General features: G+C 68.3%; 55 protein-coding genes (1 of these 55 only partly in view). 30 read left to right on the top strand and 25 right to left on the bottom strand.

Annotated features, from left to right (window positions below; translation table 11 throughout):
- Positions 1 to 53 precede the first annotated feature (53 nt).
- A complete protein-coding gene (locus CGU34_RS07770) occupies positions 54 to 1,322 on the bottom strand; it encodes an IS256 family transposase (protein WP_100809674.1) in 1,269 nt (422 codons plus the stop codon).
- Between the two features lie 274 nt (positions 1,323 to 1,596).
- Between CGU34_RS07770 and CGU34_RS07775 the strand changes: the two genes are divergently transcribed.
- Entirely contained in the window at positions 1,597 to 2,379 is a 783-nt protein-coding gene (locus tag CGU34_RS07775; protein ID WP_100813788.1) for a hypothetical protein, read from the top strand.
- A gap of 238 nt (positions 2,380 to 2,617) precedes the next feature.
- Here CGU34_RS07775 and CGU34_RS07780 read toward each other — a convergent pair whose 3' ends face one another.
- The 6 genes from CGU34_RS07780 to CGU34_RS07805 form a co-directional block, all read right to left on the bottom strand.
- Positions 2,618 to 4,756: a S9 family peptidase gene (locus CGU34_RS07780; RefSeq protein WP_100813789.1), complete on the bottom strand. Its 2,139-nt coding sequence runs from the start codon at positions 4,754 to 4,756 to the stop codon at positions 2,618 to 2,620.
- Between the two features lie 149 nt (positions 4,757 to 4,905).
- Entirely contained in the window at positions 4,906 to 6,516 is a 1,611-nt protein-coding gene (locus CGU34_RS07785) for a GMC family oxidoreductase (RefSeq protein ID WP_100813790.1), read from the bottom strand.
- Complete coding sequence (locus CGU34_RS07790) at positions 6,516 to 7,130, bottom strand: thiamine pyrophosphate-dependent enzyme (RefSeq protein ID WP_198517718.1); 615 nt, start codon at positions 7,128 to 7,130, stop codon at positions 6,516 to 6,518. Before CGU34_RS07790 ends, CGU34_RS07785 begins: the two co-directional genes overlap by 1 nt.
- A complete protein-coding gene (locus tag CGU34_RS07795) occupies positions 7,127 to 7,627 on the bottom strand; it encodes a thiamine pyrophosphate-binding protein (protein ID WP_036299093.1) in 501 nt (166 codons plus the stop codon). Before CGU34_RS07795 ends, CGU34_RS07790 begins: the two co-directional genes overlap by 4 nt.
- A gap of 43 nt (positions 7,628 to 7,670) precedes the next feature.
- Positions 7,671 to 9,047: an NtaA/DmoA family FMN-dependent monooxygenase gene (locus CGU34_RS07800; protein ID WP_100813792.1), complete on the bottom strand. Its 1,377-nt coding sequence runs from the start codon at positions 9,045 to 9,047 to the stop codon at positions 7,671 to 7,673.
- Between the two features lie 38 nt (positions 9,048 to 9,085).
- Positions 9,086 to 10,603: an aldehyde dehydrogenase family protein gene (locus CGU34_RS07805; RefSeq protein WP_100813793.1), complete on the bottom strand. Its 1,518-nt coding sequence runs from the start codon at positions 10,601 to 10,603 to the stop codon at positions 9,086 to 9,088.
- Positions 10,604 to 10,826: 223 nt separating this feature from the next.
- On the opposite strand from CGU34_RS07805, the gene CGU34_RS07810 reads away from it, so the two are divergent.
- A complete protein-coding gene (locus CGU34_RS07810) occupies positions 10,827 to 12,206 on the top strand; it encodes an amidohydrolase (protein WP_198517719.1) in 1,380 nt (459 codons plus the stop codon).
- 105 nt (positions 12,207 to 12,311) lie between these two features.
- Here the strand turns inward: CGU34_RS07810 and CGU34_RS07815 are convergent, their stop codons facing one another.
- Positions 12,312 to 13,907, bottom strand: coding sequence for a molybdopterin-dependent oxidoreductase (locus CGU34_RS07815; RefSeq protein WP_100813794.1), 1,596 nt, complete (start codon positions 13,905 to 13,907; stop codon positions 12,312 to 12,314).
- A gap of 283 nt (positions 13,908 to 14,190) precedes the next feature.
- On the opposite strand from CGU34_RS07815, the gene CGU34_RS07820 reads away from it, so the two are divergent.
- The 7 genes from CGU34_RS07820 to CGU34_RS07850 all read left to right on the top strand — a co-directional run bounded on the left by CGU34_RS07820 (position 14,191) and on the right by CGU34_RS07850 (position 20,341).
- The gene (locus CGU34_RS07820) at positions 14,191 to 15,447 is read left to right on the top strand and encodes an inorganic phosphate transporter (RefSeq protein WP_100813795.1); all 1,257 of its coding nucleotides are present in this window, start codon (positions 14,191 to 14,193) and stop codon (positions 15,445 to 15,447) included.
- Positions 15,444 to 15,779 carry a hypothetical protein gene (locus tag CGU34_RS07825; RefSeq protein ID WP_036299087.1) on the top strand — a complete coding sequence of 112 codons (336 nt, stop codon included), beginning with the start codon at positions 15,444 to 15,446 and terminating at the stop codon, positions 15,777 to 15,779. The genes CGU34_RS07820 and CGU34_RS07825 overlap by 4 nt, the downstream gene beginning before the upstream one ends.
- Before the next feature lie 78 nt (positions 15,780 to 15,857).
- On the top strand, positions 15,858 to 16,796 hold the full coding sequence (locus CGU34_RS07830) for a phosphodiesterase (protein ID WP_100813796.1): 939 nt from the start codon (positions 15,858 to 15,860) through the stop codon (positions 16,794 to 16,796).
- Positions 16,797 to 16,829: 33 nt separating this feature from the next.
- Positions 16,830 to 17,243: a MerR family transcriptional regulator gene (locus tag CGU34_RS07835; RefSeq protein WP_100813797.1), complete on the top strand. Its 414-nt coding sequence runs from the start codon at positions 16,830 to 16,832 to the stop codon at positions 17,241 to 17,243.
- Positions 17,240 to 18,217: an aldo/keto reductase gene (locus CGU34_RS07840; RefSeq protein WP_100813798.1), complete on the top strand. Its 978-nt coding sequence runs from the start codon at positions 17,240 to 17,242 to the stop codon at positions 18,215 to 18,217. The genes CGU34_RS07835 and CGU34_RS07840 overlap by 4 nt, the downstream gene beginning before the upstream one ends.
- 170 nt (positions 18,218 to 18,387) lie before the next feature.
- Entirely contained in the window at positions 18,388 to 19,854 is a 1,467-nt protein-coding gene (locus CGU34_RS07845; protein WP_198517720.1) for an aspartate ammonia-lyase, read from the top strand.
- A gap of 76 nt (positions 19,855 to 19,930) precedes the next feature.
- Positions 19,931 to 20,341 (top strand): hypothetical protein, encoded by a 411-nt coding sequence (locus CGU34_RS07850; protein WP_100813799.1) that lies wholly within the window; start codon positions 19,931 to 19,933, stop codon positions 20,339 to 20,341.
- Between the two features lie 109 nt (positions 20,342 to 20,450).
- Here the strand turns inward: CGU34_RS07850 and CGU34_RS07855 are convergent, their stop codons facing one another.
- Positions 20,451 to 21,326, bottom strand: a complete 876-nt coding sequence (locus tag CGU34_RS07855; RefSeq protein WP_100813800.1) for a fumarylacetoacetate hydrolase family protein — start codon at positions 21,324 to 21,326, stop codon at positions 20,451 to 20,453.
- A gap of 79 nt (positions 21,327 to 21,405) precedes the next feature.
- Here CGU34_RS07855 and CGU34_RS07860 point away from each other — a divergent pair, with 79 nt between their 5' ends.
- From CGU34_RS07860 to CGU34_RS07870, 3 genes are all read left to right on the top strand, one after another.
- Complete coding sequence (locus tag CGU34_RS07860; RefSeq protein WP_232711596.1) at positions 21,406 to 22,659, top strand: PrsW family intramembrane metalloprotease; 1,254 nt, start codon at positions 21,406 to 21,408, stop codon at positions 22,657 to 22,659.
- 170 nt (positions 22,660 to 22,829) lie between these two features.
- Positions 22,830 to 23,198, top strand: a complete 369-nt coding sequence (locus tag CGU34_RS07865; protein WP_100813801.1) for an FKBP-type peptidyl-prolyl cis-trans isomerase — start codon at positions 22,830 to 22,832, stop codon at positions 23,196 to 23,198.
- A 182-nt stretch (positions 23,199 to 23,380) separates the two neighbouring features.
- Positions 23,381 to 23,947: a YceI family protein gene (locus CGU34_RS07870; RefSeq protein WP_100813802.1), complete on the top strand. Its 567-nt coding sequence runs from the start codon at positions 23,381 to 23,383 to the stop codon at positions 23,945 to 23,947.
- Between the two features lie 83 nt (positions 23,948 to 24,030).
- Here CGU34_RS07870 and CGU34_RS07875 read toward each other — a convergent pair whose 3' ends face one another.
- A complete protein-coding gene (locus tag CGU34_RS07875; RefSeq protein ID WP_440344734.1) occupies positions 24,031 to 25,011 on the bottom strand; it encodes a DMT family transporter in 981 nt (326 codons plus the stop codon).
- Positions 25,012 to 25,132: 121 nt separating this feature from the next.
- Entirely contained in the window at positions 25,133 to 26,440 is a 1,308-nt protein-coding gene (locus tag CGU34_RS07880) for an MFS transporter (protein WP_100813803.1), read from the bottom strand.
- Positions 26,441 to 26,614: 174 nt separating this feature from the next.
- Here CGU34_RS07880 and rpsO point away from each other — a divergent pair, with 174 nt between their 5' ends.
- From rpsO to efeB, 5 genes are all read left to right on the top strand, one after another.
- A complete protein-coding gene (rpsO, locus tag CGU34_RS07885) occupies positions 26,615 to 26,884 on the top strand; it encodes a 30S ribosomal protein S15 (RefSeq protein WP_036299063.1) in 270 nt (89 codons plus the stop codon).
- 171 nt (positions 26,885 to 27,055) lie between these two features.
- Entirely contained in the window at positions 27,056 to 28,810 is a 1,755-nt protein-coding gene (locus CGU34_RS07890; RefSeq protein WP_100813804.1) for a hypothetical protein, read from the top strand.
- A 152-nt stretch (positions 28,811 to 28,962) separates the two neighbouring features.
- The gene (efeU, locus tag CGU34_RS07895) at positions 28,963 to 29,949 is read left to right on the top strand and encodes an iron uptake transporter permease EfeU (protein WP_100813805.1); all 987 of its coding nucleotides are present in this window, start codon (positions 28,963 to 28,965) and stop codon (positions 29,947 to 29,949) included.
- Positions 29,946 to 31,187, top strand: coding sequence for an iron uptake system protein EfeO (gene efeO / locus CGU34_RS07900; protein WP_100813806.1), 1,242 nt, complete (start codon positions 29,946 to 29,948; stop codon positions 31,185 to 31,187). Before efeU ends, efeO begins: the two co-directional genes overlap by 4 nt.
- 22 nt (positions 31,188 to 31,209) lie before the next feature.
- Positions 31,210 to 32,544 (top strand): iron uptake transporter deferrochelatase/peroxidase subunit, encoded by a 1,335-nt coding sequence (gene efeB, locus CGU34_RS07905; protein ID WP_100813933.1) that lies wholly within the window; start codon positions 31,210 to 31,212, stop codon positions 32,542 to 32,544.
- A gap of 7 nt (positions 32,545 to 32,551) precedes the next feature.
- Here efeB and CGU34_RS07910 read toward each other — a convergent pair whose 3' ends face one another.
- On the bottom strand, positions 32,552 to 33,724 hold the full coding sequence (locus CGU34_RS07910; RefSeq protein WP_100813934.1) for an acyltransferase family protein: 1,173 nt from the start codon (positions 33,722 to 33,724) through the stop codon (positions 32,552 to 32,554).
- A gap of 81 nt (positions 33,725 to 33,805) precedes the next feature.
- Here CGU34_RS07910 and CGU34_RS07915 point away from each other — a divergent pair, with 81 nt between their 5' ends.
- From CGU34_RS07915 to CGU34_RS07925, 3 genes are all read left to right on the top strand, one after another.
- Positions 33,806 to 34,693 (top strand): alpha/beta fold hydrolase, encoded by an 888-nt coding sequence (locus CGU34_RS07915; RefSeq protein WP_100813935.1) that lies wholly within the window; start codon positions 33,806 to 33,808, stop codon positions 34,691 to 34,693.
- Between the two features lie 330 nt (positions 34,694 to 35,023).
- Positions 35,024 to 36,199, top strand: coding sequence for an LLM class flavin-dependent oxidoreductase (locus tag CGU34_RS07920; RefSeq protein WP_081766337.1), 1,176 nt, complete (start codon positions 35,024 to 35,026; stop codon positions 36,197 to 36,199).
- Position 36,200: 1 nt separating this feature from the next.
- A complete protein-coding gene (locus tag CGU34_RS07925; protein ID WP_100813807.1) occupies positions 36,201 to 36,845 on the top strand; it encodes an FMN reductase in 645 nt (214 codons plus the stop codon).
- Between the two features lie 154 nt (positions 36,846 to 36,999).
- Here CGU34_RS07925 and CGU34_RS07930 read toward each other — a convergent pair whose 3' ends face one another.
- On the bottom strand, positions 37,000 to 37,425 hold the full coding sequence (locus CGU34_RS07930) for a DedA family protein (RefSeq protein ID WP_232711597.1): 426 nt from the start codon (positions 37,423 to 37,425) through the stop codon (positions 37,000 to 37,002).
- Positions 37,377 to 37,598: a hypothetical protein gene (locus tag CGU34_RS17370; protein ID WP_232711598.1), complete on the bottom strand. Its 222-nt coding sequence runs from the start codon at positions 37,596 to 37,598 to the stop codon at positions 37,377 to 37,379. Before CGU34_RS17370 ends, CGU34_RS07930 begins: the two co-directional genes overlap by 49 nt.
- Before the next feature lie 189 nt (positions 37,599 to 37,787).
- On the opposite strand from CGU34_RS17370, the gene CGU34_RS07935 reads away from it, so the two are divergent.
- Positions 37,788 to 39,923, top strand: a complete 2,136-nt coding sequence (locus CGU34_RS07935; RefSeq protein ID WP_198517721.1) for a GDSL-type esterase/lipase family protein — start codon at positions 37,788 to 37,790, stop codon at positions 39,921 to 39,923.
- Here CGU34_RS07935 and CGU34_RS07940 read toward each other — a convergent pair.
- Together CGU34_RS07940 and CGU34_RS07945 are read right to left on the bottom strand one after the other, a co-directional pair.
- Positions 39,807 to 40,547: a response regulator gene (locus CGU34_RS07940; RefSeq protein ID WP_232711599.1), complete on the bottom strand. Its 741-nt coding sequence runs from the start codon at positions 40,545 to 40,547 to the stop codon at positions 39,807 to 39,809. The genes CGU34_RS07935 and CGU34_RS07940 overlap by 117 nt on opposite strands.
- Entirely contained in the window at positions 40,544 to 41,824 is a 1,281-nt protein-coding gene (locus CGU34_RS07945; RefSeq protein WP_232711600.1) for a sensor histidine kinase, read from the bottom strand. The genes CGU34_RS07940 and CGU34_RS07945 overlap by 4 nt, the downstream gene beginning before the upstream one ends.
- A gap of 215 nt (positions 41,825 to 42,039) precedes the next feature.
- On the opposite strand from CGU34_RS07945, the gene CGU34_RS07950 reads away from it, so the two are divergent.
- Complete coding sequence (locus CGU34_RS07950) at positions 42,040 to 43,488, top strand: cation:dicarboxylate symporter family transporter (RefSeq protein WP_036296978.1); 1,449 nt, start codon at positions 42,040 to 42,042, stop codon at positions 43,486 to 43,488.
- A 68-nt stretch (positions 43,489 to 43,556) separates the two neighbouring features.
- On the opposite strand, the gene CGU34_RS07955 is transcribed toward CGU34_RS07950, so the two are convergent.
- Positions 43,557 to 44,519, bottom strand: a complete 963-nt coding sequence (locus CGU34_RS07955) for a helix-turn-helix domain-containing protein (RefSeq protein ID WP_157811257.1) — start codon at positions 44,517 to 44,519, stop codon at positions 43,557 to 43,559.
- A 198-nt stretch (positions 44,520 to 44,717) separates the two neighbouring features.
- Between CGU34_RS07955 and CGU34_RS07960 the strand changes: the two genes are divergently transcribed.
- Positions 44,718 to 45,413, top strand: a complete 696-nt coding sequence (locus CGU34_RS07960) for an alpha/beta hydrolase (RefSeq protein WP_036297084.1) — start codon at positions 44,718 to 44,720, stop codon at positions 45,411 to 45,413.
- An 18-nt stretch (positions 45,414 to 45,431) separates the two neighbouring features.
- Here CGU34_RS07960 and CGU34_RS16950 read toward each other — a convergent pair whose 3' ends face one another.
- Genes CGU34_RS16950 through CGU34_RS07970 form a run of 3 tightly spaced genes read right to left on the bottom strand, consistent with a single transcriptional unit; the run spans position 45,432 to position 46,043 of the window.
- On the bottom strand, positions 45,432 to 45,596 hold the full coding sequence (locus CGU34_RS16950; protein ID WP_157811258.1) for a hypothetical protein: 165 nt from the start codon (positions 45,594 to 45,596) through the stop codon (positions 45,432 to 45,434).
- A gap of 2 nt (positions 45,597 to 45,598) precedes the next feature.
- Positions 45,599 to 45,844 (bottom strand): hypothetical protein, encoded by a 246-nt coding sequence (locus CGU34_RS07965; RefSeq protein ID WP_036296992.1) that lies wholly within the window; start codon positions 45,842 to 45,844, stop codon positions 45,599 to 45,601.
- A 13-nt stretch (positions 45,845 to 45,857) separates the two neighbouring features.
- Positions 45,858 to 46,043 (bottom strand): DUF5302 domain-containing protein, encoded by a 186-nt coding sequence (locus CGU34_RS07970; protein WP_036296995.1) that lies wholly within the window; start codon positions 46,041 to 46,043, stop codon positions 45,858 to 45,860.
- A 311-nt stretch (positions 46,044 to 46,354) separates the two neighbouring features.
- On the opposite strand from CGU34_RS07970, the gene CGU34_RS07975 reads away from it, so the two are divergent.
- The 3 genes from CGU34_RS07975 (at position 46,355) to CGU34_RS07985 (ending at position 50,589) form a co-directional block, all read left to right on the top strand.
- The gene (locus CGU34_RS07975; protein ID WP_100813808.1) at positions 46,355 to 48,631 is read left to right on the top strand and encodes a polyribonucleotide nucleotidyltransferase; all 2,277 of its coding nucleotides are present in this window, start codon (positions 46,355 to 46,357) and stop codon (positions 48,629 to 48,631) included.
- 216 nt (positions 48,632 to 48,847) lie between these two features.
- On the top strand, positions 48,848 to 49,870 hold the full coding sequence (locus tag CGU34_RS07980; RefSeq protein ID WP_100813809.1) for an aldo/keto reductase: 1,023 nt from the start codon (positions 48,848 to 48,850) through the stop codon (positions 49,868 to 49,870).
- Positions 49,871 to 49,986: 116 nt separating this feature from the next.
- On the top strand, positions 49,987 to 50,589 hold the full coding sequence (locus CGU34_RS07985; protein WP_036297001.1) for a histidine phosphatase family protein: 603 nt from the start codon (positions 49,987 to 49,989) through the stop codon (positions 50,587 to 50,589).
- A 169-nt stretch (positions 50,590 to 50,758) separates the two neighbouring features.
- On the opposite strand, the gene CGU34_RS07990 is transcribed toward CGU34_RS07985, so the two are convergent.
- Positions 50,759 to 51,244 carry a GNAT family N-acetyltransferase gene (locus CGU34_RS07990; protein WP_440344735.1) on the bottom strand — a complete coding sequence of 162 codons (486 nt, stop codon included), beginning with the start codon at positions 51,242 to 51,244 and terminating at the stop codon, positions 50,759 to 50,761.
- Between the two features lie 68 nt (positions 51,245 to 51,312).
- Between CGU34_RS07990 and dapB the strand changes: the two genes are divergently transcribed.
- Positions 51,313 to 52,125 (top strand): 4-hydroxy-tetrahydrodipicolinate reductase, encoded by an 813-nt coding sequence (gene dapB, locus CGU34_RS07995; protein WP_100813810.1) that lies wholly within the window; start codon positions 51,313 to 51,315, stop codon positions 52,123 to 52,125.
- Positions 52,122 to 52,595 (top strand): hypothetical protein, encoded by a 474-nt coding sequence (locus CGU34_RS08000; protein ID WP_100813811.1) that lies wholly within the window; start codon positions 52,122 to 52,124, stop codon positions 52,593 to 52,595. Before dapB ends, CGU34_RS08000 begins: the two co-directional genes overlap by 4 nt.
- A 15-nt stretch (positions 52,596 to 52,610) precedes the next feature.
- Here the strand turns inward: CGU34_RS08000 and CGU34_RS08005 are convergent, their stop codons facing one another.
- The 4 genes from CGU34_RS08005 to CGU34_RS08020 form a co-directional block, all read right to left on the bottom strand.
- Entirely contained in the window at positions 52,611 to 53,507 is an 897-nt protein-coding gene (locus tag CGU34_RS08005; protein WP_100813812.1) for a TIGR01777 family oxidoreductase, read from the bottom strand.
- A 14-nt stretch (positions 53,508 to 53,521) separates the two neighbouring features.
- Complete coding sequence (locus CGU34_RS08010) at positions 53,522 to 53,947, bottom strand: OsmC family peroxiredoxin (protein WP_036297007.1); 426 nt, start codon at positions 53,945 to 53,947, stop codon at positions 53,522 to 53,524.
- Positions 53,948 to 54,066: 119 nt separating this feature from the next.
- Positions 54,067 to 54,645 (bottom strand): DUF4395 domain-containing protein, encoded by a 579-nt coding sequence (locus tag CGU34_RS08015; RefSeq protein ID WP_100813813.1) that lies wholly within the window; start codon positions 54,643 to 54,645, stop codon positions 54,067 to 54,069.
- Positions 54,638 to 55,096 carry a TlpA family protein disulfide reductase gene (locus CGU34_RS08020; RefSeq protein WP_036297012.1) on the bottom strand — a complete coding sequence of 153 codons (459 nt, stop codon included), beginning with the start codon at positions 55,094 to 55,096 and terminating at the stop codon, positions 54,638 to 54,640. Before CGU34_RS08020 ends, CGU34_RS08015 begins: the two co-directional genes overlap by 8 nt.
- Before the next feature lie 103 nt (positions 55,097 to 55,199).
- On the opposite strand from CGU34_RS08020, the gene thyX reads away from it, so the two are divergent.
- Complete coding sequence (gene thyX / locus CGU34_RS08025) at positions 55,200 to 55,958, top strand: FAD-dependent thymidylate synthase (RefSeq protein WP_232711601.1); 759 nt, start codon at positions 55,200 to 55,202, stop codon at positions 55,956 to 55,958.
- A gap of 19 nt (positions 55,959 to 55,977) precedes the next feature.
- Positions 55,978 to 56,478 carry the 5' portion of an SDR family NAD(P)-dependent oxidoreductase gene (locus tag CGU34_RS08030; RefSeq protein WP_036297015.1) on the top strand. 264 nt of this gene lie beyond the right edge of the window, so the window shows 501 of its 765 coding nt (coding positions 1-501); its start codon is at positions 55,978 to 55,980; the stop codon falls past the right edge of the window.

The raw sequence follows: 56,478 nt of genomic DNA on the forward strand, positions 1-56,478 counted from the left end.
GGTCAAGTCCCGTGTTGTGGTGTCAATCCGGCTGCTTCCTTGATGGGTGAGGGTCAGGCGGTGAGGAACAGGTCGGGGCGCTCAGGCTCGGCGTGGTCTTGGAGTGTGTGGACGAGTTTGCGCATGGAGATGTCGGAGAGGTAGCGGCGTTCACCGTATTGCCATTCCTCGTGCTGCTCCTGCAGGACGGCGCCGATGAGGCGGGTGACGGAGTCGCGGTCGGGGAAGATCTGCACGACGTCGGCGCGGCGTTTGATCTCACGGTTGAGGCGCTCGATCGGGTTGTTGGACCAGACCTTCTGCCAATGCTCACGCGGGAGCGGCGCGAATCCGGTGAGGTCTGCTTCGGCAGCATTGAGCATGTCTGCGATCTCCGGGAACGACCCGCGGAGGGACGTGGAGACCTGGTGATACTGGGCGATCACGGCCTCGGGGGTGGTCTGCGCGAAGATCGTCGAGATCAGCGCGTTGACGGGCTTGGAGCGTGCCGATCCGAGCTTCTGGGTGACGTTACGAGCGAAGTGGACGCGGCATCTCTGCCAGCCCGATCCGGGGAGGATCGCTTTGACGGCGGCTTTGATGCCGGCGTGAGCGTCGGACGTGACGAGGGTCACGCCGAGCGGGTCTGTGTCGGTGGAGACTTTCAGACCGCGGTCGCGGAGGGAGCGGAGGAACTCGGTCCAGAAGTCCGTCGTCTCCGCGTCGCCGAGAGCCATCCCGAGGATCTCCCGACGGCCGTCGCCGCTGACCCCGGTCGCGACGATGAGGGCTTGGGAGAGAACCCGGCCACGGTGGCGCACGTCGAGGTAGGTGGCGTCCAGGAACAGGTACGGGAACCAGGTGTGATCGAGCCGGCGGTGCAGAAACTCGTGCACCACCTCATCGATCTCGGAGCAGATGCGGGAGACGGTGGACCGGCTGATGCCGGTGTCGTTGCCCAGCGCGCGGACGAGCTGGTCGACCTTGCGGGTGGAGACTCCGTCGATCCAGGCCTGGCAGATCACCGCGTAGAGCGCCTTGTCGACACGGCGGCGTGGGCTGAGCAGGCTCGGGAAGAACGACCCCTCCCGCAGCTTCGGAATCTGAATGTCGACCTCCCCCGCGGGCGTGGCGAGCGTCTTCGCGCGAGCACCGTTGCGACGCGTGGTGCGCTCCGCCGTGCGTTCGTAACGGGCCGCGCCGATCTTCGCGGTCGCTTCCGCGTCAACAAGGTCCTGCAGCCCCGCCTGCAGCATCCGACGGAACACGTCGGAATGGGCGAGGTCAGGATCGGCGAGGACTTCTGCGATCAGGGTCGTCAAGGCAGACTGATTCTGGGTCATCGTGGGATCTCTTCTTTGCTTCTTGGCGGAAACAACTGGTCATCCCACGATGGCCCTCCTACGTCAACGACGACGAGAACCCCGCAGGAATTGACACCAAGCTACGAGACGCACCCGATGCCTCCACCCTGAATGGATGCGGCGACCCGAACCTCTTCCCGAAGCCCTCACCCCGGTGTTCCGTGTGTCCGATGCGCGGGCCATGGGCGTTAGCGCTGCCAGGCTCGATCGCAGCGATCTGCGGTCACCGCACCGAGGTCTGCGAACATCTCGATTGCTCCCCGGCCCATCGACATCGCTCGAGCTCGCGGCGGAGTACGCCCCGCGGTTGGCGGCCTGGCAGTTCTTCAGCCATGAGACGGCGCTCGAGGCGGTAGGAGCACCGATGCCGGATTGGCCCTATCGTCCGCGCTTGCACGTTGCCGCGCATCGTCCGAGCCGTGAACCGCGCATCTCGGGAGTCGTCGGGCATCGGCTGCAGGTCCGGCAACCGGCGGTAATGCTCAGCCGGACAGGCCTTCCGATCGAGGCGCCCGTGCGTGCTTGGCGTCAGGTTGGCTCGCTGTGGCCGCTCGATGACCTCATCGCTGGCGCGGACTTCCTCCTATCCGGCGAGCGACCGTTGGCGATCCCGGAGCAGCTGCGTGAAGAGATCGAGGTGATGGGCGACGTGAGGCGAGGCATCCTTCGTCGTGCATTGATCGAGGCGCGCGCCGGAGTGCGATCGCCTCGCGAAACACGGCTACGCCTCGTGCTGACCCGTGCGGGACTGCCGGAGCCGGAGATCAACTGGGTTCTGCGCGACGGGCGGGGCAAGGCGGTCGCCGAGCTCGATCTTGCCTACCCGCGGTGGCGCGTGTGCCCCGAGTACGACGGTCGTGTTCACGAAACCGACCGGCGCCAGTTCGCGAAGGATGCCGACCGATGGGACAGTATCCGTGAGAACGGCTGGGATCATGTGCGCATTCTGAACGCTCACATGCAGCACGGAGGTCGCAGAGCGGTGGAACGGGTGCGTGAAGCGCTCATTCGTGCTGGCTGGCGGCCGGGTGAGTGAGCAGCTCTCCGCGCCCGTGACCAACTAGACCTGCATGGCACGCGTGCTCTCAACCGTGTCCCACTTTGGCTCGGTTTGGTGCCGGTTTCGAGCGCAAAAGTGGGACACCCTTGGTCACGGCGTCCCACTTTGACCCGGTATCGGGTCCGAATAACGCAGGAAAGTGGGACACGGATCAGCGGAAGTGGGACGCGACCCCTGAAAAGTGGGACATGGATAGGGAAGCGGACGCGGCGGGTCAGGCGTCGGCGACGCCCAGCACGTCGAGCAGCCAGGCCAGCTCGAATGCCCGCTCGCGCCACGCGTTGTAGCGGCCCGAGACGCCGCCGTGCCCGGCGACCATCTCGCACTTCAGCATCGCGTCGGCACCGACCTCGCGCAGTCGCGCAACCCATTTCGCGGGCTCGACGTACAGTACGCGCGTGTCGTTCAGCGACGTGACGGCGAGGATGCGGGGGTACGAGACATCCGTCCGCACATTCTCGTACGGTGAGTACGACTTCATGTAGGCGTAGACCTCGGGGTCGTGGAGCGGATCGCCCCACTCATCCCACTCGATCACCGTCAGCGGCAGGGACGGGTCGAGGATGGTCGTCAGCGCGTCGACGAACGGCACATCCGCGACGATCCCGGCGAACAGCTCGGGCGCCAGGTTCGCCACCGCGCCCATGAGCAGCCCACCGGCCGAGCCGCCCTCGGCGACCAGCCGGTCGGGCGAGGTGTAGCCCGCATCGATCAGGTGCAGCGCGCAGTCCACGAAGTCCGTGAAGGTGTTGCGCTTGCTCGAGAGCTTGCCGTCCTCGTACCACTGGCGGCCCATCTCGCCGCCCCCGCGTACGTGCGCGACCGCGAAGACGACGCCGCGGTCGAGCTCCGACAGGCGTGCGACCGAGAACCGCGGCTCGATCGAGTGCTCGTACGAGCCGTAACCGTACAGGTGCAGCGGCCGGGGAGCGACTCCCGCGTCGCCGAACGACCGCTTCCAGACGAGCGACATCGGGATCTCGGTGCCGTCCTGTGCGGTCGCCCACACGCGCGCCTGTTCGTAGTCGGCCGCCTCATACCCGCCGAGCACCGGCTGGCGCTTGCGCAGCAGGAGCTCGCGGTCTTCGAGGCGGTAGTCGTAGACCGTGTTCGGGGTGACGAACGAGTCGTACCCGAGCCGCAGCATCGGCGGGGCCCACTCGCGGTTGCCGCCGAAGCCGACCGCGTACAGCGGCTCGTCGAACGTGAGCTCGTCGACATTCCCGTTCGCGTAGTCGAGCAGGCCGATGCGGGCCAGTCCCTCGCGCCGGTACTCGATGGTCGCGAAGTCGCGGAAGCAGTCGACGTCGAGCAGACGGATGCCGGGGGTGTGCGGCCGCACGATGGCCCGCTGGCCAGCGGGGTCGGTCACCGGGACCCGGACCAGCTCGAAGTCCAGGGCATCCTCGTTGTGCAGGATGTACAGGTAGTCGGCGCCGTCGACGATCGCGTGGTCGACCGAGTACTCGATGCCCTCGCGGCGGGGCCAGACGACCCGCGGCTCGGCGGTCAGGTCGTCGGCGGGCACCAGCCACATCTCGGACGTGATCGAGGATCCGAGCCCGATGACGAGATACTTCTCGCTGCGCGTGAAGCCACCGCCGAGCCAGTAGCGCTCGTCGGGCTCGTGGAAGAGCTTCACGTCATCGGCGACCGGCGTGCCGACGACGTGCCGCCAGAGCGTATCGGGGCGCCAGGCATCGTCGACGGTCGAGTAGATGATCGACGTGCCATCGGGCGAAAACTCCGCTCCCGACGAGGTCCCGGGGATCTCGTCGCCGAGCTCGGCGCCTGTCTCGAGGTCACGGACGCGGATCGTGTAGCGCTCGTCACCGGCGACGTCGACGCCGAACAGCATGAGGCGTCCGTCGTCCGACACGTCGAACGAGCCGAGCGAGAAGAACTCGTTCCCCTCGGCTTCGACGTTCGCATCGAGCAGCACCTGCTCGCCGGGCACGGGCTCACCGGGAGTGAGTTCCGGCGGGGTCCAGTCATCCGGCGAGGCCAGGGGAGCGCGGCACTGCACGCCGTACTGCTTGCCCTCGATCGTGCGGCCGTAGTACCACCAGGCACCGCGACGCGACGGGACGGAGAGGTCGGTCTCGAGCGTGCGGTCCTTGATCTCGCCGAAGATCCGTTCGCGCAGGCCCGCCAGGTGCGCCGTGCGCTCAGCGGTGTAGGCGTTCTCGGCCTCGAGATGCGCGATCACCTCGGCGTCGTCCTTCGCACGCATCCACTCGTAGGGGTCTTCCACGACATCGCCGTGGAACTCGCGGCTGTGCGGCACGCGCGGGGCGGTGGGAGCGGATGTCTGGGGTCGGGCGTTCTCGGAGGGCGAGGCGTCGTGGGTCACAGATCCACGTTAGCCGAGGCATCCGTGGCGGGCTCCGGCGACGCTCGTCCGGTAGCCATCGCGGCGCCGGAAGCCCTCGCCTCGCACTTGTTGCGGTTTCGACGGCGCATACGTCGCAACAAGTGCCAGGCGAGCGGTCCGGGGCGGGGTCAGCGCACGACTGCCGGCGCGCCGAGCAGCTCGGCAGCGCGCTCGGCGATCGCGTAGACCGGCGCGAGGGTGTTGCACGTCGGGATCGTCGGCATGACCGAGGCATCCGCGATCCACACGCCGTCGACGCCGCGCAGCGCAAGCTCGGGGGTGACGGGGGCCTCATCGTCCGAACCCATGCGCGCCGTGCCGCACGCGTGGAAGAACGTCGACACCGAGCGTCGGATGTATCGCTCGGCCTCTCGCCGCGATAAACGCCCAGCCGGGGCGAGCGGCGCCTCGATCAGGTCGGCGAACGCCCGCGTACCGAAGAGGTCCTGGATCGTGTCGAGCGACTCGACGAGCGCGTCGAGGTCGTGACGCTCGGCGAGGAAGTTCGGCTGGATATCGGGCGCGACGCCCGGGTCTGCCGACCGCAGCCGCACGTGCCCGACGCTCCGCGAATCCATGAGCCCCGGCGACACGGCGAACACATCACCCGTCAGGTCATATTCGGCGCGCACCTCGGCCGTCGCGTGCGGTCCCTGCACGACGAACGCGTGCAGATCGGGCGCCGCCCCCGCCAGGCTGCTGCGCCAGTTGAGCATCGCGCCCCCGCCGTTGTCGCGCACCAGCCCGAGCGGCGCCCGAGCCCGCGCGGTCACGCCCTCGATCAGCGGATGGTCCTGGTAGTTCGCCCCGACGCCCGGCAGGTCGACCCGTGGACGGATGCCGAGGGCTCCGAGCGCATCCGCGTCGCCGATGCCCGAGAGCATCAGCAGGCGCGGGGTGTCGATCGCGCCGGCCGTCATCACGACGCCCCGCCCGGCGCGGGTCAGCACGGACGCCCCGTTGACCAGGTGTCGGACGCCGGAAACCCGCGTCCCGTCGATCTCGAGCGACAAGGCGGGCGAGTCGACCACAACATGCAGGTTCGGGCGCGAGAGCACGGGCGCGAGGTACCCCCGCGCCGCGCTCCAGCGCCTCATGCTGCCATCCGGCGCGGTCGTCGCCGAGAAGTTGGTCCACGCCGCGCCTTCGTTCGAGGGCCCGTTCAGGTCGTCGGTGATGGGCAAGCCGAGTTCGGCCGAGCCCTGCATGAGCGCAACCGCGATCGGGTGGGGGTTGCGGGACCGTTCGATGCGGATGGGTCCGCCGGCGCCGCGCCAGGCATCCGCTCCGCCCTCCCAGTCTTCGACGGTCCGGAACAGCCGCGTCATGAGGGCGGCGTCCCAGCCCGTCGCCCCCTCGGCCCCCCAGCGGTCGTAGTCGGACGGATGGCCGCGGTACCAGAGCATGGCGTTGATCGCGCTGCTGCCCCCCAGCACCCGACCGCGCGGGATCGGGATGGTGCGCCCGTCCACGAGCGGCGTCGGGGTGTACGTGTAGCCCCAGTCGTGCTCCGAGCCGAGCAGCGAGACCCACGAGTCGGCCCGGTCGATTGCCTCGACCGCTGTTCCGTCCGGTCCCGCGCCGCTCGGGCCCGCCTCGATCAGCAGGACCGAGACATCCGGATCCGCCGACAGTCGGTTCGCGAGCACGCACCCCGCCGAGCCGCCCCCGACGATGACCCAGTCATACTCCGCGCGGGGCGAGGCGTACTCCGCGACCGGCGAGGCGACGATCGGCATCAGTTGTGCTCGCTCGGACCCATGATCGAGATGCCCTCGGTGCGCTCGACGTGCCGGACGAAGGTGTACGTGTCCTCGCGGCCGTCCGAATGCTTGCGCTTGATGCCGGGCTCGAGGATGCCGTCGGTCTTGGCGACGACGATGTACGGCACGGTCGAGGCGAGGCCCGCGGCACAGTGCTCGTCGAAGGCCTCGAGCGTGTTCACCGTGTAGGCGTGCTCGACGCCCGCGGCCCGAGCGATGCCCGCAAGATCCACGCGACCCGAGGCGGTGTGCGTGCGCGGTCCGCCGATCGACTGGTACTGCTCGTTGTCCCACACCACGATGAAGAGGTTTCGCGGCTGCTCGTTGCCGAGCGTCGCCAAGATGCCGAGGTTGAACAGCAGCCCGCCGTCCGTGTCGAGCGAGACGATACGACGGTGGGGGAGTCCGACCGAGAGCCCGAAGGCCTCGGCGCTGACGCATCCGAGCTGCTGCTGGAACAGGCTCCCCTCGCGCATGTGCGGGGCGGCGTTGAACCACTCATCGACGGCGCCGCCGAGCGAGAGGATGACGAGCTCGTCGTTCAGCCGAGCACCCAGGGCCTGCATGCAGGCGAAACGCGACATGCTCATCGGACGACCTCCCCACCCAGGACGACGGCCGAGTGGTAATACGCGGTGTACGACCACTCGAAGGCGTCGACGATGGCCTGTTCGATCTCGTCCTCGCGCCGCACGACGCGGTAGGGGATCCGCAAGGCTCCGAGGAGCGGCTCCATCGTGATGCCGTGGGGGATCGCCCACCAGTTGTTCTCGCCCATCTCGCCGCGGTAGCTCATGATCATGACGACCGGGATGCCGGAGCCCAGGCCCAGGCGCGCGAGGTGCTCGGTCGCGGCGCGGAGCCCCGAGTTCTCCATCACGAGCACGGCGCGCTTACCCGAGAGGAACACCCCGCCGGCGATCGCGGCACCCTCGCCCTCGTTCGTCACGGGGATGGTGCGGATGTCGGGGGCCGCGTCCAGCGCCGGGTACAACTCCTTCAGCAGCGAGTCGGGCAGGTACGTCGCCACGCTCACCCCTGCGCGTTCGAGACCGCGCAGCACGGCCTCCACTCCGGTCTTCTGCATGGGTGTCCTCTCGGCGTTCGGGTACTGGTTCGGGACGTGCGGATCAGGCGTGAGTGCGCAACGCGGCGGCCGGATGGGTCGACGCCAAGCGTGGCCCGCCGCCCGGGTGCATGCGCTCGCGCAGCGTCGTGCCCGGAGCATCCGCCAGCAGTCCGCGCTCGCGCAGGATCGGCACGACGAGCTCGCAGAAGTCCGTAAAGCAGCCGAGCCCGCCGAAAGTGGGCTCAAGCATGAAGCCGGCAAGCCCCGTCTCGCGCGCGATCGTCTCGAGCTCGTCGGCGACCTCGACGGGCGACCCGGTGACCAGGAACCCGCGGATGCCTCGCCCCCGGAATCCGTCGAGCACATCGCGCACGCGCACGCTGCCCTGGGCGCGGTATCGGTCGAGCAGCGTCTGTCCCTGTGCGCCGCCCGCGGGCAACACGACATCCTCGAGCAGCGTGTCGGGGTCTTCACGGGTCAGGTCGACCCCGGTGAACCCGGCGAACATGACCGCCGCATCGTCCAGGGCGTACAGGGCGTCGAGTTCGGCACGGCGGGCGTGAGCCTCTTCGCTCGTCGGGGCCACGATGATCGTCGCGCCGCTGATCACGGCGATGTCGTCGGCGGGACGACCCGCCGCGACCGCTCGGGCCCGGACATCCGCGACGACCTTCGCCGCCTGCGGGATCGACTGGCCCTGGATGAACACGGCCTCGGCGTTCCGTGCCGCGAAGGCGCGGCCGCGGTCTGAGGTGCCGGCCTGGAAGAGGACGGGGGTGCGCTGCGGCGTCGGTGGTACGGCGAAAACCCCGTGTCCGCGGTGGTGGACGCCGTCGAACGAGACGGGCCGTACCTTCGTGGGGTCGGCATAGACGTTGCGCGCGCGGTCGCGAACCTCGGCGTCGTCCTCCCATGAGTGCTCCCAGAAGCGCAGGCACAGTTCGACGAACTCATCGGCCGCGTCATAGCGCGAGTCGTGCGCACCCGGGGCTGCTGGCTCGAGGCCGAAGAGAGCGTCGGTCGTGGCCTGCGAGCTCCCCGTGACGATGTTCCAGCCGATACGTCCGCCCGTCAGCCGGTCGAGAGTCGCGAAGCGGCGTGCCGTGCCGTACGGCCGCTCGGCCACGGTCGGCGACGTCACCACGAAGCCGAGCGACGTCGTCTGGGCCGCGAGCGCCGCGATCATCAGCATCGGGTCGAGCGCAGGGAATTGGATGCCGTGGGCGATCGTCTCGTCGGGAACGCGCCCCTCCAGGGTCGGGTATCCATAGGTGTCCGCGAAGAACAGGAAATCGAACCCGGCCGCATCCAGGGTCTTCGCGAGCTTCGTCCAGTGCGACAGGTCGTCCCAGTCGTCACCGCGCCCGTCGGGGTGGGTCCAGGTCGGCATCCCATTGTTCGGATTGACCATCTCGAACGCGCCCAGCAGCATCTTCATCTCGCGATCCGACTTCCGTATTTCTCAGATGTGCGCCGTCAGAGGAGCGCGACGACGGTCTTTGTCTCGAGGTAGTTTTCGAGCCCCTGCGATCCGTTCTCGTATCCCCATCCGGACTCTTTGTGCCCGCCCTTGGGCAGCTCGGGTCCGAGGAACGAGTGGCAGTTGATCCACACCGTGCCGGACTGCAGGCGCGATGCGATGCGGTGCGCGCTCGAGAGTCCCTCGGTCCAGACACTCGCGGCCAGGCCGTATCGGGTGTCGTTCGCCCACCCGAGCACCTCGTCGAGCTCGTCGAAGGGCACCACCGCGGCGACGGGGCCGAAGATCTCTTCGCGCATGATGCGCATGTCTTCGCGCACGCCGGTCAGCACGGTCGGTTCGAAGAAGGTGCCGAGCGGTCCTTCGCGTCGCCCGCCCGTCACGACCTCGATGCCGTCGGCGGCGCCCTCGCGGATGAAGTCGTCCACGCGCTCCGCTTGTCGGGCGCTCACGAGCGGGCCGAGGTCGGCTTCGGTGTCGAGCCCGTGCCCGAGTCGCAACGCCGAGCCGTACGACGCCATGCCGGCGACGAGCCGGTCGTAGACATCCCGGTGCGCGTAGACCCGCGCGCTCGCGACACACACCTGGCCGCCGTTGTCGAAGATGCCGCGCGAGATGCCTTCGACCGCCGCGTCGAGGTCGGCGTCGGGCATCACGATGGAGGGGGACTTGCCACCGAGCTCGAGCGTCAACCGGCGAAGATCCGCACCCGCGGAAGCCGCGAGTTGTTTGCCCACGACGGTCGATCCCGTGAAGGTGATCTTCGCGACACCGGGATGCGCCGCGAGGGCACTCCCGGCTTCGGCTCCGTAGCCCGTGACGATGTTGACGACACCGTCCGGTACCCCGGCCTCGACGAGCAGCTGCCCGAGTCGGAGGGCGGTGAGCGGGGTGTCCTCGGCGGGCTTGAGCACCACGGTGCAACCGGCCGCCAGCGCGGGCGCGAGCTTCATCGAGGCCATGAGTAGCGGAGAGTTCCACGGCACGATCGCCGCGACCACACCGACGGGCTCGCGGACCGTGTACGCGAAGACCTTCTTGCCCGGGGGCGTGCGCGAGAGGGACGTCGGGATCGTCTGGCCGAGGATCTTGGTCGGCCAGCCGCTGTAGTAGCGGAACTGATTGATGGCCGCGGGGATCTCGCCGAACCGCGATGTGCGCCAGGCCTTGCCCTGGTCGAGGCTCTCGAGCTGCGCGAGTTCGTCGGCGTGGGCCTCGATCAGGTCGGCGATGCGCCAGAGCAGCGCGCCTCGGGCAGCGGGTGTCATGTCGGCCCATTCCGGGGCGCGGAGAGCTCGACTCGCGGCGGTGACGGCGGCATCGACGTCTGCCTCCGTCGCGCGCGCGACCTCGGCGAGCAGGGCGCCCGTCGCGGGGTCGCAGGTCTGGAAGGTCTCTCCCGAAGACGCGGCACGCCAGTTGCCGTCGATCAGGAGGCGCTGGGGGCCTGCATCGAGGAACGCGGCGACGGCCGGGTCGAGGTCTGGCCGCTGGGGCCGGATGGTGTGGTTCATGGAGCGTCCTTCACCTACCGGGGCCGGGCGACCGCGGGGGAGTACCCCCATGCTAGGCGGACCGATCGTGGTTGTACTATTCGGTTCATGATGTTGGGAAATAACTTGTGAACTGGTTTTTATTGCGGGATGGCGACCGGCCCAACACATCCGCTTCGTAAACTCTTTGTTTCGTGGACGCCATCCGGGCGAGCTGGCGGGATCGAGACGGCACACTCGACGGGTGACCCACCCCGCTCCTCTCCTGCTTCTGCCCGACCACGTCGTGACGATGGATGATGCCCTCACCGTGCTGTCGGGGGTGGGCGTGCTCGTCGTCGGCGACACGATCGCCGAGGTGGCGGACGCCGACGATCTACGCGCTCGTCATCCCGACGCCGAGATCGTCGAGCTGCCCGATCGCCTGCTGATGCCCGGGCTCGTCAATGCACACCACCACTCCGGGATGCTGCGCGGCACGGCCGAGCACCTGCCGGTCTGGGAGTGGCTGCGGCTGCACATCGACCCGATGCACCGGGTACTGAAGCCCGAAGAGGCCGAGGCCGCCGCGTGGCTCTGCTACGCCGAAGGGCTGCTGTCGGGTACCACGACGGTGGTCGACATGTGGCGCTACATGGACGGTGCGGCGCGCGCGGCTGAGGCGCTGGGCAACCGCGTCGTCACGGTCAATTACGTCGGCGAACACCCCGACTTCGACTACTTCGACACGCTGGATGACAACGAACGGATGCTGCGCGAGTGGACCGGTGCCGCGAACGGTCGCATCATGCCGTGGGTCGGGCTGGAGCATCCGTTCTATGCCGATGAAGCCGGAATGCAACGCGCGATCGCGATGGCGCGCGAGTTCGACACGGGGCTCTACACGCACTGCAGCGAGTCCGAGATCGAACTCGCTGACTTCCGCGACCGCTACGACATGCGGCCCATGTTCGCGCTCGAGAAGCTCGGATTCTTCGACGTGCCCCGCGCCATGATCGCGCACGCGGTCTGGTTGAACGGCTCGGAGGTGGACCTGATCGCCGAGCGCGGCGTCGGTGTCTCGCACAACCCCGTCTCGAACATGAAGCTCGCGAGCGGCATGGCGCCGATCGCCGAGATGCTCGCCGCGGGAGTGAACGTCGGGCTCGGCACCGACGGCGAGAAAGAGAACAACAACCTCGACATGTTCGAGGAGATGAAGGTTGCGTCTCTTCTCGGGAAGCTGCGGACGATGGATGCCGCGGCGATGGACTCCTGGGACGTGCTGCGCATGGCGACCCGCGGGGGAGCGGCGGCGATCGGGCGCGGCGCCGAGCTCGGCGCGATCGAGGTGGGGCGCAAGGCCGACCTGGTCGCCGTGCGGACGCACACGCCGCGGATGACTCCGCTCTTCGCCGATGGCGGCTACGCGAACCTGCACCACAACCTGGTGCACGCGGTGCGCGGGTCGGATGTCGATCTGACGATGGTCGACGGGAACATCGTCGTGCGCGACGGCGAGCTGCAGACCGCGGACATGGGCGAGCTGATCGACCGCGTCCGCGCCCTCGCCCCCGACCTGTTCGCGCGCCGCAGCGCCTACCTGGCCGAGCAGGGAGACCCGGACGGCCTGTTCCACGGCTGAGGCCCTTGCTCAGTAGCGATACACCCCTGATGCGACGAAACAACCCTAGTCGGCGGGTGTTTCGCAGCGCCAGGGGTGTTTCGGCGACGTGGGGGTCCGGCGGGCCTACGTGACGGTGACGAGGGTCCGCTGCCATCCGCTCGACCCGTCGGGTGCGATCGGTGCCCGCTCCTGCGTCTGCGTTTCGCCGGCCGCGTTCACCGCGCGCACCGTGACATAGTGCGTGCCCGTGGTGGCGTCCCAGTCGACGTACCACTGCACCCAGGTATCGACACCGACCGCGGTGGAGAGGTTCGCGACCTGCCAGTCGCCGTCGTCGATCGACACCTCGACGCGGTCGATTCCGACCGTCTGGGCCCACGCGACACCCGCGATGGGGACCCGACCTGCGGCCACAGGGTTGCCGGGTCGAGGGGTGTCGATGCGGGACGACATCTTGATCGGAGCCTCGGCGCTGTACCCGCGCGGGGTCCAGTAGGCCTCGTCGTCGGCGAAAGTGGTGACCTTCAGCTCGGTGAGCCACTTCGTCGCCGACACGTAGCCGTACAGTCCCGGCACGACCATCCGCACGGGGAAGCCGTGCTCGAGGGGCAGGGGCTCGCCGTTCATCGCGACCGCGAGGATCGCGTCGAGTCCGTCGTTTGTCAGGGACTCGAGGGGCGTGCTCGCCGTGTATCCGTCGACGCTGCGCGAGAGGACCATGTCGGCCCCCGCGGCCGGGCCCGCGGCGCGCAGGACGTCGCGAATCGGCACGCCCCACCACTTCGCGGTGCCGACGAGGTCGCCGCCGACCTCGTTCGAAACGCACGTCAGGGTGACGGAGTATTCGTCCAGCCCCATCCCGACCAGGTCATCGAACGTCAGTTCCAGCGGGGTGTCGACCATGCCGACGACGGTCAGGCGCCACGTCTCGGGATCGATGCTCGGCACCGTCAGCGCGGTGTCGACGCGGTAGAAGTCCGCGTTCGGTGTGTAGAGCGGTGAGATGCCTTCGATGTCCAGCTCGGCTCCCGCGGGAACCGTCACCGTCGTTCGGGGGGCGGGAAGGTTCAGTCCGCGCCGGATCGCGGCGATCGAGGATGTCGTGGCCCCGGCGACACGCGAGCCGATGCCGACAACCACGGCCCCGGCGGCAGCGATGCCGCCGATCAGCAGGAAGCGACGTCGCGCAACTCCCGAGGCGGGGGAGTCGGCCGTGCCCGATGCTGCGTCGGACGCGCGGGCGGTGTCCGCACGCCAGGCCCGAAGCATCCGGCCCAGCACGATGATCAGTGCGGCACCCGCGATCGCTCCCGCGACCGAGGGGATCCACGAGACCGCGGTTGCACCCGCGCGGGTCACGACGGCGGCGACCGATAGGACACCGGCAATGCCGAGAGCGACCGCGCCGAGCGGTGGGCGCACGAGCTCGAGGACCCCAGCGATCGCCGACGCGATCAGCACCGCGAGGCCGAGGCCCACGAGCAGGGCGATCTTGTCGTACTCGCCGAAGGTCGCGATCGCGAACTCTTTGAAGGGTTGCGGCACGATGTCGATCACGAACGATCCGACCGCGAGGAGGGGCGAGCCCCCGCGCGCGAACAGCAGGGCCAAGAGTTCGGCGACAGCCAGGAACACCGCTGCGCTGACGATGCCGGCGAGAGCCGACCATCCGAAGAACCGTTTGGTTCCGCCGCGCTTGGCCCTGATCGGTTTCGCCATGATCGTCTCCGCCCCGCGACACCACTCTGGCCCGCACCCTCGTATTCGCGACCGGTCGGCTATCGGATTGCGTCTGGCGTCTCGTTGGCCAACGGTCTCGTCGGGCGGACACCGCCGGAATGCGCGAGTTCCGACGCGATGTCCGAGGCGAGTTGACCGCGCCGGAACGTCCTGTCAGGATTCTCCGTGGCTGGTTAACGGAACCTGAACCGACGGTGAACTGTTCGTTCGTCACGCCGCCCACGGCGGCACTCTCTCCCATATCCTCGACGGAAAGCGAACGGTGGACGCCGCAGCCCTGATCATTGTCCTGGTCATCGTTCTGGCCCTGTTCTTCGACTTCACGAACGGGTTCCACGACACCGCGAATGCGATGGCGACGCCCATCGCGACGGGCGCGCTCAAGCCCAAGGTCGCGGTTCTGTTGGCTGCCTGCCTGAACCTGGTCGGCGCGTTCCTTTCGACAGAGGTCGCGAAGACGATCTCGGGCGGAATGATCCGCGAGGATCAGATCTCTGCGGCCGTCTTTCCGGCGCTGATCTTCGCGGGATTGATCGGCGCGATCACCTGGAACATGATCACGTGGCTGCTGGGTCTGCCCTCGAGCTCGTCGCACGCCCTGTTCGGCGGACTGATCGGCGCGACACTTGTCGGTGTCGGGGTCATGGCGATCGATTTCGGCGTGGTGCTGTCGAAGGTCATCCTGCCCGCCGTGATCGCGCCGCTGACCGCCGGCATCATCGCCTTCGCCGCGACCAAGCTCGCATACTCCCTGACTCGCCGCTACGACGGTCGGCCCGACGGCCGCGATGGATTCCGGTGGGGCCAGATCTTCACGTCGAGCCTCGTCGCCCTGGCCCACGGTACGAACGACGCGCAGAAGACGATGGGCGTCATCACCCTCGCCCTCATCACGGTGGGCTGGCAGTCCTCGCCCGACCCGCAACTGTGGGTCATCGTGGCGTGTGCCCTGACCATCGCGCTCGGGACCTACATGGGCGGATGGCGGATCATCCGCACCCTCGGCAAGGGGCTGACCGACATCAAGCCGGCTCAGGGCTTCGCGGCCGAGGCATCCACAGCGTCGACGATCCTCGCCTCGAGCGCCCTCGGTTTCGCCCTCTCGACGACCCAGGTCGCGTCCGGTTCGGTGATCGGTTCGGGACTCGGACGCCGCGGATCGACCGTCCGGTGGCGCACCGTCGGACGCATCGCGATCGGATGGTTGCTGACGTTGCCGGCCGCCGGCGGCGTGGGCGCGGCTGCGGCGCTGGTCGTGGTGTGGCTCGGCACCTGGGGCGTCGTGATCGACGCGGTGCTGGCGGTCCTGATCGTCATCGCGCTGTTCCTGCGGTCGCGTCGCAACTCAGTCAATGCCGCGAACGCGATGAGCGAGGTCGCTGATTCTGGCAAGGCCGTCAAGGTCAAGCGGAACCCGCCCCCGACCCGTCGCCAGCGGGCGCTTGCACGGGAAGAGGCACGCGCCGCCGCCGGAGAAGCCGACGCCGAGCGGCGCCCGGAAAAGGGTCGGGGGGAGTGAACGTGACGATCAACTGGTTCGCCTTCGTACAGGTCTTCATCGCTGCCCTCACGGGCGCGGTCCTCGTCGTGGGTTTCTACGCACTGGGCCTGCGGATGCTCGTGCGTGCCGGGCGCGCGCCGGTGGTCGCGCCGGCCGACTTCACCGACGCCATCGCGGTCATCACCGAGAAAGAGGCGCGCCGCGCCGCGAAAGCTGCGGCCAAGGCCGCGAAGAAGAGCCCGTTGACCGACGGCCAACGCCGGGTCGCGCTCTGGGCGGCCTACGGATGCTTCGGCCTCGCCGCCGCCGCGGTGCTCGCGGGCCTCGTGCTCATCGTCGTCGGGCACTGACACATCGCCCGGTCGTGACGTTCGACCCGCCATTCGCGGCCCACCGCGCGCGTCCGGACCTCGACATAGGGTGGGGGCGTGAGTGAGACATCCGTCGCCAGTGGTCAGTTCGGGCAGTACCCGCCCGCCCAGCGAACGATCATCCACCTGAGCGACACCCACCTGCTCGCCGAGAACGTCGCGCTGGGTGGACGCTACGACACCGAGGCGAACCTGCGTCGCACGATGGAGCGGGTCGTCGAGCTCGGGCTCACGCCCGATGCCCTCGTCTTCACGGGCGATCTGACCGACCTCGGCGAACCGGACGCGTATGAGCGGCTCCGCACCATCGTCGAGCCCGCCGCCGCTGAATGGGGCTGCCCCATCGTCTGGGTGGCGGGAAACCACGACGAACGCCCGGCCCTCCGTGAGGGCTTGCTGGGCCTCGAACCGACCGAAGAGCCGGTGCTCGGTGAGTGGGACCTCGGTGGGCTCCGTTTGCTCGCGCTCGACTCGAGCGTGCCCGGTTGGCATCACGGCGATCTGGACGACGCCCAGCTCGAATGGCTGCGCGCCCGCCTCGCCGAGCCGGCGCCGCTCGGCACGATCCTTGCGCTGCATCATCCGCCGCTCCCGAGCCACGTGCCCCTCTTCGACATCCTCGAGCTGCAGCGCCAGGAACGCCTCGCCGAGGTCATCGCCGGGAGCGACGTGCGCGCGATCCTCGCGGGGCATCTGCACTACTCCACCAGCGGCACGTTCGCCGGAGTCCCCGTGAGTGTCGCCGCGGCGACGTGCTACACGATGGATATCGGGCGCCCCGCCCTGTCGGTCAACGGGATGGGCGCCGGACAGTCGTTCCATCTCGTGCACGTCTACGACAACACGATCACGCACTCGGTCGTGCCCGTCGCGGGCGCGGCAGACGGCGACTACTTCACCCCGGAATGGTACGAACGGATGTCTCGCCTCACCCGCGCGGAGCGATTCGAGGTGTTCTCGCGCAAGCCCGACAAAAGCGGGTCCGAGAACGCTTGACTTCGAGTGCGCTCGAAGTTCTAGCGTGGGGACATGACCCTCACCCACGACTCGCCGGTACCCGGCGTCAGCGTCGGCGTCGGCGTCGCGATCTCGGACGCGGCGGCCGCCACTGGCCTCTCGACACACACCCTGCGCTACTACGAGCGAGCCGGGCTCATGCTGGATCCCGTCGAGCGGGTCTCGTCTACCCATCGTCGCTACGGTGACGCCGACATCGCGTGGGTGCAGTTCCTGACCCGATTGCGGTTGACCGGCATGCCCATCGCGACAATCCGCGAGTACACCGAGTTGGTTCGCCAAGGCGACGAAACGGTCGACGCACGCCGCGAACTGCTGGTGCGGCACCGCGTCGCCGTCCTGCACCAGCTCGACGACATCACGGCGAGCCTCGCCGCCATCGACATCAAGATCGCCATTTACGAACAAAAAGGGACGAACACATGAAGAAGATCACGCTGGGAACGGACGGACCCGTCATCGGCCGGATCGGTCTCGGACTTATGGGTATGAGCGCGTTCTACACCGGGGCCACGCGGGACGATGAGGGCGCCATCCGCACCATCCACCGCGCGCTCGAGCTCGGCGTCACGTTCCTCGACACCGCCGAGATCTACGGTCCCTATCTGAATGAGGAATTGCTCGCCCGAGCCATCTCCGGGCGACGGGACGAGGTCGTCATCGCGACGAAGTTCGGCACGATCCGCCACTCCTCCGACGGACAGGGCGGGTTGGATGGGAGTGCCGAGAACGTGCGGCTCTCGGTCGAGGGTTCGCTGCGCAGGCTCGGCACAGATCACATCGATCTGTACTACCAGCACCGGATGGACCCGGCGACGCCCATCGAAGAGACGGTCGGGGCCCTCGCTGACTTGATCGCCGAGGGAAAGATCCTGCATTACGGTCTGTCGGAGGCCGCGCCCGCGACGATCCGCCGGGCGCACGCGGTGCATCCGGTGACGGCGCTCCAGACCGAGTACTCGCTCTGGAGCCGCGATCCCGAGGCGGAGATCCTGCCGACGGTTCGCGAACTCGGCATCGGGTTCGTGCCGTATTCGCCCCTCGGGCGGGGTTTCTTGACCGGTGCCATCCGTTCCCTCGATCAGCTCGACGAGAGCGACTTCCGCCGCTCCAACCCGCGCTTCGCGGGTGAGGCGCTCGACGCGAACCTCGCGATCGTCGAGAAGGTCGAGGCCGTCGCGCAGGAGGTCGGCGCGACACCGGCGCAGGTCGCCCTCGCATGGCTGTTGGCCCAGGGAGATGACATCGCGCCGATCCCGGGAACACGCCGCATCGTGGCCCTGGAGGAGAATGTCGCCGCGGACGCGGTGCGGCTCTCGCCGGAACAGATCGCTGCTCTGGGTGAGGTGGGAACACCCGTCGGGGACCGGTACGCCGACATGACTCCGGTGAACCGCTGAGGGCTCCGAATCGCCGACCCCTTCGCGCGCACTGAACCCGCCGAACCGACGAGGTTCGCGGGGGAGTTCAGGACGCCGCGCTCGCCGGATATCGCGGCGGGCGCGGCGTTCGTCACGGGTAGGCTCGGGTCATCTCTTTTTCCGCCGTGATCGACCCACAAGGACACCACATGGCCCCCCACATCGACGTGGACGCAACACCGCCTACCCGCACCGAATCCGACTCGCTCGGCAGTCTCGAGATCCCGTCCGAGGCCTACTGGGGCATCCACACTGCCCGTGCGCTGGAGAACTTTCCGATCGCGAAGCGGCCGATCTCGGTCTATCCGGAGCTCGTGCGAGCGCTGGCGATGGTGAAGCAGGCATCCGCCCGCGCCAATCGTGAGATCGGTGTGCTGGACGCCGAGAAGGCCGACCTGATCGATCGTGCCGCTCAGCGCGTCATCGACGGCGAATTCCACGACCAGTTCGTCGTGGGCGTGATTCAGGGTGGCGCGGGCACGTCGACCAATATGAACGCGAACGAGGTCATCACGAACGTCGCGCTCGAGATGGCGGGACGGACGAAGGGCGACTACACGTTCCTGTCGCCGATCGATCACACGAATCGCAGCCAGTCGACGAACGACGTCTATCCCACCGCCATCAAGGTGGGGTTGAGCCTGTCGCTCGTGAGCCTGCTGGAGGAGCTCGACCTGCTGCGCCGCTCATTCCTCGCGAAGGCCACCGAGTTCCACGACGTGCTCAAGGTCGGACGGACACAGCTGCAGGATGCCGTGCCGATGACGCTGGGGCAGGAGTTCAACGGTTTCGCCACCACCCTCGGTGAGGACTACCACCGCCTGCGCGAGAACGCCCATCTGCTGACCGAGGTCAACATGGGCGCGACCGCGATCGGCACGGGAATCACGGCCCACCGCGGCTACGCGCAGTCGGTCGTACGTCACCTCAGCCACATCTCCGGTCTGCCGCTGGAAACCGCTGCCGACCTGGTCGAGTCCACGAGCGACACCGGTGGATTCATGTCGTTCATGGCGTCACTCAAACGCAACGCGATCAAGCTCTCGAAGATCTGCAACGACCTGCGGCTGCTCTCATCCGGCCCGCAGGCGGGGCTGGGTGAGATCAACCTGCCCGCTCGGCAGGCGGGGTCGAGCATCATGCCCGGCAAGGTCAACCCGGTGATTCCCGAAGTCGTCAATCAGGTCGCTTTCGCGGTGGCGGGAGCGGATGTCACGGTCACGATGGCCGTCGAGGGTGGACAGCTGCAGCTCAACGCGTTCGAGCCGGTCATCGCGCACTCGATCTTCCAGTCGATCACCTGGATGCGTCAGGCCATGTGGACCCTGCGTGTGAACTGCATCGACGGCATCACGGCCAACCGCGACCGGCTCGGCGCGATGGTGGGCTCGTCGGTCGGCGTCGTGACGGCGCTGACTCCGTTCATCGGGTACGCGGCATCCGCTGCTCTGGCCAAGACCGCGCTGCTGACCGGACGAAACGTCGGCGATCTGGTCGTCGAGGCGGGACTGATGTCGGCGGAAGAGGTCGCCAAACAGCTCTCGCCCGCGCGGCTCTCGGGTCTCGAGGCGGTCACCGCGGCGATTCCGGTCATCGTCGCGGCCGAGGATCTCTGAGGATCGCCGGAGCCGCTTCCTCCCGCTCCACCGCCGAACCGATAGGTTCGAGCGCGTACCGACGAGAGGACTTTTCATGACCGACGCCAACGGACCCGCAGACCACACCCCGCCGCCGCCCGCCTATCCGACAGCACCGCCCGCACCGGCCGGCACAGCTCCCGGCGCCCCGATCCCGGGCAAGACCCTCGGTATCGTCGCGCTGATCGTCGCTTTCTTCGCGAACTTCATCGGCCTGATCCTCGGCATCGTCGCGCTCGTCCAGAGCCGCAAGGCCGGCGTCAAGAACACCCCCGCGGTCTGGGCGATCATCGTCGGCTCCGTGCTCTTCGTGCTGAGCATCATCATCGGCATCATCGTGATCGTGGCAATCACCGCCGCTGCGGGCTTCGCCACAGAAGCCATCACTGCGTGTGACGCAGTGGACTACGTGGGAACGGTGATCGTCCAGGGCATCGAGGTGGACTGCTCCACGATCGAGTCATAACCCCCGACCTCGAACGTCCGGTCGTTGAGCGAGCGGCGCTCGTCGAAACGCGTCGTCGTGTCGGTGCGTTTCGACTCGGCGCTTCGCGGCTCGCTCAACGACCGGGGCGTCAGCCGAGGATGCGGCAGTGCGTCGTCAGCTCGCCGATACCGTCCACGCCGACCGTGACGGTCGAGCGGTCGCGGAGAAAGATCTGCGGGTCGCGCGAATAACCCGCGCCACCCGGGCTGCCGGTCGAGATGAGGGTGCCGGGCAACAACGTTGTCGTGCCGGAGAGGTGCGAGATGAGCGTCGCGACCGAGCGCACCATCTGATTCGTCGACGCATCCTGAACCGTATGTCCATCGACGACGGCCCAGATGTGCAGGTCTTGCGGGTCGGGGATCTCATCCGCCGTCACCACGAACGGGCCCGTGGGGGTGAAGCCGTCGAACGACTTGCAGCGAGACCACTGGGCCTCGGAGAACTGGATGTCTCGCGCGGTGATGTCGTTGACGACCGTGTACCCCCACACATGATCCAGAGCGTCCTCGGGTGAGACGTCGCGGGCGGGGGCGCCGATGATCACGCCGAGTTCCGCCTCGTAGTCCACGGACTCGCTGAGAGTCCGTGGCCAGGAGGTGGTCTGCTCGTGGCCCGTCAGCGAATTCGGCCAGAGGCTGAAGACCGTCGGCGCGGCATCCGTCTTCAGTCCCAGCTCGCTCGAGTGCGCAGAGTAGTTCAGTCCGATCGCGAGGATGAGCGGAGGGCGGTTCGAGACAGAGGCGAAGGTGACATCGGCGAGCGGATGCCGTGGCACGCCGGCCGGCGGCTGTGCCAACGCCCGGCGCACGCGCAGAAGCCCCTCCTGGCCCGATTCGATCAGGGACTGGAGGTCGTCGGGACCGTCCGAAACGAGATCGGGGATGGCGATGGCCTCGTCGCGCTCGACAACGGCAAGGACGGGAGAACTCGCCCCGGAGGGCACGATGTGGGCAAAACGCACACACCCACGCTACCCCGCGCGGGTTGCGTGGTCTCTGTCGCCGCCCTCTGAGTGAGCACGCCCGCCATAAGCTGGCCGGGTGACGTATGCGCCCCCGCCCTGGCCAGACCGCCCCGGTTCGCCCGACCCCGCCGCCTCGGTGCCGACCGCTGCGTCGTTCGTGTCGCCCCTCGCACAACCGCAGCACGCCCCCGGGGCGTACATCCCGCCCTCGCCCGTACCCGTCTCCGGCTCGGTCGATTCGGTCCCAACGTTGCCCCGGAAGGGGCGCCGGGTCTCGATCTGGCTGTTCGCACTCTTGGCCGTGCTGCTTATCGGGCTCGTCGGCTATTTCCTTACCTTTCTCGGTGCGAGCGCCTCCATCATCGGGATGATCGTGGCGCTCGTGCCGTTCGCCGTCGTGCTCTTCGCCGTGAGGACGATAGATCGATGGGAGCCCGAACCGCGCGGACTCGTCGTGTTCGCGGTCGCCTGGGGCGCGATCGCCTCGGTCGGGATCGCGTTGCTCGTCGACCTGGGCATCATCCTGCTGATCGGAAACAGCGACTCGTCCGCCCGTGACCTGTTTTCGACCGTCGTGCAGGCTCCTGTCGTCGAAGAGGTCGCGAAGGCTCTCGGCCTGTTGCTGATCTTCGTGACCGCCCGTCGCGCGATAGATGGCCCCGTGGACGGCATCGTGTACGGCGCTCTGGTGGGTGCGGGCTTCGCCTTCACCGAGAACATCCAGTACTTCGCGATCAGCTATCTCGACGGGGGAGCGGGGGACCTCACGGCGACGTTCTTCGTTCGCGGCATCCTCTCGCCCTTCGCTCACGCCATGTTCACCGCCGTGGCCGGCTTCGCGCTGGGGCTTGCAGCCAGACGCGGCGCGACGGGCGGTCGAGCCCTGGGGGCACTCGGCCTGGGGCTGATCGGGGCGATCGCACTCCACGCGTTCTGGAACGGGTCGGCGATGCTCGGCGACTTCTTCGGCCTCTACCTGACGCTCCAGGTTCCGCTCTTCATCGGATTCATGCTCGGAATCCTGGCTCTCCGCCGCGAAGAAGCACGCCTCACCCACGCACGCCTCGGCGAATACGCCTCGGCGGGATGGTTCACCGCGCAAGAGGTCGACATGCTCGCCACTCCCGCGGGGCGCCGCGAGGCACTCCGGTGGTCGAAGACGCTCCGCACCGATCGCTCGCCGATCATGCGCGCCTTCATCGCCGACGCCACCGCGCTGGCCGCGGCGCGCCAGCGCGCGATCTCGGGACGGGATGCCTCGGCCGCCGAAGACGAACGCGTGCTGCTCGCTCGCACGGCCGCGGCGCGGGCCTCGCTTCTATCGATCTGAGGCTGCCTCCGGTCGCCCGGGAAATGACTCAGCGCCCGGTGCCGCGGCGATGCCTGCGTGTCTACCGGGCGCTGAGTTGGCCTGCATTGAGTCTGCCCCCGGCCTGTGAAGGTGTCAAGAGTGCTCGGGGCGGCTTTGACCCGACATCAGCGGTCCGGTTGGATGGAGTCATGACTGCAGACCGCACAAAGCCCACGTTCGACGCCCCCGAGGGCCCCGCGCCCGAGACCCTGGTCGTCCGCGACATCATCGTCGGAGAGGGTGCCGAGGCGAAGCCCGGCGATACCGTGACCGTGCACTACGCGGGTGTCGAGTACGACTCGGGCGAAGAGTTCGACTCGTCGTGGGGCCGGGGCGAAAGCATCCAGTTCCCGCTCCGTGGCCTGATCCAGGGCTGGCAGGACGGCATCCCCGGCATGAAAGAGGGCGGCCGTCGCGAGCTCGTCATCCCGCCGCACCTGGCTTACGGCCCGGCGGGTGGGCACTTCCTCGGCGGCAAGACCCTCATCTTCATCATCGACCTGATCAAGGTCGGCTGACCCCTTTCACGAGGTCAGAGGCTCGGCGTGTCACTCGCGTGCCGAGCCTCTGTCGTGCCTGGTGTGAACCTGGCGCAACCGATCCGTGAACTTTTTGCATTCACGGGAATAGATAAGGGCGCGAGCTCGTTAGACCCCCCGTACCGCCGGGATTCCGGCCCTCTTTGAACCGAAGGACAGACATGACCGACAGCACCGCAGCCCTCACCGAGTTCCCCGGCTACAAGGCCGGCACCTGGACGCTCGACCCCTCGCACAGCGAGGTTCAGTTCAGCGTCCGCCACATGATGATCTCGAAGGTGCGCGGCACGTTCGGCGTGAAGTCCGCCACCCTGACGGCCCCCGAGAACCCGCTCGAGGCCACTGTCGAGGCCACGGTCGATGTCGCGTCCGTGGACACGAAGGACGAGGGGCGCGACAACCACCTGCGCTCGGCCGACTTCTTCGACACCGAGACCTACCCGACCATGGAGTTCCGCTCGACCGGTGTCCGGATCGAGAACGGCGACTTCCTCGTCGACGGTGACCTGACGATCAAGGGCATCACCAAGCCCGTCACGTTCGACTTCGACTTCGGCGGCTTCGGCACCGACCCGTGGGGCAACTACAAGGCCGGCGCGACCGCCAAGACGGTCATCAACCGCGAGGACTTCGGCCTGACCTGGAACGCGGCCCTCGAGACCGGCGGCGTGCTCGTCGGCAAGGACGTCACGATCGAGCTCGACCTGCAGGGTTCGCTCGCGGTCTGACCGCGTCGCAGATCACCTGCGCGAACGAAGGGACGGATGCTTCGGCATCCGTCCCTTTTTGTTGCCCCGAGTCGCGGCGGGGGTCAGGAGCGGCGGCGCAGCCGCAAACGGTCCTGCGCCAGCAGGATCCCCAAGAACACGACGATCGCGCCGGCGGGCTCATTCCACGTGAGTGGCTCGCCGAGCACGATCAGGCCCAGCGCGACGCCGACCACGGGGGTCAGGTAGGTGACCGTCGACGCACGCGTCGGGCCCCAGGCGCGGAGGGCGTTCTGGTTCCAGATGTACGCGACACCCGTGCCGAGGCATCCGAGCAGCAGGACGCTGCCGACGATCCAGGGGTTGAGCGTGACCTCGCCGAGCGCAACGACGGGGGTGAGGACGAGCATGATCAGCGCGGCGATGCCGATGTTGAGGAACGAGAACATCAGGGCGCTCATGCCTGAGTTGGAGACGAACTTGCGCATGTACGCGAGGCTGAATCCGTAGCAGGCGGTGGCGCCGAGGATCGCGAGCTGGGCGATCAGGCTCTGGTCGAGATCGAGACCCTCCCACGGAGCGATGAGCACCATCACACCGAGGATCCCGACCACGATCCCCGCGATCTGCATGCCCTTGAGACGTTCGACGCGGAACAGCAGGCCCGCCATGACCGCCGTCATGATGGGCGTCGTGGCGTTGTAGATGCTGGCGAGACCCGACGTGACGTGCTGCTGTGCCCACGAGAACAGCAGGAATGGGATCACGCAGAACGTGATCGCGAGCACGGTCATGTGCATCCAGACGCGCGGAACCCGCGGCAGGCGCTCGCGGCGCAGCGAGACGAAGATGCCGAGCGTGATCGCCCCGAGAACGAGGCGCGACCACGCGACCTGGCCGGGCGACATGCCCTCGAGGGCCACCTTCATGAACAGGAAGCTCGAGCCCCAGACGATGCCGGTCAGGGCGAACTGCAGGGCGATCCAGGCGTTGGACGGTCCGGCGATGGATCGCGCCGGGGCGGCCGCGGGGGAGCCGGACGACGGGGCGGCCGAGCGTTTGATCGGGGGCGGGGTGGTGCTCACCGGCTGACTCTAGCCCCGGCATCCGACGTCCACGGGCGTCAACGGATGCCGCGTCCGGATTCCGCCGACGTTAGGCCGTCTCGCGACGATGCGCGAGCCCCGTGCGGGCCCTTGTCGGGAGTCAGGGCTGCGGGTCGAGCGCGTCGTACGCGCGGAACCGCGGGCTACGGCGCACCAGCAGTGCCACGAGGGTGACGATGATGAACCCTCCGATGAGAGGCGGGAACCACAGCGCTGTCACGGTTGCCAGCGTGCCGGCGTAGAGCGCACCCAGGCGCGGGCCGCCCGCCACGACGACCATGAAGACGCCCTGCAGGCGTCCGCGGATCGCGTCGGGCACCGCGGACTGCATCATCGTCTGCCGGTAGATCGCGCTGACGTTGTCGGCCGCGCCCGTCACCGCCAGCAGGATCATCGAGAGGGCGATGAGGGGGATGTTCGCGACATCCTCGCCCAGACCCGCGGGTGCGAACACCCCGAACGCCGCGACGAGGAGTATGCCACCGAAGCCCGCCGTGGCCGCGCCGAACACCAGGATCGACCGTTCGATGCCGAGACCCTGCCGCCGGACGCGCCCGATCGGTCCCGAGAACAAGCTGGAGAAGAATGCTCCGGCCGCGATAGCGGCGGTCAGGACGCCCGTCGTGATCGCCCCGCCGCCGAGAAGCACCGCACCGATCGCGGGGAAGAGGGCGAGGGGGTGGCCGAAGGTCATCGCGACGATATCGAGGAGGTACTGCAACCGGATGTTCGGAGCCTGCTTGAGGAACGCCCATCCGTCGGCGAGGGAGCGCAATCCCGGTCGGACGGTGACACCTTCGGGGCGGATGCGCGGCAGGGTCCATAGTCCGAGGAACAGGGTCAGCATCAGCACGACGTCGACCGTGTAGGTCCACGGATATCCGACGAACGCGACCAGGACACCCGCGAGCGCCGGCCCGGCCATCACCATGATGCCGACCGTGATGCCGCTGAGCGCCGCCGCCGCGGGCAGCAGCTCGCGCGGGACGAGACGCGGCGTGATGGCGGACTTCGTGGCCGAGACGATCGAGTTGGCCGAGGAGTTGACGATCGAGAGCACGAACAGCCACGCCACCGTTTCGTTGCCCGTCCACGCCAGGACCGCGAGCAGCAGCGTGGAGACCCAGGTGATGGATGCCGCGATCAAGGCGACCGCGCGACGGTCGAAGTAGTCGGCGAGCATGCCCCCGTACAGCCCCGCCAGGACCATCGGAACGAGCCCGGCCACGGCGATCATGGCGACCGCCAGCGTCGATCCCGTCAGCTCGAAGACGTGCAGCATGACCGCGACGATCGTCAGCTGACCGCCGAGGCCCGCGAGGGTCGATCCGATCCACAGTCGGGCGAAGGCCGGGCTCTGGGTGAGGGGGCGCAGATCGATGAAGTGTTCGCGGCGCAGTCGCGCCATCACCTATCCGCCCCGTGTTGCACCCCACGAGGTTAGCCGAGCTCAGGCATCCGCTCGTCCGTCGTTCCATCAACTGGTAGACTCTGGAGGTTGCCGTTCGATCGGCCGCGGATAAAGAGAGCTCACGCATCAGGCGATGGGCGCCGCGCAATGAAGAGAAAGGGGATCCCCTCTATGCCGCTTGAATTCGAAGCCAAGAAGGCGATCATCGAAGAGTACGCGACGCACCCCGGTGACACCGGATCCCCCGAGGTGCAGGTCGCGATGCTGACGCAGCGCATCAAGGACCTCACAGAGCACCTGAAGGAGCACAAGCACGACCACCACTCGCGTCGTGGTCTGTTCCTGATGGTCGGTCAGCGCCGTCGTCTGCTCGGCTACCTCCAGGACATCGACATCAACCGCTACCGCGCGTTGATCGAGAAGCTGGGGCTGCGCCGCTAAGTCGCACCAGCGTTCAATCGCTTTCTCGAAGGCCCGTCCCACGGTGTGGGGCGGGCCTTCGTCTTGCCCGGGCGCGGGACGGAACGGGGTCACCGGGGGTGCGCAGTTCAGAGGCGCCGGTATAAGGTCCCGGGTATGGGGTTCTCGCTGGGGAGCGGACGACGGACACGGATGTCGTGGCGCCGGCTCGTCGTGGGCACCGTCACGACGATCCTTCTTTCGGGGGTCGTACTGGTCGGCGTCGCCTCCGCGAGCGCAGCGTCCGCGAGCGAACCAGCGACGGCGGCTGTCGAGGGGTCCGTGGCCTGCGATGACCTGCTGAGCCCCGGCATCCTCGCCGATGTTGCCGCCCGAGGGTTCGTGCCGACCGAGAACGCCACCCCGCTGTTCCCCGCGGAGGGCCGGCAGTGCTGGTGGGCGGATCCGAACGCCCTGCGCGGCCAAGCCTTCGCCGTCGGCTACGTCGAACTCACCCCCGAGCAGGCCGCAGCCGAGGGGGAGCGCTTGCTCGCCACGGGACGATTCGCGCGCGTGGACAGCGACGGGACGGATGGTGCGGACGTCATCTACCGCGCCATCCCGGCCGAATTCACGAATATGGCCGAAGAGGTCGACCCGAGCTTCCGCTTTCACTACGCCGACGGGTACTGGTTCTTCGTCTACGACCCGACCGCGCAGCTCGAAGAGGGTGTCGAGCAACTGCAGGCCGTCTACAACTGGGGTGATGTCCTCGCGGCGGACCTCCAGTCGAACGTGCTGGCGGCGTTCGTTGCCGAGCCCGCCGTCGTGGAGGAAGAGACCGAGTTCGAGCCCATCCCGGCACCCACCCCCGACAGCTTCAGCGCGACGACGCCGTCGACGCTCAGCGGCCTGCGTACGGCGGCGGAGGTGGACTTCGGCCCCGCTGCGGTCGGCGGATGCATCGCGGCCGCGCTCGTGCTCGTGGCGCTGATCGGCCTGCCCGGTCGCCTGGTCGATTCGGCGCTGTCAGCTCGCTACGACGAGTGGGGAGGGATGCTTCGGCCCGTGTTCCGGCCGCTGCGGATGCGGATGCGCGCCCTGGCCCGTGCCGTCGAAAACCTGCCGACGGTCGTGGTGGTCGGCGGGGGAGTCGTACTCGCCGCGCTCTTCGCCGCGGTCGTCGAGCCCGATTTCGGTCTGAACGGGGGCTCCGTACGGCTGTTGCTATCGCTTGTCGGGGCGTTCCTGATCGAGAACGTGGCGGGCCTGGTCGTGTTGGCGTGGTGGCTCGGGCGCAGGGGAGCCCCGGCGCGTCTCCGTCTCCGGCTCGGGTCTTTGCTCGTCGTGCTGGTCACGGCGCTGGCGAGCCGGGTCGCCGGGTTCGACCCCGGCTTCGTCTTCGGGTTGGTCTTCGGTCTGGCGTTCGTGGGTGAGATGTCGGCACGACGTGATGGCAATGGCGATACCCCGAGCAGACGCGACGTCGACCAGGCACTCGGCGAGGCGACCTGGCTCCTCATCGCCGGGGTTACTTCCTGGCTCGTCTACAGCGTCGCAGTCGGGCTCGCATTCGGCACAACAGGGGGAATGATCGGCCTGTTGGTCGTCGAGCTCTTCGCGGGACTCGCGGTCGGATGCCTCGCGGCCCTGTTCCTCGTTCTGCTGCCCCTGCCGGGGTTGATCGGGGCGACGCTCTGGGCGCACAGCCGCATCCGCTGGGCGATCGCCGAGGCGGTCGCGATCGGCGTCTTCCTCTTCATCGTCCTCCCGCTCCCGGCGAGCTGGACGACCGTCGATACCCCGTTCGCTCTGTGGGTGGCGATGTTCGCGATATATGCCGTCCTCGCGGTGGCGTTGTGGGCCGTGCTGACGTACACGCCCTCGCGATGGATCGCGGCGCGGACGCGGCCCGAAGTGCCCGGTCCCTCGGCATCCGAGGCACTGAACTCCGACGCGCGCAGCTGATCTATCCCCGCTGACGCTTCACGGGATCCGATTTGAAGTGTGCGTGCTCGCGGGAGTATCGTCCCGTAAGTGAGGGTTGCCTAACCTCATAAACGGATGCTCCGAAAGCACTCCGGATTCCTCGAAAACCCCGAAAGCCGCGCGATAGCACCGTGTTCGCCACCTTCCTCATCGGCCTGCGTGAAGGCCTCGAAGCCGCCCTCGTCGTCGGCATCCTTGTGGCCTACCTGTCTCGGCTCGGTCGTCGCGACGTGCTGCCCCGGCTGTGGATCGGTGTCGGACTCGCCATTGCCCTGTCGGTGGCACTGGGCGCGATCTTCACCTTCGGTGCGTTCGCCCTGACCTTCGAGGCTCAGGAGATCATCGGCGGGCTGTTGTCGCTGGCCGCCGTCGCCATGGTGACGTGGATGATCTTCTGGATGCAGCGGGCCGGGCGCACGCTCAAGAACACCCTGCACGCCGAGATCGACCGCGCGCTCGCCAGCACGACGCTGTGGGGGCTCGTCGCGATCGGTTTCATCTCCGTCGCCCGCGAGGGGATCGAGACGACGCTGCTGCTGTGGACCATGGTGCAGTCGTTCGGCAATGCGCCCGAAGCCCTGCTCGGTGCGCTGCTCGGTCTGCTGACGGCCGTCGTGCTCGGCTGGCTGCTCGCGCGCGGGATGCTGCGGCTCGATCTTCGCCGATTCTTCACCTGGACCGGCGCCTTCCTCATCGTCGTCGCGGCGGGCGTGCTCGCGTACGGTATCCACGACCTGCAAGAGGCGGGGGTTCTGCCCGGGCCGTTCACCGCCCTCGCGCCGATCGATCCCACCACCGGCGCGGTCGCGGTTGGCTGGGTCGGCTTCCCCTTCGGATGGGCGTTCGACGTCAGCGCCGCGATCACGCCCGGTGGGCCGCTGGCCGCGATCCTGCAGGCGACGGTCGGCTTCATGCCCCGGATGTCGTGGCTGCAGGTGATCGCCTGGGTCGCGTATGTCGGGGTCGTCGCTTTTGTGTTCGTGCGCAATGTCCGCGCGCACACGCCCCCGGTTGCAGCCGCCCCGAAGTCCACTCCGTCATCCGCCGCACCGGTCGCCCCGGCATCCGCTCATGCTTCCCCTTCGTCACCCGACCCCACTCAGCAAGGAGCACCATGACCGCCCACAGGATCTTCGCGAGAGGCCTGACGGCGACGGCCGTTGCCGCCGTTGCTGCCCTGGCGCTCGCCGGTTGCGTCGCCAAGGCGGATGTCGCGGCTGCCGACGCCATCACCGTGTCGTCGACCGACGCCGGGTGCGATGTCTCGGCGACGACGGCATCGAGCGGCACCCTCGCCTTCGACGTGACGAACGAGGGTGATCAGATCACCGAGTTCTACCTGTTGGCCGACGACGGGCTGCGGATCGTCGGCGAGGTAGAGAACATCGCCCCCGGTGCGTCGCGCACCCTGACGGTCGTCGCGCAGCCGGGCGAGTACTTCACGCTCTGCAAGCCGGGCATGATCGGTGAGGGCGTCGGCCGTGCGGGCTTCTCTGTCTCGGGTGACTCGGTCGCGATCGATGGCCCGGACGCCGAGCAGAAGCAGCAGGCGGTCGACCTGTATGCCGCGTTCGTGAAGGATCAGGTCGAGCAGCTCGTTCCCGCGGTGGAGGAGTTCACCACGGCGTACGCGACCGGGGACGACGACACCGCCCGCGCCTTGTTCCCGCAGGTGCGCGCGTTCTACGAGCGCATCGAGCCGGTCGCCGAGGCGCTCGGCGATCTCGATCCGCGGATCGACTACCGCGAGGTCGACGCCGTTGCCGAGGGGCTGGATTGGACGGGCTTCCACCGCATCGAGAAGGACCTCTGGGTTCCCGCGCTCGACGCGTTGAATGCGGACGGCGAAACCTCGGCCTGGCAGGACTGGACCCCGTCGACGACCGAGGAACGCGCCGCCTTCGGCGATGAGCTGGTGGCCGACATTCAGGAGCTCGACACCTACGTCCACTCTGATGACTTCCAGGAGGCGCTCGACGCGCAGGGTGTCGCGGGCCTGTCGAATGGCGCCATCGCGCTGCTGGACGAGGTTGCGACCGGCAAGATCTCGGGTGAGGAGGACTGGTGGTCGGGAACCGATCTCTGGGACTTCGCGGCAAACGTCGAGGGCTCCAAGATGGCGTTCTCGCTCGCGCGCGACTTCGCGGCATCGAAGGGCGACGAGGGCGCGTCGCTCGTCGAAGAGATCGACGCGGGCTACGCCGACCTCGAGGCATCCCTCGCGAAGCACGGATCTCTCACCGATGGTTTCGTCAACTACCGTGAGTTGACCGACGACGACAAGCGCGAGTTCACCGACCTGATCAATGCCCTCGCCGAGCCGCTGTCGCAGCTCACGGTGACCGTTCTGGAGTGATGTGATCGAACCAACTCCGCCGATGGGCGGGACGGATGCCGGGGCCCCCTCTGCGGGTGCCCCGGCATCGCCGTCCGCCGAAGAGCCCCGTCCCGGCCTGTCACGTCGCGGGCTGCTCGGTCTGCTCGGCGCTGGTGCGGCGGGCATCGCCGTCGGTGGCGCGGGCGGTGTCGCCGGGGGCCTGGCGATCTCGAGCGCCACGGCCTCGGGCGCCGGGGGAGGCGCGGAGGGCGTGCACGCTTTCTTCGGTGCACACCAGGCCGGGATCGTGACGCCCGTCCAGGACCACCTGCATTTCGCGGCCTTCGACATGATGGCGCGCACGAACCGGGACGATCTGATCAGCCTGCTGCAGGACTGGTCCTATGCGGCCGCGCGAATGACGCAGGGACTCGACGTCAGCGCCACCGGCTCGGTCGGCGGATCGCTCGAGGCTCCGCCGGACGACACGGGTGAGGCGCTCGGGCTGCCGGCCAGCTCGCTCACCATCACGATAGGGGTGGGTCCGAGTCTCTTCAGCAACGCGGACGGCGACCGGTACGGCATCGCCTCGCAGAAACCCGCGGGACTCGAGCGGCTGCCCGCATTCCTCGGTGACGATCTCGACCCGGCCCGGAGCGACGGGGACCTCTGCATCCAGGCGTGCGCCGACGACCCCCAGGTCGCCGTGCACGCGATCCGTAACCTCAGCCGTATCGCTTTCGGTCGCGCCCGCATCCGTTGGTCGCAGCTCGGATTCGGCCGCACCTCGATGACCACGACCTCGCAGGCGACGCCGCGCAACCTATTCGGGTTCAAGGACGGCACGGCGAACATCCTCGCCGACGACACGGCCGGACTCGACGAGCACGTCTGGGTCTCAGCCTCCGACGAACCGGCTTGGATGACGGGCGGCTCATACCTGGTGGCACGCAAGATCGCGATGATCATCGAGTCGTGGGACCGTGTGCGTCTCTCCGAACAGCAGCGCATCATCGGCCGGTCCAAGGGCGAGGGTGCTCCGCTCTCGGGTGGTGGCGAGTTCACCGAACCCGACTTTCGGGCGACGGATGCCTCGGGTCAGACGGCGATCGACGCCGCCAGTCACGTGCGGCTGGCACATCCGAGTCTCAACGGCGGCGTCCGGATCCTGCGGCGCGGCTACAACTTCGTCGACGGCAACAACGAACTCGGCCGTCTCGATGCGGGACTGTTCTTCCTCTCGTACCAGCGCACGCCCGAGCGGTACGTGACGATCCAGCGCGCGCTGTCGACGGACGTGATGAACGAATACATCCGCCACGTCGGGTCGGGTATCTGGGCGATCCCGCCCGGAGCGGATCAGGCATCCTTCGTCGGCGCCGGATTGTTCACCTGAGCGATCGCTAGGGCGATTCGCGCGGTGCCGGCCGTCGCGAGCCCGTGGGGTCGGAGCGTCGTCCCTCGCGCTTCGCGAGTCCGGGATCCGAGAACAACCAACCGGGTCGCGGCTCGACCAGAGGCCGGAAGATTCGCCGCACCGGGCTGGTCGCGAGACCCAGGGCGATGAGGATCGACATGACCACGACGATCGGGAGCCACAGCCACGTCGGTTCGAGGTTGCGGAGAACCCCCGACTCACGGAAGGGGTAGAGCACGAACGAGTGCAGCAGGTAGACGTACATCGTGTACTGCCCGAAGTGCGTCCACCACGTGTTCCGGCGCGGTACGAGCACGAGGAATGCCGCGCTTAGGATGAGCGCCACCGCCATGAGCGCCAGTCGCACACCGCCGGCCCACCACTGCGTTCCGCCGAGATCGGCGTAGGCGTCGTCATAGAACAGCCAGGTGCGGAGGTTCATCTGCTCCCACGCGTCGACGTAGAACCAGGCCACGAATGCAGCGACCGCGAGTGCCGCGATGGCGGCGACCACGACGAGCGGCGAGCGTGAACGCAGCAGTCGCAGTCGGTCGACGATGTCGTGCTCGCGCAACCACCAGCCGAGCGTGAAGAAGGGCAGGAGCCCGAGCGTGCGGGACAGCGAGAACGTCGAATCGATGTTGGGCAGGTACCCGGCGCCGATCGAGATGAGCACGGTCCAGAGGAGCGGCCAGCGCAGCAGAGCCAAGTAGGGCAGAACGAGTCGGAAGATCCCCAGGGCCAGCAAGAACCACAGCGTCCACGACGGCTGACTGAGGTTGGGCGTGCCGTCGCCTTCGACGATCCACTTCGTCAACGTCCAGAGGCCCTCGAAGATCACGTAGGGGAGCAGGATGTCGGTGATGACCCGTGCCATCTGCCGATGCGATGGGGTTCCGGCCTTCGAGAAGTATCCCGAGATGATGGCGAACGCGGGCATGTGGAACGCGTAGACGACCAGGTACAGTGCCAGCGCGATGTCGGAGTCGTACGTCAGGCGTTGCACGGAGTGGCCGAGAACGACGAGCACGATGCAGGCGAACCGCGCGTTGTCCCAGAAGGGGACGCGCTTCGAGGCGCCCGATGTGCGGGGCCTGGCGGTCGCGCCGGTGCTGGCGCCACCGTCGGCGCCGGAGGGGCGTGGAGTCGCGTCGCTCATGGGCGTGCCCACACTATCGTGGCGGGGCGCACCCACGGCGGGGGTTGCGTCCCGGTATTCTCGCGTCGAGGTGAGGTGTTCATGACCGTGATCGACGATGCACCCGGCCGGGATCGGGCGATCCCCGACCTCGATTGGCGCGTGTTCCCGGACGGTACGGTTCGTGATGTTCTCGAGGCGCCGAGCGGGTCGCTCGCCCGGGTGCGGCTCGGGCCGGACGATGGTCCCCGGGTTCTTCTCTTCCCCGGCGTGACGGGGTCGAAAGAGGACTTCGTCCTGATGTTCCCCCTCTTTGCGGCGGCGGGCTACCGGGTCGAGTCGCTCGACCTCGCGGGTCAGTACGAGTCGTGGCAGGCGGGGCCGTCGAATCTGCGCCCGCCCCGCAGCCGGTACGACTACCGGCTCTTTGCGGACGACATGATCGCTGCGCTCGAGGATGGCGCGGTGCCCGTGCACGTCCTGGGGTACAGCTTCGCGGGTCTCGTCGCCCAGCAGGTGCTCGTCGAGCGTCCCGACCTGTTCGCGAGCCTGACGCTGCTGTCGACCCCGCCCGGTTCGGGACAGGTGTTCCGCGGCGTCAAGCGCATCGGTCGCTGGAGCGCCGGGGCATCCCCGCGCACGGGTGCGGCACTGCTGATGTGGGGCATCCGCAACAACCTCAATCGGGTGCCGCCGCGGCGGATCGCCTTTGTGCGCGAGCGGTTCGCCCTCACGCGGCGCGACAGCGTCAACGACATCGTCGGACTCATGATGACGACGCCGGATGTGGCGGCGGATGTCGCCGCCCTGCCCATCCCGAAGCTCGTGGCGGTAGGAGAACACGATCTCTGGCCGAGTGTCGAGTACGCCGACTATGCGCGCGCGATCGGCGCGGAACTGCGCCTCTATCCGACGGGCCACAGCCCGTGCGAGACAACGCCGCACCAGCTCACCCGCGACATGCTCGCGATGTTCGACACCGCCCGCTGACACCGCCCCCCGGCATCCACTTCGCCGAGACACCTCTTGTGCGGCGAAACACCCTGTGGCGTGAGGTGTTTCGGCGCGGATGGGGTGCTTCGGTGGAGGGGGGACGGACGAACTGGCGGGCGGATGCGGCAGGGCGGGCGGATGCGGCGGGACCCCCGACATCCGTGCCGCCGCGTTCGCGACACCGCGGGAATAACCTGGACGTACACGCGTTACACGAGATACATTCACTTGAATAAATGCGTGAGCGAGATCCCAGACCGAGATCCCGAACGCAGAGGGAGAAGGATCGTGGACGACAACACCACAACACCTGCCGTCGGACAGGCCGTGCAGTTCGGCATCTTCACGGTGAGCGACATCACCGAAGACCCGACCACGGGACAGACGCCGAGCGAGGCGGAGAAGATCCGCAACACCATCGCCATCGCCAAGCACGCGGAAGAGGTCGGTCTCGACGTCTTCGCCCTCGGCGAGCACCACAACCCGCCGTTCTGGTCGTCGTCCCCGACGACCACGCTCGGCTACATCGCCGCGCAGACCGAGCGGCTGCTGCTCTCGACCGCGACGACGCTCATCACCACGAACGACCCGGTGAAGATCGCCGAGGACTACGCGATGCTGCAGCACCTCGCCGGCGGTCGCGTCGACCTGACCCTCGGGCGCGGCAACACCGGGCCCGTCTATCCCTGGTTCGGTCAGGACATTCGTCAGGGAGTCCCGCTGGCGATCGAGAACTACGCGTTGCTGCACAAGCTGTGGCGCGAGGACGTCGTTGACTGGGAGGGTCGCTTCCGCACACCCCTGCAGGGCTTCACCTCGACGCCGCGTCCGCTCGATGACGTGCCCCCGTTCGTCTGGCACGGGTCGATCCGCACCCCCGAGATCGCTGAGCAGGCCGCCTATTACGGCGACGGATTCTTCGCGAACAACATCTTCTGGCCCGCGGAGCACTACCAGCGCCTGATCGGGCTCTACCGTCAGCGGTTCGAGCACTACGGGCACGGCACCGCCGCGCAGGCGATCGTCGGCCTCGGCGGCCAGGTGTTCATGCGCGCCAACTCGCAGGACGCCGTACGTGAGTTCCGTCCCTACTTCGACAACGCGCCCGTCTACGGACACGGCCCGAGCCTCGAGGACTTCTCGGAGATGACCCCGCTCACCGTCGGGTCCCCTCAGCAGGTCATCGACCGTTACGCGGGCATGCGCGACCTGTTCGGCGACTACCAGCGTCAGTTGTTCCTCATCGATCACGCGGGACTCCCGGTGAAGACGGTGCTCGAGCAGCTCGACATCCTGGGCGGCGAGGTCGTTCCGGTGCTCCGCAAGGAGCTCGCGAAGAACCGCCCCGCCGAGGTGCCGAACGCACCGACCCACGCCGCTCGAGTCGCGCTCGCCGCGGCCGGTGGTCTGCCGGTCGCGGGCGGAAAGCTCGCCGCGCAGAAGTCCGAGCCGGTCGCGTCGGGATCGTCCTTCGGCGCAGCGGCGATGCGCCGGGGAGCCTGAGATGACCGCCCGGCGGATCGCGGTCGTGACCGCGGGACTGTCGAACCCTTCGACCACGCGCCTGCTCGGTGACCGGCTCGCCTCGGCGACGGTCCGCGAGCTCGCGGCGCGGGGGATCGAGGCCACGGTCGACGCGATCGAGCTGCGCGATTATGCGCACGACATCACGAACAACCTGCTGACGGGGTTCGCCCCGCCGGCGCTCGAGGCGGCCATCAACACGGTGGTCTCGTCAGACGCGCTGATCGCGGTGACGCCGATCTTCTCGACCAGTTACTCGGGCCTGTTCAAGTCGTTCATCGATGTGCTCGACCCCGACGCGCTGACCGGAAAGCCCGTGCTGATCGGGGCGAACGCGGGAACCCCGCGCCATTCGCTCGCAATCGACTACGCCATCCGTCCCCTGTTCGCGTACCTGCACGCGGACGCCATTTCGACGGGCGTGTTCGCTGCCTCGAGCGACTGGGGAGCCCAGGGCGACGGGGTCGCCTCGCTCGGCGACCGCATCGACAAGGCCGCACGCGAGCTGGCAGACACGATCGCCCGCCGCGACACCGCGGAGTCGACAGACCCGTTCGACCCCGCCAACTACCTCGGCGAGGGCCGCTCGTTCGGTCACCTCCTCGGCGGTCTCGCGGGGGAGTAGCCACCTAACCTCGGCCGACGCTCGCCGAGTCCGCCGTTTATCGCCGAGTCCGCCCCTTGCGCCCCGTGTGCAGGGGGCGGACTCGCGTGTACCCGGCGATCTCGGCGGCGTGCACCCGCATGAACGGAGCGGATGCCCCGGGGCCCGGCCCGCGTCACGCCCCGGGTGTGCGGCGCCACCGCGCGGCGAGCGCGGCGTCGAGCGCCACGCCGAGCAGTAGTGCCACCGCGATGGAGGCGAGGATGGCCAGCACCGGCGCGTCCGGCAACAGCGTTGCCACGACCGTTCCGACGAGGGCCTGATAACAGGCCCAGCCGAGCGCGGCCAGCGCCGCGAGCGGAAGATATCGCGGCGCGGTCACCCCGCTCGCGCCGGCCGTGAGGTTCACGGCGAGGCGCGCGAACGGGATGAAGCGCGCGGTGAAGACGATCGCGGCCGTGCTGCGCGCGAGACGGGCCCGCGCCCACGAGAACGCGCCGGCGATGCGGGGCCGACGCATCCATGCCCACCGTTCCAGCCCCACGCGCCGGCCTACGAGATAGCAGACCGTGTCGCCCAGAAAGGCGGCCAGCGCGGCCACGGCGATGATCCCCAGCAGCCTCGGCTCTCCGGTGACGAGACGCTGAGCGCGGCCAGTGCCGTCACGGCGGTCTCGCCCGGGATCACGACCAGAAACGCGTCACCCAGCACGAGTCCGAACATCGCGACCAGTGCCCAGGGGCTCGCGGCGATCGTCGAGAGAACGTCGGACATCACAACCCTTGGGTAGCAAGCTCGCGTGAACGCCGTGCGAACGAGCGTTTCGGCGGGTCGCGGCCGATCCCGGGGTGCGGCGACGCCCGGGCATCCGTTCGGTGACGCGGATGCGTGCGCTCGATGAACTCTCGGTGTTCGGGGCTGTTTCGGCACGCCGTGCACCCGCGGGCGCTTCACCCTGGACATGTGAGAGTCGCCCTGCTGGCGGAATCCGCCCTGCCCCACATGAACGGCGTGACCGGTTCGGTCGCGCAGGTGCTGCGGCACCTTCGCCGCGAGGGGCACGAGACGCTCGTGATCGCCCCGCATCCGGGTGGAACGGCACGGGGTTCGCGAAAGATGCTGCCGGACTTCACCGACGCGCGGACGGAGCTGCTCCGCTCCGTCCCATTGCCGTCGTACCCCGATGTGCGCGTCGTGTTCGCGCGGACGGCGTACCTCACGCGCCTGCTGCGGGATTTCGCCCCGGACGTCGTCCACCTGGCTTCGCCGTTCGTTCTCGGCTCCCAGGGGGTCGCGGCCGCAGATGCGCTGCGAGTGCCCTCCGTCGCCATCTATCAGACGGATGTCATCGCGTATGCCGAGAAGTACGGTGTCGTCGGCGCCGCGCCCCTCGTCGCGCGTCACGTCGCACGACTGCACCGCCGTGCGACCCTCACGCTCGCGCCGTCGTCGGCGGCGATCGCGCAGCTCGAGGCGCTCGGCATCGACCGACTGCGGCCCTGGGGACGCGGTGTCGACGCCGAACGGTTCACTCCGAGCCGCCGCAGCGAGGCGTGGCGTCGGAGCATCGCCCCCGGCGAGATCCTCGTGGGGTATGCGGGACGCCTCGCGGCGGAGAAGCAGGTAGAGGATCTGCGGGCGCTCACGGATCTGCCGGGCGTTCGACTCGTCGTCATCGGTGACGGTCCCGACCGTGCGCGCCTGCAGGCCGCACTTCCGACCGCGGTCTTCACGGGATTCCTCGACGGCCTGGAGCTCGCGGAGGCCCTCGCGAGCCTCGATGTCTTCGTGCACCCGGGCGAGAGCGAGACCTTCTGTCAGACAGTGCAAGAGGCTCACGCGAGCGGTATCCCGGTGGTCGCCACCGGTCGGGGCGGCCCCGTCGACCTTGTCCGCAGCAGCATCGACGGCTGGTTGTACCAACCCGGCGATCTGCGCGATCTGCGGGCCCGCGTCGCCGACCTGACCGGCGACGAAGCCAAGCGCCGCTCGTTCGGCCTTGCCGCGCGGGAGGGAGTGCGCCACCGCACCTGGGAGGCGCTCTGTCGCGACCTCGTCGACCGCTACGCAGAGGCACGGGTTCTCCGTCCGATCGATGACGCCCTCCTCGCCCGCGGCATCACGCGGCCCGAGCTGCCGCCCACCCCGACCGCCCCCTCGGCGGCGGCTCCTGGCTGGCGGCGGTACGTCGCTCTCGGCGACTCGATCACCGAGGGTCTCTGCGACGTGTCGCGGGCCCCGTCCGGTCAGTACCGCGGGTGGGCCGACCGCCTGGCCCTGATGTTGTCGTCTGCGGGCCCCAAGCGCGGATCGTTCCGCTACGCCAATCTCGCGATCCGCAGTAGTCGGATCCGTGATGTCGTGTCGCGCCAGCTCCCGGCGGCCCTGGATCTGCGCCCGGACCTCGTCTCGGTGCTGATCGGTGCGAACGACCTGGTCAAGCAGGGCGCGAATCCGGCGCGTCTGTCTGCCGAGGTCGAACAGGTCGTTCGGACGCTGCGCGCGACCGGCGCGGATGTACTGCTCGCGACCCCGTTCTTGCCGCACCGCCGCGCCGCCCGGATTTTCGCCCGCCGGTTCGCGCGCTACAACTCCGAGCTGCGTCGCATCGCCCGCGAAACGGGATCGCTGCTGCTCGACGTCGAAGCACTCCCCAGCGTGTCTCAGCTCGACCTCTGGGCCGAGGACGGCGTGCATCTGCGCTCGGCCGGCCATCGCCTGCTCGCTTACCGCGCGGCAGACGTGCTCGGAATCCCCGACGCCGAACAGCTCGGCCTGCTGGAAGCCGCGTTGCACGCGGACGAGTCGGCTGACGAGGATGCCTCGGGTCCGACACGACCGTGGTTGACCGCGCATGCCCTCCCGGGGTGTGGCGCCGACTGCGCGGCAAGACCGCCGGCGACGGGCTCTCGGCCAAGCACGCCGACTATGTCGTGCTGCCGGGTCGCTCTCGCCGCCGGACGCCGACGACCTGAGGCTTCTTCAGCCCCGCCAGGCGTACTCGGTTTCGGGGCGTCCGGGTGTGCCCCAGCGCGAGCTGCGTTCGGCTCGCCCCACGTCAGCGAGGTGCTCGAGGTACCGGCGTGCCGCGACCCGTGAGAGACCGAGCGCCGCGCCCGCCTCGGCGGCGGAGAGCGGTCCGTTCTCGCGGAGCGCCGCGGTGACACGGTCGAGCGTGTCAGAGGCGAGCCCCTTCGGCGGTGCCGAGGCGGTCGGCGGGTGCAGGGCGCCGAGCAGCGCGTCGACTTCGGCCTGGGTTGCCTGACCGGATGCTTCACGCGAACGTCGTCGAAACTCCGCGTACTGTTCCAGGCGTTCGCGGAACATCCCGAATGTGAAGGGCTTGATGAGATATTGAGCCACTCCGAGCGCGAGGGCCGTCCGGACGACCTCGGCATCCCGCACCCCCGTGATCGCGATGATGTCGATGGGCGCGCCTCGGGCACGGATGAGACGTGCGAGGTCGAGCCCGTGTCCGTCGGGCATGGTCATATCGAGCAGCACGAGGTCGATCCGGGCCCCGACCTCTGCCTCGAACACCGCGGCGACCGCCGCCCGTGCACCCGCGCACTCGGCGACGACCTGGAAGCCCTCGACTTTGTCGACGTACGCGCGGTGCATTTCGCGGGTCAGCCGCTCATCGTCGACGATGAGCACCCCGATCGAATCCGTGGTTGCCGCACGCGCGGTGGCGGGGTCATCCGTCATGGGGCCATCCGTCATGTTGTCCTCCCCGGCAGGACGACCCGGAATGTCGTGGGGGAGTCGTTCACGGTGATCTCGCCCCCGCTGGCGGCCACGATATCGCGCACGAGGGCGAGTCCGACCCCGCGCCCCGACGGCCCCGCGGGTTTGGTGCTGAAGCCGCGGTCGAACATCCGGGCGCTCACCTCGGCCGAAATGGGTGGCCCGCTGTCGCTCACACTCACGGCTACCGCCGTGCCGGCGGGTCGGATGCGCACCCGAACCCACCGTGGTTCGTCGCCCGCAGCGGCGGCATCGATCGCGTTGTCGATCAGATTCCCGACGACCGAGACCGCGTCGACGGGACCGAGCACGGATCGTGGTGCGCCTGGGTCGATGTCGACGTTCCATCCGACACCGAGCTCCGACGCCTGTGATGCCTTGCCGAGCAGTAGCGCCTCGACGGCAGGTTCGCCGGCACGGAGCGGAGTCATCCGATCGACGAGTTCTTGGCTCTCGCGCGTCCGTTCGGTCAGCAGCTCGATCGCCTCGGCGGCGCGGCCCAGTTCGATCAGGGCGACCGCCGTGTGCATCCGATTGCCGTGCTCGTGGGCCTGCGCCCGGAGAGCCTCCCCGAGGGTCCGCACCGATTCGTAGGAAGACACCGCGTCACGCACCGCGCTCGCGGGAAGGTCGCCCGCCACGCGCCGCGTCAGTCGTCGCGCCAGCCACGCGGCCACGGTGCCGATCACGACGAGCGCGGCCGTCAGAGCCAGAATCGCGGGGATGCGTCCCCAGAGCTGCCCGGCGACGCTCTGAACGGTCACCCCGGCCGCGACCAGGCCGACGACACGATCGCCCGAGAGAACGGGCACGACGGCGCGGACGGAGGGACCGAGCGTTCCCGTGAATTCTTCGAGGACGACCCCGCCCGCCGAGGCCTCGGCAATCGTGCCGAGGTAGGGCAGACCGATCTGAGCGGGATCGGGATGCGTCAGCCGAATACCCGCGGGCGTCATGATGGTGACGAAGTCGATCGGGGTCTCGCTCGTGATCTCGAGAGCGATCGGTTGCAGCACGTCCGTGGCATCCGCCCCTCCGGCCGCCACCGCATCCGCGACCGCGGGATCGGCCGCAACGGAGCGAGCGACGGCGAGAGTCAAGGTTTCGGCCTCCCGCCGCTCATCCACCAGGGCGACGACGACCAGGGCAACCCCGACAACCGACGCGATCGCGACGACGGCCCCCACGAAGACGAAGAAGACGCGCGACGCGGCGCTCGGTGCGCGGCGAGCGTTCTTCGGCGTGCGGGACACGACGTCTCCTCTTCATCGATGTCAACGTCCGTGTGACATCTCTGTCCGTGGAGTCCCATCCTGCCGCGCCGTCGCCGATTGCCGTGCACCTCTCGTGCGACCAATACGACCGCAACCCCTTCCGGCATCCGGAGCGGGCCCACAGTACTGGCAGGGATCGCCACGACACACCGCGATGGCGATCACGAACAACGACGGTTCACCAGGAGGCAAAGATGACTCAAGGCATCCCCAAGACGGGATCATTCACTCTCCCGCGTTTCAACGGGCGCAGGGGCAAGCGGGCCTGGGACAGGCACACATGGCTCTACGTCGCCGTGATCATCGCCGTGGTACTCGGGGCCAGCATCGGCCTGATCTGGCCGGAGTTCGCCGTCGCGCTCGAGCCGATCGGCAAGGGCTTCGTGTCGCTCATCAAGATGATGATCGCGCCGATCATCTTCTGCACGATCGTCGTGGGCGTCGGCTCGATCGCCAAGGCCGCGACCGTCGGCAAGATCGGCGGGATGGCGCTGCTGTACTTCATGATCATGACGACCTTCGCGCTGGCCATCGGCCTCGTCGTCGGCAACATCATCCACCCAGGTGAGGGCTTGAACATGACGAACTCCACCTACGACGCTGACACGAGCGAGGCGAAGACGACGCAGGAGTTCATCCTCGGCATCATCCCCACCACCTTCTTCTCGGCCTTCACGGGGGAGAGCGTGCTGCAGGTGCTGTTCATCGCCCTTCTTGTCGGGTTCGCGCTGCAGAAGATGGGCAAAAAGGGCGAGCCCATCATGTTCGCGGTCAAGAACCTGCAGGCACTCGTCTTCCGCATCCTCGGCATGATCCTCTGGCTGGCACCGCTGGGCGCCTTCGGGGCGATCGCGGCCGTCGTCGGCAAGACCGGCTTCGCGGCCATCCTGAGCCTCGGCGTCCTGATGATCGCGTTCTACATCACCTGCGCGCTCTTCATCGTCGGGATACTCGGCACGCTGCTGTACGTCGTCGCCCGGGTCAATCTGTTCAGCCTCATGAAGTACCTCGGCCGCGAGTACCTGCTGATCGTCGGCACGTCGTCGTCCGAGTCCGCGCTCCCGCGCCTCATCGCGAAGATGGAGCACCTGGGTGTCTCGAAGCCGGTCGTCGGCATCACGGTGCCCACGGGCTATTCCTTCAACCTCGACGGCACGGCCATCTACCTCACGATGGCTTCGCTCTTCATCGCCGCGGGCATGGGTATGCCGATGTCGATCCCCGAGCAGATCGGGCTGCTGCTGTTCATGGTCATCGCGTCCAAGGGCGCCGCGGGCGTCACGGGTGCCGGGCTCGCAACCCTCGCCGGGGGGCTCCAGGCCTACCGCCCCGACCTGGTCGACGGCGTCGGCGTGATTGTCGGAATCGACCGGTTCATGTCAGAGGGCCGTGCCGTCACGAACTTCACCGGCAACGCCGTGGCGACCGTGCTGATCGGCACCTGGGTCAAGGAGTTCGACGCGGCGCGAGCGCGCCACGTACTTGCCGGTGACCTCCCGTTCGATGAGAGCTCGCTGACGGGAACCGATCACGATGGGATGTCGGACGCACCGGATGCCGTGGGCGTCGCGGGTCTCGAAGAGGCGGCCAGCGCGGAGGACGAGCGGCTCGAGGGTCGGAAGGCCCGAGCCGGCGCGCACTGACCCAGCCGTGTCCAAGGGCCCCCGAGACCGTCCAGGTCGACGGGGCCCTTGTGCGTTCTCGGCGCCCCTCAGGGGCGAAATGATCCTGGCGTCGCGTCGAACCGGTCCCGGAAAACATGATGAAAGTGCGCGATGTCGCGGAAGCCGGACGCCGCCGCAACTACCTCCACGGATCGCTCCCGCCATGCGGGGGAGCGCAGCAGCTCTCGGGCCGCATCGAGTCGGGCGCCGAGCAGCCACCCGCGGAATGTCTCGCCCGACGCGCGGAAGTCGTTCTGGATCGTCCGCACCGAGACGTTCACCGAGCGGGCGAACTCGTGCACGTCGAAGTCCGGATCATTGATCCGAGAGGATGCGGCACGCTTGCCGGACTCGAGTCGGGAAAGCGCATCCGTCTCGACATCAACGCCGGTGAGGGCGCCGCGCAGCATGGCAACGACCGCGCGAGTCATGGCGGCCGCGGCATCCCATCGTCCCGCGTCGAACTCCGTTGTCAGCAGAGCGCATTGCGCGCCCAGGCGCGCGCCCGCACCCGAAGCCGAGAGACGCCGGTTCAGGTCGGCTACCGCACGGCCGCTCGGTTCGACGCCGGCGAACGTGCGCGGGACGCGCAAAGAATAGAGACGGAATCGCCGCCGTGGATCGAACTCGAGGGCGAACGGTGCCGAGTTGTCGAGCAGGATCGGCGCTCCGGCGGGCATCCGCCATCTTTCGCCGAGGTGATCGAGCCGCGATGACGAATCCGGCGAGACGTTGACGAACAGCGCATCGTCGGGCACACGGGCGAGCGAGGCCGCATCGCGACGCGCCTCGTGGCCGGGCGCACGCATGCGCGACAGAATCGCTCCGTCCCAGTCATACGCGAGTACGTCGGCGTCGAACGACCCCGAGGACGGGCGCTCGGGACGGATGCCGAGGTACACATCGCACAGCGCGTCGCGGAAGCTCTGGAACCGGTCGGACTCGCGTTGGTCCGCCGTGGTCGCCGCAAGGACTGGAACGGGCTCGTCGTGCACAGAGATTGCGTTCATCGCCATCGACTTTCGTTCCGCGCCAGTGCGTGTTCGGACGCGTCGACCTATCTTCGTCCGTAGACGCGTGAGCCTCAAGCGGGCGCTGCCCGAACAGCGCCCGCTTGTACCCGCACTGCGCGTCCGCACAATCCTGACTGCACGATCCCGACCGGACGATCCCGACCGCACGATCCGACGATGAAGACGGAGTTCCCGATGACCGATCGCCCCACACTTCTGCTCGTCCACGGCGCCTGGCACGGCTCGTGGGCCTGGGTGCCCCTGCAGGCCGAACTCGAGTCGCGGGGATGGGATGTCCGCACCGTCGATCTGCCGACGGTGCATGCCGACGACCCGCGAGAGCTGCACATGACGGATGACGCGGACGCCATCGCGGCGGCGATCGACGCCATCCCGGGTCCGGTGGCGGTCGTCGCTCACTCGTACGGGGGCGTCCCGACGACGCAGGGCGCGACATCCGATTCCGTCGTCCACATCGTCTACATCGCCGCGTTCGTGCTGGACGAGGGCGAGTCATTGCTCGGCGCCGTCGGGGGAGTGGCACCGTCGTGGTGGGTCGTCGACGGTCCGCTGGCAACGGCGGGGACCGAGGCAGAGCCCGCGACCGGCCTCTTTTTCGCGGACGTCGACGAGGTGGCCGCTGCGGACGCCGTCGGTCGACTCAAGCCGCAGAGCTCCATCGCCTTCAGCGAGACCGTGACGACCGTGGCGTGGCGCGATAAGCCCACGACCTATGTCATCACCGAGCAGGACGCGATCTTCCCGCTGCCCGCGCAGGAGGCGCTCGCGGCGCGGTCGGGCTCGACCGCCGTCCGGATGGACACCAGCCACTCGCCGTTCTTGTCGAAGCCGGCCGATTTGGCCGACATCATCGAGAACGCGCTCGGCTGAGCGGGCGATGGGTCGGGGTCAGCCCTCGATGCCCTGCTCGTACTGTTCGAGCTCGAGTTCAATCTGACGGCGCAGTTCGGCCGTCTGGAAAGCGTTGAGATCCCCGGATTCGTCACCCGGTGCGTCGCTCATGGCTACCGCGTCGCGATCCTCTGCCGCGGGGTTCTCTCGTCGATCGGACATCGTCACTCCTCGCCGTACGGGGGTAGGTCATTGGCGCTGACCTCGGTGGCGAGTGCGGCATCCGCCTCGCCTCCGAGATCGGCGTCCAGGTCATCGTCGTCGACCGCATCCGCGGTGTCGGCGGGGGCCTCGGGGTCGATCGCGTGCGTCGCGTGGACCACCGTTTCGGGGTCGACGGAATTCGAGAGCGCCGCGTCGCGGGCCGCCGCGTCTGCGTCAATCTCTTCGAAAGTGGGCTCGAAGACCATCGGGTGCTCCTTCTCAGCCGCTCTTGCGTCGGAACTCGCGCTTGACCGAGGCCGGACCCTGCGTCGCGTGAACGGCCGAATCACCGTTCAGGTGGGCCTCGCCCTCGCGATGCTTGGCGTTCTTCTTCTCGAGCGCTTCCTTGAACTTGCGCTTGACATCGTCGGATGCCGCGGTGGGCGTCACGTCTTCAGTGCTCATCCGGCAAGCCTACGCGGGCAGCCCGAAGGCGGCGACTGGTAGGGTGAAATGTGATGACGTGGCATTCGTCGTGTCATCAGACAATTTCATACGCATCGCGAACCGCGGTGCACCTGGAGCAGGCCGGCAGAAAGCTGGTCCCCTGTGGTGGTCTCCTCGTCGCGAGTGCGCCGGGTGGATTTCTACTGGTGGCCAGCGCAGGCTAGATCGCGTATTGCGCGCCGCGCGCCCATATCTGCCTGTTCCTGCTTCTTCGCACACACTCGTGCGCCATACGGGCGCGCGAGTCGAAACAAAGAAGGAGAGACCTCTTGGAAGGTCCTGAAATCACATCCGCCGAGGCCGTTCTCGATAACGGCCGCTTCGGCACCCGCACCATCCGCTTCGAGACCGGCCGCCTCGCGCAGCAGGCTCAGGGCGCCGTTGCCGCTTACCTCGACAACGAGACCATGCTCCTCTCGGCCACCAGCGCCGGAAAGCACCCCCGCGAGGGCTTCGACTTCTTCCCCCTGACGGTGGATGTCGAAGAGCGCTCGTACGCCGCCGGCAAGATCCCCGGCTCGTTCTTCCGCCGCGAGGGCCGCCCCTCCACCGAGGCCATCCTCGTCTGCCGTCTGATCGACCGGCCGCTGCGCCCGTCGTTCGTCGACGGCCTGCGCAACGAAGTCCAGATCGTCATCACGGTGCTCTCGATCGCGCCGGGTGAGTTCTACGACGCGCTCGCGATCAACGCGGCGTCGGCGTCCACCCAGATCTCGGGCCTGCCCTTCTCCGGACCGATCGCCGGCGTTCGCCTCGCGCTCATCCCGGGTCACGGCGAGCACGCCGACCAGTGGGTCGCGTTCCCGACCGTCACGCAGCTCGAAGAGGCCGTCTTCGACCTCATCGTCGCGGGACGCGTTCTGCCCGACGGAGAGGTCGCGATCATGATGGTCGAGGCCGAGGCCACCGAGGGTTCCTGGAACCTCATCAAGGGCGGCGCCGTCAAGCCGAACGAGGCCGTCGTGGCCGAGGGCCTCGAGGCCGCCAAGCCGTTCCTGCGCGAGCTCGTCTCCGCACAGCAGACGCTGGCGAACACGGCTGCCAAGGAGATCGCGAACTACCCGGTCTTCCTGCCCTACAGCCAAGAGACCTACGACTTCGTCGCACACCGCGCGTACGACCCGCTCGTCGGCATCTACCAGATCGCTGACAAGGTCGAGCGTCAGACCGCTGATGACGAGCTCAAGGACCGGGTCAAGGGCGAGCTGCTCGCGGCCGTCGAGTCCGGCGAGCTGCAGGCCGTCGCGACCCTCGAGTTCTCGGCCGCGTACAAGTCCGTCACCAAGAAGATCGTCCGTGGACGCATCCTCGCCGACGGCGTCCGCATCGATGGCCGCGGACTGGCAGACATCCGTGCGCTCGACGCACAGGTCGACGTCATCCCGCGCGTGCACGGCTCGGCGATCTTCCAGCGCGGCGAGACCCAGATCCTGGGTGTCACCACGCTGAACATGCTCAAGATGGAGCAGCAGATCGACTCGCTGTCGCCCGTCACGCACAAGCGCTACATGCACCACTACAACTTCCCGCCGTACTCGACCGGTGAGACCGGCCGTGTGGGAAGCCCGAAGCGTCGCGAGATCGGGCACGGCTTCCTGGCCGAGCGCGCCCTCGTTCCGGTTCTGCCGTCGCGTGAAGAGTTCCCGTACGCCATCCGTCAGGTCTCCGAGGCGCTCTCCTCGAACGGCTCGACGTCGATGGGCTCCGTCTGCGCCTCGACCCTGTCGCTGCTGAACGCCGGTGTGCCCCTTCGGGCTCCCGTCGCCGGTATCGCCATGGGTCTTGTCTCGGACGAGGTCGATGGACAGACGCGCTACGCCGCCCTGACCGACATCCTCGGCGCCGAAGACGCCCTCGGCGACATGGACTTCAAGGTCGCCGGTACGAGCGAATTCGTCACGGCGATCCAGCTCGACACCAAGCTCGACGGCATCCCGACCTCGGTTCTGACCGCGGCGCTGCAGCAGGCACGGGATGCGCGTCTCGCCATCCTCGACCTGATCAACGCCACGATCGACGCTCCCGACGAGATGGCGCCCACCGCGCCGCGCGTCATCAGCGTGCAGATCCCGGTCGACAAGATCGGCGAGCTCATCGGCCCCAAGGGCAAGACGATCAACTCCATCCAGGACGAGACCGGCGCCCAGATCTCGATCGAAGAAGACGGAACCGTCTACATCGGTGCCGTCGACGGTCCGTCGGCCGAGGCCGCTCGCGCGCAGGTCAACGCGATCGCCAACCCGACCAACCCCGAGGTCGGCGAGCAGTTCCTCGGAACCGTCGTCAAGATCGCGACGTTCGGTGCGTTCATCTCGCTCCTGCCCGGCAAGGACGGACTGCTGCATGTCAGCGAGGTCCGCAAGCTCGCCGGTGGCAAGCGTGTCGAGAACGTCGAAGACGTGCTCGGTGTCGGTCAGAAGATCCTCGTGAAGATCACGAAGATCGATGACCGCGGCAAGCTGTCGCTCGAGCCGGTCGTCGAAGAGTCGGCCGACCAGGCTGCAGACCAGGGTGCCGCCGAAAGCGCACCCGAGGTTGCTGTCTGATCTGACCTGATCGGATTGCGGAGCCCCCTCACCCCTCGCGGGTGCGGGGGCTCCGTCGTCTGTCGTGACCAAAGCGTTATGGGTAGTTCATAGGTTCGTCACCGGATCGCGCGCCACGGTCGGTGGGCTGCCCTACTCTCGAAGAAAGCGTCGGGGGGCGCGACATAAGGCAAGAAGTCGCGACTCGTGGCACGTAGCGCGCGAGGGGGTGGGAGCATGAGTTTCTTCGGTATCGGTGCCGATGTGTCGACGGGGCAGGCTTCCCCGCCCGCTCCGCACCCGTCGTCACCCATCCCGGTTCTCGGCCCGAGCATCGGCCACGGCATGCGCGTCACGCTCGGCGAAACCGGGCTCGAAATCTTTCCGCTCATGCTCGGTGGTGCGGAGTTCGGTTGGAACATCGACCTGTCGACCAGCCACCGGATCATCGACCGCTATGTCGAGCTCGGCGGTAACGCCCTGCACACGGCGGACTCGTTCTCGGCGGGGCGCAGCGAGCACATCATCGGCCAGTGGCTGGCGTCTCGACAGGCGCGGGATGACATGGTTGTGGCCGTCAGGGTCGGAGCACACCCCGACAACCCGGGTCTCGGCCCCGTCAACCTGGTGCGTGCCGTCGAGGCATCCCTCGTCCGGCTGGGCACGGACCACATCGACGTTCTGTATCTCGACGGTGCCGACACATCCGTCCCGCTGGAAGAGACCCTCGCGACCGCTGAGTGGCTGATCGGGTCGGGCAAAGTACGGCACCTCGGCGCCGCAGCATTCACGCCCGAGCGTCTCGTCGAGGCGCGGATTCTCGCCTCGGCCGGTTACCCCCGCTTCACGGTTCTCGATGCGCACTACAACGTCGTGCACCGGTCCGCCTTCGAGGGCGACCTGCGGCTCGTCGCCGGTGCGCAGGGAATCGCGGTCACCCCCTCGCACCCGCTTGCGCACGGCTTCCTATCGGGGCGTCACCGCAGTCGTGACCGAGTCGGCCTGTCGGCACGCGGTATGCAGGTAGCGGCATATCTCAATCGCCGCGGCCAGAAGGTGCTCAAGGCGCTGGATGCGATCGCGCTCGAGCTCTCGGTGCCCGACGCCGCCGTCGCGGTCGGCTGGTTGCTCGCGCAACGCACCGTCGTTGCGCCGATCGTGAACGCCTATGCGCCCGAGCACGTCGAAGAACTGACGCAGGGTGTGGGTGTGCAGCTGAGCCGCGCGCACCTGGGCGAGCTGTCCCGCGCGGCACAGTGACGCTCGCGGGAGGGCGCGGTCGGGCCGCGCCGAGATCGTTTCGTGACACGGCGCATTCGTGACCTAGGCTGGAAACGGCGTGGCATCGGGGCACGCCGGGACGAAAGCGAGCGAGGATGACGCACTTCATCTACCTCGTTCGCCACGGCGAGCATCAGGATGCCGAGCACGGGCTGGTCGATGGTCCGCTCTCTCCGCGGGGTCAGCGCCAGGCATCCCTGATCGCCGATCGGCTGTCAGGCATGCCTCTCAGTGCCGTATGGCACTCGCCCTTGCTGCGGGCGACCGAGACGGCCCGCATGGTCGCCGAACGGATGCCCGCCATCACCCCGCAGGCGTCGTCCCTGTTGTTCGACTGCGTGCCGTCGGGCATGTCGCCCGAGACGCCCGCGGTTTACGAGCCGTTCTTCGGCTCGGTCACCGATGCCGAGATCGAGGCGGGTCGCGCGCAGATGGCCGACGCCGTCAGCGAGTTTCTCGTGCGCCGGACCGGCGAGGTGCACGAACTCGTGATCACGCACAACTTCGTGATCAGTTGGTTCGTGCGCGAGGTACTCGGGGCCCCCGAGTGGCGCTGGATGACGCTCAACCAGGCCCACTGCGGTCTGACGGTGATCGCGCAGAAGCAGGGGCGGCCGTGGACACTGCTGACCCACAACGACCTCGCGCACCTGCCGTTCGAGTTGCGCACGGGCCTGCCCGAGACCCACCCGGTCTAGATCCGGTCTGACTGCCCCGCGCTGGTCTTCCACCGCACGCGTTCACAATTCAGTCGGCGCGTGTGTCGCATGGGTGAGCCCCCGCGGATTCGCACGGATCAGCCCGCCTACTCGGCCCCGAAGGACTGAATTGCGAACGCCCGAGCGCCCGCACCGGCGTGGACTCTGATCACCCGAGGGCTTTCCCGTACCACCGCGTCGCGTTGGGGTTGTCGTTGTAGGGCTCGATCGGCTCGAATCCCGCCGAGGCGTAGAGGCCGCCGGCGGCCTCGAGGGTGTGGTGGGTGTCGAGCACGAGCTGGGCGGCACCCCAGGTGCGTGCCCGACGCTCGAGCTCGTCGAGTAGCAGTCGACCCCACCCGCGTCCCCGCGTCGAGGGGTCGAGGTACAGGTGCTTGACCTCGTATCGCACGCCGGCCGGACCGTCGGGGATGCGCCGGATGCCTCCACATCCCACTGGGCGGCGGGCCCCCGCCGCAGCGCCCTCGTCTTCGATCACGAGGAACACACCGTCCGGGGCGACGAACACCGAAGGATCCGGATACGTCGGCCGATAACCACCGCCCGGGAACACCTCGGCCCGGGCCGCGAAGTACTCGGTCAGCAGCCCATGGGCGACCGGAGCATCCGCCGCCATCTCGATGAATCGCACCACGGATCGAGCCTATGCCGCCGCGGCCCGGCGTCCCGCCGAGCCCCATGACCCGAACCTAGGATGGGCACATGACGACACGCGTAGCCATCGTGGGTGGAACAGGTCGCCTGGGCGGCGTGGTCCGCGAGGTGATCGAGGCGACCGAGGGTTACGAGGTCATCGCGGTCCTGTCTTCGCGGAGCGAGGTCACCGAGATCGACGGGTCGGATCTGGTGGTTGATGTCTCGAGCCCGGCTGTTTCGATCGACGTCGTCCGTGCGGCCATCGAACGCGGAATCAACGTTCTTGTCGGTACCTCGGGCTGGTCGCAGGAGCGCATCGCCCTCGTCCGGCCACTCGTCGAGGCCGCGGGCACGGGCGTCGTGTTCATCCCCAACTTCTCGCTCGGGTCTGTCATCGGTACGGCCCTCGCCGCCGCCGCGGCCCCGTTCTTCCCCTCGATCGAGATCGTCGAGGCGCACCACGAACGCAAGGTCGATTCGCCGAGTGGCACCGCGGTGCGCACGGCCGAGCTGATGGCCGCGGCGCGGGAAAGCGTCGGGCCGGTCGAGGCGCCGCACACCGACCAGCGCGCCCGCGGTCAGCGCGTTGCGAGCATCCCCGTCCATTCGCTTCGCCGTCCAGGCGTGATCGCGCGCCAAGAGGTGCTGCTGTCGGGCCCGGGGGAGTCGCTCCAGATCGTCCACGACACGGTCGACCCGGCGTTGGCCTACGCGCCCGGCATCCGCATCGCCCTCGATGCGGCGCGCACCGTGCGCGGCGTCGTTGTGGGACTCGACCGATTCGTCGACGTCGGCATCCGTCTGCCCGGAGACAAGTCGGAGAATCCCGTCGACGACGGTGGCGTGCCCGGGCAGGTAGCGCGGGTCACCGGCCTGTGAGCGCACGCATCGGCGCGGCCATCATGGCCGTCGTGCTGGCGCTGTACCTGGTGCTGGTCTCTCAACGGGCATACCTGCTGATGACCACGGGCGATCCTGTCGGCGTTGCCATGGGAGTCGCGCTGTTCGTCTTGCCGGCGATCGCGGCGTGGGCCATCGGGCGCGAACTCTGGTTCGGGATGCGCGCGGAAAGCCTCGGTCGACGGCTCGATCACGAGGGTGCCCTGCCCGACGAGCAATTGTCGGTGCGTCCGAGCGGGCGAGTCGATCGCGACGAGGCCGAGGCGCTCTTCCCGAAGTACCGCGACGCAGTAGAGTCCGCGCCCGATGACTGGCGCGCCTGGTACCGGCTCGGCCTTGCGTATGACGGTGCGGGGGACCGGCGGCGTGCTCGATCGGCCGTGCGGCAGGCGATCAAGTTCGAGTCCGCCGAACGTCGGGGCAAGCGTACGAGCCCGGGCGAGCGCTGACCTCGCCCGGACCGCTCAGGGCGCGGCAGGGATGACCGCCGCCACCGCCTCGTCAACGGTCGTGTGCGTGAACGTGAACCCGGATGCCTCGAGCGCGGCCGGCACGACGTGTGCATCGACGAGTAGCACCGCGTCGGCCATGTCGCGTCCGAGTCCCAGGCGGAGAGCCCACGCCGGTGCGCGCAGGATGTAGGGCCTGTTCATGCGGCGCGCCAGCGCGAAGCCGAGATCGTTGGCGGTCGCGCGGGTCGGCCCCGACAGATTGACGGGTCCCTCGAGCTGCGCATCGATGACGTGGCGGATGGCGCGCACCTCGTCGACGAGCGAGATCCACGGCCAGACCTGTGTACCGCGGCCCATCGGCCCGCTGAGCCCGAACCTCGTCAGCAGGATCAGGGGTTTCAGCACGCTCTCGGGGTGGACGACGGGCGCGGTCCGGAGCAGCGCGACGCGCGCCGACCCGGCCGTGCGCGCGGTGGCCTCCCACTCGACACACAGGTCGCTCAGGAATCCATCCCCCGGGCCCGCGTCCTCGCGCAATTCGCGTCCGGGAACGGACCCGTAATAGCCGATCGCGCTGGCGGACACGAATGCCGGAGCGTTGTCGCCGAGCGTGCGCAAGGCTTTCGCCAGCACACCCGTGGCCTCGAGCCGGGACGACACCAACGTTCGCTTGTAGGACGACGTCCACGGGATGCGCCCGATACTCGCACCGTTCAGGTTGACGACGGCCGTGGCCCCCTCGAGCACGTTCGGATCGAGCGGCGAGCCGTCCAGCCAGCGGACCTCAGAAGGGCCCTGTGGCTCACGCCGAACGAGAGTCGTCACCTCGATGCCGTCGGCGAGAAGACTGTCGGTGAGCGTCCGGCCAATCAGGCCAGAGGCGCCCGCGATGACGACGCGCTGAGACATCCGATCCGCCCGCCTCAGGCGAGCGTCGCCTCGAGCGTGATCTCGATGCCCGCGAGAGCCTGCGAGACGGGGCATCCCGTTTTCGCGTCCTGCGCGATCTTGGCGAAGTCTTCGGCGCTGAGCCCCGGTACAACCGCGTTGACGTTCAGGTGGCTGCCCGTGATTCCGGTGCCCGGCACGAAGGTGACGGATGCCGTGGTGTCCACGCTCTCGGGCGGGGTGCCGTTCTCGCTCAGCGCGTGCGAGAGCGCCATGCTGAAGCAGGACGAGTGAGCCGCGGCGATGAGTTCTTCGGGCGTCGTGACGGAACCGGATCCCTCGGAACGGGCCTTCCAGTTGACGTCGAACGTGCCGGCGTGGGAGGTGTCGAGGGCGACCGTGCCCGAGCCGCCCATGAGGCTGCCCTTCCAGGCGGTGCTGGCTTCGCTCGTAACGCTCATGGGAGTCCTCCGGGTTGGTTGTGCCGCTGCATCGTCGGCACGGATCGCCGACGACCTGTCTCTTCGGTCAGCCTAATCCGGCCCGCGGACGTGCGCGACGTAACGCCGAGGATTGCGTCTCAGACGGCGGGACGCGCGCGCCCGACGACGCCCGCACGCTGGAGGACGAGGTACAGCTGGCAGCCGAGGCACAGACCGAAGACGGCGTTCAGGAATGCGGCGGCAAACGCGGCGGCGGCGGCGATCGGTAGCGCCCACGGCACCCCCGCGAGGTGCAGGACGAGGCCGATCGTGACGACAAACAGTCCGACGCCCTGCGCGAAGCGGGGCGGGCGCGGGTCTTCGAGCTCGGTCGGGGGCTTCAGACGCGGCCGGATGACCCGGCGAAACAGCGCACCCCACGGCGCCGTGCGCGGCGCGAGCACGCCCCACAGGAATAGCAGGGCGATCACGAGCATCAGCAGGAAGGCCGGATCGCGTACGCGCTGGGCGAGGGAGGCGTAGGTGATCGCGAACGATCCGTCGCCGGGGAGTGTGCTTCCGGTCCCCGAAACGATTCCGAAGTCGAAACTCTGGGACGTCGAGAGACCTGTCAGCCCCAGCAGCACGGCCACGGCGAGCAAAACAGCGGTGATGGATGCCGCAAAGCGTGGTCCACGCGGGTCGATGCCCGCGGGGGCGCTGGTTCGATCAGACACGTTCGGGCTCCGCTTCGGGTGCTGCGTCAGCACCGATCACCCGCGCCAGCTCCATCTCGATCACATCGCGGCGCGCGACACCGCCGAAGCGCGTCTGCACGACGCCGTCGCGATCGAGGATGAGTGTCGTCGGGGTCTGCAGGACGTGGAAGTGCTTCGCGATGTCGGGACGATTGGTCAGGTCGACGTCGAGATGACGCACGCCCGGGCGCGCATCTGCGACGGCCGAGAGGGTGCGGTGAACGCCCGGGCAGCGCGAGCACATTTCGGTGCTGAACTGCAGAAGTGTTGCGACATCGCCCAGTCCGTCGGCGCCGAGCCGCGCGGGTTCGACGACCTCATGGGGCACGTGGTGATGCGCGCGTCCCTGGTTCCACCGCACGACGATGCCCGCGACAACGGTGACCGTCAGCAAGACGGCCAATCCGATCAGGGCTTCAACGAGAGTCACAGCAACCCAGGATAGGCGTGTCGGGCAGGCCGGGGCTCGCTCGAGAGACTTTTAACGGCTACGCCGTAACAATCGTCCGGACGCTCGCGGGTAGTCTGGGCGCGTGACCGATGCTGCTATCTCCGCCGAGTCCACCGTCCCCGCCGTCGAGTTCCGCTCCGACGTGACCGTCGAGCTCGTGCGTTCGAGCGCGTCCGACAGCGATGTGTTGTTCGCTGCGCGCGTCTCGACGATGGGCGAGCAGACACTCGAAGAAGCCGCATCCGGTGCCGACGCGTCCGCTCGTGATCGCGGACTGATCAACTACCTCATGCGCGACCGCCACGGTTCGCCGTTCGAGCACAACTCGATGACGTTCTACGTTCAGGCCCCGATCTTCGTGTTCCGCGAGTTCATGCGGCACCGCATCGCGTCTTATAACGAAGAGTCGGGCCGCTACCGCGAGCTCCGCCCGGTGTTCTACGTTCCCGCCGCTGACCGTCGCCTGATCCAGGTGGGCAAGCCGGGTGCGTACGAGTTCCTCGAGGGGACCCCGGAACAGACTGCGCTGACGGATGCTGTCACGCGCGAGGCATCCGTCCACGCGTTCGAGGCATACCAGCGGATGCTCGACGCCGGTGTTGCCCGCGAGGTCGCCCGCATCGTGCTTCCGCTGAACATCTACTCGTCGATGTACGTGACGATGAACGCCCGTGCCCTGATGAACTTCCTGTCCTTGCGTACGAAGCGTGAGGGCACCCACTTCCCGTCGTTCCCGCAGCGCGAGATCGAGATGGTGGCGGAAAAGATGGAGCACATCTGGACCGATCTCATGCCGTTCACGCACGCCTCGTTCAACGGCAACGGTCGCGTCGCGCCCTGAGGCGCCGGGCTCGCGCGCGATGGCCAAGACAGTGCTCATCACGGGCGCCAGCTCGGGACTCGGCACCGAGTACGCCCGCCAGCTGGCGGCGCGTGGTGCGAACCTCGTGCTCGTCGCCCGCGATCGCGGGGCGCTCGAGCGCCTCGGGGCGGAGCTTGCCCGCGACCACGGGATCTCTTACGAGGTGCTCGCCGTCGACCTCACCAAGCCGCGCCAGCTCGAGAAGGTGACGGACCGCCTCGCTGAGGTCGCGCGCCCCATCGAGATGCTCGTCAACAACGCCGGCTTCGGGCTGGACCTCGCGTTCGAGAGCAACGACATCGAAGATGAGGCGCGCCACCTTGCGCTGCACGTCGAGGTGCCGATGCGCCTCATGCGGGCGGCCCTGCCCGGCATGCTCGAGCGTGGCAGCGGACGGATCGTCAACATCGCTTCGGTGGCCGGCTTCATCCCGCGCTCGACGTATGGCGCCTGCAAGGGCTGGCTGATCAGTTTCAGCCGGTGGGCGAACGGGCGGTAC

Source organism: Microbacterium lacus, from assembly GCF_002812805.1.
Lineage (GTDB): Bacteria > Actinomycetota > Actinomycetes > Actinomycetales > Microbacteriaceae > Microbacterium > Microbacterium lacus_A.

What these genes read in the sequence shown, in the direction of transcription:
- CGU34_RS07800 (WP_100813792.1), bottom strand. Translation starts at nt 9,047, where the DNA reads ATGAAGATGCTGCTGGGCGCGTTCGAGATGGTCAATCCGAACAATGGG.
- CGU34_RS07805 (WP_100813793.1), bottom strand. Translation starts at nt 10,603, where the DNA reads ATGAACCACACCATCCGGCCCCAGCGGCCAGACCTCGACCCGGCCGTC.
- CGU34_RS07985 (WP_036297001.1), top strand. Translation starts at nt 49,987, where the DNA reads ATGACGCACTTCATCTACCTCGTTCGCCACGGCGAGCATCAGGATGCC.
- CGU34_RS07970 (WP_036296995.1), bottom strand. Translation starts at nt 46,043, where the DNA reads ATGAGCACTGAAGACGTGACGCCCACCGCGGCATCCGACGATGTCAAG.
- CGU34_RS07790 (WP_198517718.1), bottom strand. Translation starts at nt 7,130, where the DNA reads ATGAGCATGTCGCGTTTCGCCTGCATGCAGGCCCTGGGTGCTCGGCTG.
- CGU34_RS07925 (WP_100813807.1), top strand. Translation starts at nt 36,201, where the DNA reads ATGACCGCCCGGCGGATCGCGGTCGTGACCGCGGGACTGTCGAACCCT.
- CGU34_RS08010 (WP_036297007.1), bottom strand. Translation starts at nt 53,947, where the DNA reads ATGAGCGTTACGAGCGAAGCCAGCACCGCCTGGAAGGGCAGCCTCATG.
- CGU34_RS07915 (WP_100813935.1), top strand. Translation starts at nt 33,806, where the DNA reads ATGACCGTGATCGACGATGCACCCGGCCGGGATCGGGCGATCCCCGAC.
- CGU34_RS07815 (WP_100813794.1), bottom strand. Translation starts at nt 13,907, where the DNA reads ATGGCGAAACCGATCAGGGCCAAGCGCGGCGGAACCAAACGGTTCTTC.
- CGU34_RS07870 (WP_100813802.1), top strand. Translation starts at nt 23,381, where the DNA reads ATGACCGACAGCACCGCAGCCCTCACCGAGTTCCCCGGCTACAAGGCC.
- CGU34_RS08005 (WP_100813812.1), bottom strand. Translation starts at nt 53,507, where the DNA reads ATGTCTCAGCGCGTCGTCATCGCGGGCGCCTCTGGCCTGATTGGCCGG.
- dapB (WP_100813810.1), top strand. Translation starts at nt 51,313, where the DNA reads ATGACGACACGCGTAGCCATCGTGGGTGGAACAGGTCGCCTGGGCGGC.
- CGU34_RS07980 (WP_100813809.1), top strand. Translation starts at nt 48,848, where the DNA reads ATGAGTTTCTTCGGTATCGGTGCCGATGTGTCGACGGGGCAGGCTTCC.
- CGU34_RS07955 (WP_157811257.1), bottom strand. Translation starts at nt 44,519, where the DNA reads ATGAACGCAATCTCTGTGCACGACGAGCCCGTTCCAGTCCTTGCGGCG.
- CGU34_RS07785 (WP_100813790.1), bottom strand. Translation starts at nt 6,516, where the DNA reads ATGCCGATCGTCGCCTCGCCGGTCGCGGAGTACGCCTCGCCCCGCGCG.
- CGU34_RS07795 (WP_036299093.1), bottom strand. Translation starts at nt 7,627, where the DNA reads ATGCAGAAGACCGGAGTGGAGGCCGTGCTGCGCGGTCTCGAACGCGCA.
- CGU34_RS07910 (WP_100813934.1), bottom strand. Translation starts at nt 33,724, where the DNA reads ATGAGCGACGCGACTCCACGCCCCTCCGGCGCCGACGGTGGCGCCAGC.
- CGU34_RS17370 (WP_232711598.1), bottom strand. Translation starts at nt 37,598, where the DNA reads ATGTCCGACGTTCTCTCGACGATCGCCGCGAGCCCCTGGGCACTGGTC.
- CGU34_RS07950 (WP_036296978.1), top strand. Translation starts at nt 42,040, where the DNA reads ATGACTCAAGGCATCCCCAAGACGGGATCATTCACTCTCCCGCGTTTC.
- CGU34_RS07770 (WP_100809674.1), bottom strand. Translation starts at nt 1,322, where the DNA reads ATGACCCAGAATCAGTCTGCCTTGACGACCCTGATCGCAGAAGTCCTC.
- CGU34_RS07850 (WP_100813799.1), top strand. Translation starts at nt 19,931, where the DNA reads ATGACCGACGCCAACGGACCCGCAGACCACACCCCGCCGCCGCCCGCC.
- CGU34_RS07865 (WP_100813801.1), top strand. Translation starts at nt 22,830, where the DNA reads ATGACTGCAGACCGCACAAAGCCCACGTTCGACGCCCCCGAGGGCCCC.
- CGU34_RS07880 (WP_100813803.1), bottom strand. Translation starts at nt 26,440, where the DNA reads ATGGCGCGACTGCGCCGCGAACACTTCATCGATCTGCGCCCCCTCACC.
- CGU34_RS07965 (WP_036296992.1), bottom strand. Translation starts at nt 45,844, where the DNA reads ATGGTCTTCGAGCCCACTTTCGAAGAGATTGACGCAGACGCGGCGGCC.
- CGU34_RS07840 (WP_100813798.1), top strand. Translation starts at nt 17,240, where the DNA reads ATGAAGAAGATCACGCTGGGAACGGACGGACCCGTCATCGGCCGGATC.
- CGU34_RS07960 (WP_036297084.1), top strand. Translation starts at nt 44,718, where the DNA reads ATGACCGATCGCCCCACACTTCTGCTCGTCCACGGCGCCTGGCACGGC.
- CGU34_RS07890 (WP_100813804.1), top strand. Translation starts at nt 27,056, where the DNA reads ATGTCGTGGCGCCGGCTCGTCGTGGGCACCGTCACGACGATCCTTCTT.
- rpsO (WP_036299063.1), top strand. Translation starts at nt 26,615, where the DNA reads ATGCCGCTTGAATTCGAAGCCAAGAAGGCGATCATCGAAGAGTACGCG.
- efeO (WP_100813806.1), top strand. Translation starts at nt 29,946, where the DNA reads ATGACCGCCCACAGGATCTTCGCGAGAGGCCTGACGGCGACGGCCGTT.
- efeB (WP_100813933.1), top strand. Translation starts at nt 31,210, where the DNA reads ATGGGCGGGACGGATGCCGGGGCCCCCTCTGCGGGTGCCCCGGCATCG.
- CGU34_RS07845 (WP_198517720.1), top strand. Translation starts at nt 18,388, where the DNA reads ATGGCCCCCCACATCGACGTGGACGCAACACCGCCTACCCGCACCGAA.
- CGU34_RS07835 (WP_100813797.1), top strand. Translation starts at nt 16,830, where the DNA reads ATGACCCTCACCCACGACTCGCCGGTACCCGGCGTCAGCGTCGGCGTC.
- CGU34_RS07940 (WP_232711599.1), bottom strand. Translation starts at nt 40,547, where the DNA reads ATGACGGATGGCCCCATGACGGATGACCCCGCCACCGCGCGTGCGGCA.
- CGU34_RS16950 (WP_157811258.1), bottom strand. Translation starts at nt 45,596, where the DNA reads ATGTCCGATCGACGAGAGAACCCCGCGGCAGAGGATCGCGACGCGGTA.